Consider the following 56,373-nt stretch of genomic DNA (forward strand, 5'->3'; position numbering starts at 1 on the left):
CTGCCGGCTTGAGCCGCGCGGGCATGGAGTGCAGATGCCAGCTCTATACGTGATGATTCCGGCGGCGCTGCTGTTGGTGGGGGTCGCCATTTACATCTTCTTCTGGGCGGTGGACAGCGGCCAGTACGATGACCTCGACGGCCCGGCGCACAGCGTGCTGTTCGACGACCAGGACCCCAACCACCTGGCGGCCATCGACGAGGCCAACGGGCCGCAACAACCACCCCAAGACCCGCCCCATGCTTGAGCTGGCGCCACTGCTGGTCTCTGCGTTAATCCTTGGCCTGCTCGGCGGCGGGCATTGCCTCGGCATGTGCGGCGGGTTGATGGGCGCACTGACCCTGGCGATTCCCAAGGACCAACGCAACCGCCGTTTTCGCCTGCTGCTGGCGTACAACCTGGGGCGCATCCTCAGCTATGCGACTGCCGGGCTGCTGATCGGCCTGGCCGGTTGGGCGGTGGCCAACAGCCCGGCAGCGATGTTCATGCGCGTGCTCGCCGGCTTGCTGTTGATCAGCATGGGTTTATACCTCGCCGGTTGGTGGAGCGGCCTGACCCGCCTTGAAAGCCTCGGGCGCGGCCTGTGGCGCTACATACAGCCGGTCGCCAACCGTTTGCTGCCGGTGTCCAGCCTGCCGCGCGCGTTGCTGCTGGGCGCGCTGTGGGGCTGGCTGCCGTGCGGGTTGGTCTACAGCACCCTGCTGTGGGCCGCGAGCCAGGGCAATGCGCTGGACAGTGCCGCGCTGATGCTCGCATTCGGCCTGGGCACCTGGCCGGTGCTGCTGGCCACCGGGCTGGCGGCGGAACGGGTCACCGCGCTGTTGCGCAAACGCAGCGTGCGCATGGCCGGTGGGTTACTGGTGATCCTGTTTGGGATCTGGACGTTGCCCGGTCCACACCAGCACTGGCTAATGGGCCACTAAAAGGCGATGTGGCAAAGCGCCGCTCCCCGTTGATGCAAATCAACATGGCCTGGCGGCCACGCCCCTAGACTCGGCCCACTAGCCTATCCGGGGGACCGCCCGCATGCTCGACGCCATTCGTTGGGACACCGATCTGATTCACCGTTACGACCTGGCGGGACCGCGCTACACGTCCTACCCCACCGCCGTACAATTCGACAGCCAGGTCGGCACCTTCGACCTGCTCCATGCGCTGCGCGACAGCCGCAAGGCCACGCGGCCGTTGTCGGTCTATGTGCATGTGCCGTTCTGCGCGAACATTTGCTACTACTGCGCCTGCAACAAAGTGGTAACCAAAGACCGTGGCCGCGCCCAGGCCTACCTGCAACGCCTGGAGCAGGAAATCCAGTTGGTGGCCTGCCACCTCGACCCGAAACAGCCGGTCGAGCAACTGCACTTTGGCGGCGGCACACCGACTTTTCTCAGCCACGACGAACTGCGCCAAGTCATGGGCAGCCTGCGCCAGCACTTCAATTTGCAGGGCGATGATTCCGGCGACTACGGTATCGAGATCGACCCGCGCGAAGCCGACTGGGCGACCATGGGCCTACTGCGCGAACTGGGCTTCAACCGCGTCAGCATCGGCGTGCAGGACCTCGACCCGGACGTGCAACGGGCGGTCAACCGCCTGCAAAGCCTGGAAGAAACCCGCGCGGTGATCGACGCAGCGCGCACCTTGCAGTTTCGCTCAATCAATATCGACCTGATCTACGGCCTGCCCAAGCAGACGCCGATCAACTTCGCGCGCACCGTGGAAGAAGTGATCAAGCTGCAACCCGACCGCCTGTCGGTGTTCAACTATGCGCACCTGCCGGAGCGTTTCATGCCCCAGCGGCGCATCAACAGCGACGATTTGCCCTCCCCGGCCGCCAAGCTCCTGATGCTGCAAACCACCATTGAACAGCTGACGCAGGCCGGCTACCGCTACATCGGCATGGACCACTTCGCGCTGCCGGACGACGAACTCGCCATCGCCCAGGAAGAAGGCACCTTGCAGCGCAACTTCCAGGGCTACACCACCCACGGGCATTGCGACCTGATCGGGCTGGGCGTGTCGGCCATCAGCCAGATCGGCGACTTGTATTGCCAGAACACCAGTGACCTCAGCGCCTACCAGAACACCCTGGCCGGCGCGCAGTTGGCCACCAGCCGTGGCTTGCGCTGCACCACGGATGATCGGTTGCGACGGGAAGTGATTCAGCAGTTGATCTGCACATTCAACTTGGCATTCGAGCCGATTGAACAGACCTTCAACATTGATTTTCGCGGGTATTTCGACGACGTTTGGCCGCAACTCGAGGCTATGGCGCACGACGGCCTGATCGAACTGGATGCCCAGGGCATCCGCGTGCTGCCGGCCGGACGGCTGCTGGTACGCTCGGTGTGCATGGTGTTCGATGCCTATCTGGAGCACCAGAATCGGCAGCGATTTTCCCGCGTGATCTAGTTACATCGCCAGCGAGGCGGCCTTGAGCGCGCCATCGGCGCTCATGCTTTTCATCGCCTTGAGCAGGGAGCCCTGGGCGGTCATCAAACCCGCCTGCAGGGAACTGATGGCGCCCTGAATGTTGTTGGTCTTAACCCGGATCTGTTCCGGGGTCAGGCTATTGTTGGTCGCGACCGCCTGGAGCTCAGCCATTTTCTCGGCGATCTGTTGCTTGAGCTTGCGGATCATTTTGAGGATCTGTTTGACGCTGTCGTCCAGGCCGCTGTCGTCGATATCCGAGTTGGCCTTACTGGCCACCGCCACCGCCTTGAACGCCGCGCCGGAAATGGTCACCGTCACGCCTTCCACCACCTTGGTTTCAGCCGCCGGTGCAGTGGGTTGGGCCTTTACCGCGGTTTCGGCCGTTGACTTAGCGTCCGGTACTGTAGGAACTCGGATGGCAGGATTGTAGGCAGCGATGACAGACATGGTCCGTGCTCCGGCGTGTAGGAATGCCCTTGTATCGGCCCCGATACAAAATTCTTTATACCGCTGCCGGTTTTTTGTACAGGCTGGCCTCAGCGCCCCCCAGTGCGTTACCCTTACGTCTTATGTGTGTTTTCCCACAAGGATTTAAGAAATGTCCGAGCCAGTCAAACTGCGCGCTCACAGCCAGGCCCATTGCAAGGATTGCAGCCTGGCCCCCCTCTGCCTGCCACTTTCGCTGAATCTGGAAGACATGGATGCGCTGGACGATATCGTTAAACGCGGTCGCCCCCTGAAAAAAGGCGAGTTTCTGTTTCGCCAGGGTGACAAGTTCGATTCGGTCTATGCAGTACGCTCGGGTGCCTTGAAGACATTCAGCCTCAGCGACGGCGGCGAAGAGCAGATCACCGGTTTCCACCTGCCCAGCGAACTGGTCGGGTTGTCGGGCATGGACACCGAGATTCACCCGGTGTCGGCTCAGGCGCTGGAGACTACGTCAGTGTGCGAAATCCCCTTCGAACGCCTGGACGAACTGGCCCTGCAATTGCCGCAATTGCGCCGCCAACTGATGCGCGTGATGAGCCGCGAGATCCGCGACGACCAACAGATGATGCTGCTGCTGTCGAAGAAAACCGCCGACGAGCGCATCGCTACGTTCCTGGTCAACCTGTCGGCGCGGTTCCGTGCCCGCGGTTTCTCGGCCAACCAGTTCCGCCTGAGCATGTCGCGCAATGAAATCGGCAACTACCTGGGCCTCGCGGTGGAAACCGTGTCCCGCGTGTTTACCCGCTTCCAGCAGAACGAGCTGATCGCCGCCGAGGGCAAGGAAGTGCATATCCTCGACCCGATCCAACTGTGCGCGCTGGCCGGTGGCTCCCTGGAAAGTTGACGTAACGGCTTGCGGCCGCGCCAATCGGCGAGGCCGCAGGTATACTTCGAGTCCGTTTTCAGCTCCAGGACTCTTCGACGATGACCTTCGATTCGTTCGACATCAAATCCCTGATCCGCCCTGTCATCGACTTCCCCAAGCCTGGGGTAATCTTTCGCGACATCACCCCGTTGTTCCAATCGCCCAGGGCCCTGCGCCTGGTTGCCGATACCTTTGCCCAGCGCTATGTCGAAGCCGATTTCAGCCATATTGGCGCGATGGATGCGCGCGGCTTTCTGATTGGTTCGATCATTGCCTACCAACTGAACAAACCGCTGATCCTGTTCCGCAAACAAGGCAAGCTGCCCGCAGACGTGCTGGCCGAGGGTTACCAGACCGAATACGGCGAGGCCTTCCTGGAAGTGCACGCCGACAGCCTGTGCGAAGGCGATTCAGTGCTGATGTTCGATGACCTGATCGCCACCGGCGGCACCTTGATAGCGGCGGCCAACCTGGTGCGGCGCATGGGTGCGAAGATTTTCGAAGCGGCGGCGATTATCGACCTGCCGGAACTGGGCGGCTCGCAGCGTTTGGAAGACATGGGGATTCCAACGTTTTGCCTGACGCAGTTTGCCCTGACCGAACGTTAACCCTGGTCCCGCCAGCAACACACACCCATATGGGAGCGGGCTTGCTCGCGAACGCGGTGGTTCAGTCGACGTATCTGTGACTGACACACTGCATTCGCGAGCAAGCCCGCTCCCACATTTTGTTTCGCCGCGTGGTTTAAAGCGCGATCGGCTTACGGCCGGCGAACGAGTGCGCCAAGGTCCCGCCATCCACCAACTCCAGCTCACCCCCCAACGGCACGCCATGGGCGATGCGCGAGGTGATCAGGCCTTTGTTGGTCAGCAGTTGGGCGATGTAATGCGCGGTCGCCTCACCTTCCACCGTAGGGTTGGTGGCCAGGATCACTTCGGTGAAACTGCCCTGCTCTTCGATCCGCGCCACCAGCTGCGGAATACCGATAGCCTCCGGGCCCAGGCCGTCCAGCGGCGACAGATGGCCCTTGAGCACAAAATAGCGCCCGCGATAACCGGTCTGTTCCACCGCATACACGTCCATCGGCCCTTCCACCACGCACAACAGCGTGTCGTCGCGGCGCGGGTCGGCGCATTGCGGGCAGAGATCTTCTTCAGTGAGGGTCCGGCACTGGCGGCAGTGGCCTACGCCTGTCATGGCCTGGCTCAGGGCCTGGGCCAACCGGGTGCCGCCGCTGCGGTCACGCTCCAGCAGTTGCAGCGCCATGCGTTGGGCGGTTTTCTGGCCTACGCCCGGCAACGTGCGCAGGGCGTCGATCAGTTGGCGAATCAGGGGGCTGAAGCTCATGGGCGAATGGTCCGACAAAACAACGAGACGCGGTTTATACCCGCGCCCCGGATTAGCGTCAAATCCTCAGTCTTGCGCGACACGCACCACCAACTTGCCGAAGTTGCGCCCTTCCAGCAAACCGATGAAGGCTTCGGGCGCCTGCTCCAGGCCATCAACCACGTCCTCGCGGAACTTGATCTTGCCGTCGCGCACCCACGGCGCCATGGCACTGAGGAACTCTGGCTGGCGGTCACCGTAGTCATCGAACACGATAAAACCCTGGATGCGAACACGCTTGGTCAGCAAGGTGCGCTGCAATGCGGGCAGCCGGTCAGGGCCACTGGGCGCTTCATGCGCGTTGTAGCCGGCGATCAAGCCGCACAGCGGAATGCGCGCCTTGGGGTTGAGCAGCGGTACTACCGCGTCAAACACCTTGCCGCCGACGTTCTCGAAGTAGATATCCACGCCGTTGAAGCACGCCTGAGCCAGTTCATCGGCGAAATGCTCGCTCTTGTGGTCGATGCAGGCATCAAACCCCAGTTCATCCACGACATAGCGGCACTTGTCGGCGCCACCGGCGATACCGACCACACGCAAGCCTTTTTGCTTGGCCACCTGCCCCACCACCGAGCCCACGGCGCCAGACGCTGCCGCCACCACGAGGGTTTCCCCGGCCTTGGGCTGGCCAATGTCCATCAGGCCCATGTAGGCGGTCATGCCCGGCATGCCGAGTACGCCCAAGGCCATGGACGGGCTGGCCAGGCCCTTGGGCACCGGCATCAGGTTGCGGCCGTCGCTAATGCTGTGGCTCTGCCAGCCGGTAGCACCCACCACCAGGTCGCCCACTTCGAATTTCGGATTACGCGACTGTTCGATACGGCTGACGGCCCCACCGGTCATCACCTCATCAATTTCCACCGGCGCTGCGTAGGACGGAGCGTCGCTCATGCGCCCGCGCATGTAGGGATCAAGGGACAGGTACAGGGTTTTCAGCAGGACCTGGCCGTCCGCCAACTCCGGCAGGTTGACGCGCTCCAGGCGAAAATTTTCCGGGGTCGGCGCGCCCTGGGGGCGCGAGACCAGCACGATGCGTTGGTTGAGAATCGGTTCTTGAGGCATCTGGGGCTCCTTTAACGAATGCGTCGGTATAGGGTGCAGACCATGGGGGCAGTGCCGGGGTTCAGCTCGAGTGACGTATTGGCGCGGCTTCGCAGCCCGGCGCAGGCAAACCCTCTTGCCACCAACCACAAACAAAAATGCCAGGCACTGGGCCTGGCATTTGAGTCTAGCTAAAGCACGTCAATCAGAACGGCAGTTTCATGCCCGGCGGCAGCTGCATGCCAGCGGTCACGCCACCCATTTTTTCCTGGCTGTTGGCTTCGATCTTGCGCACGGCATCGTTGACGGCCGAAGCGAACAGCGCTTCGAGCATTTCCAGGTCATCTTCGCCCACGCCTGGCAGCACACTTGGGTCGATGCTCACACGTTTGATGTCGTGACGACCGGTCATCACCACGCTGACCATATCGCCACCGGCTTTACCGGTGACTTCGGCGTTGGCCAGTTCTTCCTGCATCTTGGCCATCTTTTCCTGCATCTGCTGCGCCTGCTTCATCAGGCCGGCCATGCCACCTTTCATCATGGGAATCACCTCAAAAGTACGTGGATCAATTAGTAGCCCGGTGTCATGACGCCTGGGGCACCGGGGCTTCGACGGGTTCAATAGTATCGTGACGGACGACCGCACCGAACTGTTGCATCATTTGCTGGATGAGCGGATCGCCGTGGATCGAATCCTCGGCTTCACGCTGGCGGTTGATACGCCGACGTGTAGCAGCCTGGGCCGGGGTTTCCTGCTCAGGCTTGATCAGTTCGATGGCGATGGTCAGCGTGCGCTCATGGTACTGGTTCAGCGCATCATTGAGGCGCCGCTGCTGGGTCGCGTTGAACAAGGCGCTGTGAGCCGGGTCCAGGTGCAACAGCCAGTGGTCGCCATCAACTGCGATCAGGGTGCAGTTGGCGGCGATGCTGCCGGTCATGCCGGAGATTGGCAATTTCGGAAACAATTCCAACCATTGCAGGGCCAGGCCAGTGGCGGGCGCCGCTGCAGGCTCCGCTTCGGGCTCCGGGGCCGGTTCGGCAGTGTGTTCGCTGGCCAAATCGTCCAGGTAGCTGTAGGCCGAATCCATGTCCGGCTCGATGTAGTCTTCGTCCAGTGGCGGCTCGTCGTCGAGGTCGATACCTGGCGTAGCGGCCTCGACCTGAGCCACCGTCTGCTCCGGCACGGGGGCGGCGACCCACTCGGGGGCATCCGGCACCACGCTGTCGGGCGTCGGCGCCGGCATCGGGATCAGTTCGGGCTGTTCGCCGGCGGTTTCCAGCACCGGCTCCACATAGGGCTGCTGCTCCGGTTCAACCTCGACCTGGGCCTCTACCGGGTCATTCCAGGGCAGGTCGACGACGGCCACAGGCTCGGGCTCGGGCTCGGGCTCGGGCACCACTACCGGCTCGGGCTCGGGCTCAGGCGCTGCAACCACCGGCGCAGGCGCAGGCACCGGCGCAACTGGCGCGGGCGCGGGCGCAGCAACCACTGGCGCAACAACCGCCGCGCCAGCCACTGGTTTGGCGGAATCAACTGTGGCCTGGCTGATCCCCACTGGCTTTAGCGGCTGTCTCGGCGCATCGGCAGAATCGGCGGGCCGGAAGGCCAACATCCGCAGCAGGACCATTTCGAAGCCACCGCGCGGGTCGGGCGCCAGGGGCAGGTCCCGACGGCCGATCAGGCCCATCTGGTAGTAAAACTGTACATCTTCGGCTGGCAGCGCCTGGGCCAGGGCCAGCACGCGGTCGCGGTCGCCATGGCCGTTGTCGACCCCCTCAGGCAAAGCCTGGGCGATGGCAACGCGGTGCAGCACATTGAGGATTTCCGAGAGCACGCCGTTCCAGTCAGGGCCTTGCTCCGACAGGTGGCGCACCGCTTCGAGCAACGCCTTGGCATCGCCTTCGATCAGCGCGTGCAGCACGTCGAACACTTGACCGTGATCGAGGGTGCCGAGCATGGCGCGCACATCGGCGGCCATGACCTTGCCTTCACCGAAGGCGATGGCCTGGTCGGTAAGGCTCATGGCGTCACGCATCGAACCGTCGGCAGCGCGGCCGAGCAGCCACAGCGCGTCGTCTTCGAACGGCACATTCTCGACGCCCAGCACGTGGGTCAAATGCTCGACCACACGCTCGGGGGTCATGTTTTTCAGGGAAAACTGCAGGCACCGCGACAGGATAGTTGCCGGAAGCTTCTGCGGGTCGGTGGTCGCCAGGATGAATTTGACGTAGGGCGGCGGCTCTTCCAGGGTTTTCAACAGCGCGTTGAAAGAGTGGCTGGAAAGCATGTGCACTTCGTCGATCAGGTAGACCTTGAAGCGGCCACGGCTGGGCGCGTACTGCACGTTGTCGAGCAGCTCGCGGGTGTCTTCGACCTTGGTGCGGCTGGCGGCGTCGATCTCGATCAGGTCGACGAAACGCCCTTCGTCGATTTCCTTGCACACCGAACAGGTGCCGCACGGCGTCGAAGTGATACCGGTTTCACAGTTCAGGCATTTGGCAATGATGCGCGCAATGGTGGTCTTGCCCACGCCCCGGGTCCCGGTGAACAGGTAGGCGTGGTGCAGCCGTTGGCTGTCCAAGGCATTGATCAGAGCCTTGAGCACATGGGTCTGGCCGACCATTTCGCGGAACGAGCGCGGACGCCATTTACGTGCAAGAACCTGATAACTCATCGAAAACCGTCGCAACTGGGAAGCGGAAGCCGGTAATGCTAGCGGAGCAAGGGGGAAATTGCATCCGGCACGCTCGCCTAATCTGACTAAGCTCTGCTGATTGGCCCCGAAAAGGCCTGAACCCGGAGAGTGTATGCGCGTAGTCCTGGGCGCTTTATGGATGATCACCACGGCCAGCCTGGCGGCACCTGCCCCCTTGCGTTTCTCGGTTTCCGACAGCTGGGCGATGCCCGTGGTGCAACTGGAGGACGGCCGGCCCGTGCAGGGCATTTTGTATGACCTGATGTTGAGCCTGGCCACCCAGGTCGGTCACCCGGCGCAGTTCCATGTGCTGGCCAGGGCACGTATCTCCGCCGCCATGGAGCACGGTGACATTGACGTGCGCTGTTATGTCACCCAGGCCTGGTTCGAGAACATGTCCGGCGATTACACCTGGAGCATCCCGCTGATGGTGCAGCGCAACCTGCTGGTGAGCACCCACGTTCCCGCGCAGCCGGTACACCTGGATACGCTGGCGGCTCAGTCCATCGGCACGGTGCTCAACTATCGCTATGCCAGCCTCGACCCGCTGTTTGCCCGCGGCCAGCTCAGCCGCGATGACGCGCGCAGCGAAGAACAGGTGCTGCACAAGCTGGTGGCGGGGCGTTACAAATTTGCCGTGAGCAACGAATGGATACTCGATCGCTTCAACCAACGCATGCCCCCCGGCAAAAAGCTGCACAAGGTCGCGGTGATCGACGAGCAAAAGCTTGGCTGCACCGTACGCAACGACCCTGACGTGCCGGTGCAGCGAATCCTGCGCACCCTGCTGCGGATGAAGATGTCGGGGGAGATCGACGCAATCATCCAGCTGTACACCGGAGACGAGACGGCGAACCTGCCCGCTGATGCGCTTTAAGGCGCGGCAAAGCGCGCGTACTGGCCCTGGCTGATCCAGCCGATGAACGTGCGGTCCTCGGCATTGGTGAACTCGACCTGAGCCCAGCCGTCCTTGAATGCCAGCACGCCCACCACATCACCCTTGACGATGTAGGGCCGCTTGGCCGCACTTGCACCTGGGGTTGTCAGCAAATGAGCCGTGTCGGCCGACACCGTCACCAGTCCGATCCATTGCTTGCTGGCGGTCTGGGTCAGCGCCAGGCCGGTGGCAATCTCGGGCATCAGCACGCTCATGCAACCGGGGTGCTGGCGGCCCTGCTCCACGGTCAGGGTCACGCCGTCGGGCGAGGACGACACACTGCCCGGGTAGGTGTTATCGAGCCAGGTGCTGAGTGCCTCGGGCCGGCCTTGCAGGTAAAACTTGCAGCTGCGGGTCACTCCGTCGCCCAACGCCTGGGTATAAAACCCTTCGACCTCATGCTCCGGCGTCACCGCCAGCATCAGCTCTTCGTACTGGCCCGAATGCAGCGCCGCCGATTCGGCAAAGGCAGGCGCCACGGCGCACAACGCCACAATGCCAATTGCTAGAGAACGGATCATGTCATTTTTTCCCTTCAAATTTTTCGTAGGCTTTTTGCATGAGGACGTCATAGTTGCCGTAGTCCTTACCGTTGTAATTGCGGGCCATGCCGACGTAATCCTTATTCTTCATGGCTTTGACCAATGCCGGGTTTCGGCGGCAAAACCCAACGAAGGCCATCAATTGCTGCCCGGCATTGATCTTCATGGCCGCGACAAACTCGAACACGGTACCGTAACCGCAAGCGACAAAGTTGAAGCCCATGACCTGAAACATGCCCCACGACGCGGCCATCAACGCCGCCGTCGGGTCCAGGTCAAACGCCGCCGCCAGGGTCTGCCAGGCCTTCGTCTGGTCCTTGTTGTTAACGCGCCACTGCGGGCCAGCCTTGACCATGTACGGGTAGGATAAAAAGGGATGGGTCTTGTCGTACTTTTGCTGGGTGTACTTGCGAAAGATATGCCCCTCGAAGGCGATCACCGGCATATAGGCGGGCCCGAAACCGGATCGCCCGCCGGACTCCACGGTCGCGAACGCCTTGATGACATTCACCGAAATACCATTGCCCAGTGCAGCGGCGGCCCGCTGAAAGTCCGCATCGGTGAGGGCCACCCCGCCGTCACAGGTAGGCTGGGTGACCAGCAGCTGCCTACGTTGCTCCGCCTCGAGCAGCGCACGGGCCCGGACCAGGTACTGGTTGACCCGGACTCGGATAACATCACTGCCCTGCACACCCGGGACGGCCTTGAGCGCGTCTTCGACCAAGCGATTGAACGTGCGCCCGCCAGGATCGATCACCCCATCGGGCTGGGCAAACTTGAGCTGGTTCAATTGATATTGGCTGATGCGCAGGGCCAACTGCGCGTCGCCCTGGCCATTTTCCGCCAAGGGCAAAGCGGTTTTGGGGGCGATGAGGTTGAACAGATACTGGATGCACTGAACGTCGGCAGGCACATTGCGCGCTCTGCCTGGGGTGCCGACGGAAGCACCGATAAGGCTGGTTAACCCTTGGGGCATGGTCATGGCTATCATCCTGAATAACTAAGGAGTGCCATCACCTCTCTACTACTCCAGCACCGGTGTCGTTATATGCAACACACACAGGATTGAAGCTAGCAGGCAGCTTGGGATTGTCCAGCGGGGGTGTTGAAAGAGGCAAGACGCGGTCAAGGGCTGCGCAAATAATGGGCAGAGACTGAGTAAGGTTGTTTTGACGTATGACAGGAGGGGTACTGCAGGAAGAGCGTTATGGAGGCAACCCCACCAGCCACACCCCGGCACACAATGTTCCCGCTGTGGCTGCTGCCTTCCGGCTCTGACCAGGTTCACGGGTAATCGTTGCGGGGGGACCGATGGGGTCACCATAACGACGCTGGCCTCTCGGCAAGCGGGGCCATTGTACCGATCTCATCGGAAGTTACAACTGTTGGTTCCGGATTAAAAATATGAAGGGGCTCAAGCACTTGCCAGGTGGGAGGGTCTCACTCCCACCGTGGCGCTTCATTGCGCTTGTACCACCTCATCCGCCCTGCCGCCTTCTTCCTGGATGACCAGGTGGATAAAGTGCAGCTTGGCGATGACCGCCGGTGGCAGTACGAAAGGATAGAAATCCGGCTGGCCCATGCTGCGCGAGAGTTCGTTGAGCATGCCGGCCAGCTCGATCCAGGCGTTGACGAAAGACAGGAACGCCATGCCGCCAGGGTGCTCGGGGTCATACAGGGTGGTGAGGGGGAACGGCTGGTAATCGAGGTCCATCTCGCGCGCGCTCATGCCAAAGCCAAGCGCGGTGTCGACGGCGTCCATCATGTGCAGGTAGTGCGCCCAGGTTTCGGCCCAGTCTTCCCACGGGTGCATGGTGGCGTAGGCGCTGACGCAGGTTTGCTGCCAGTCGGGCCGCGGGCCGTTTTGGTAGTGTTGGTCGAGGGCATCGGCGTAACTGGCACGTTCGTCGCCGAACAGCTGGCGAAAAGGCTCGATCCAGTGACTGTTGGCGATCAAGCGATCCCAGTAGTAATGGCCGACCTCGTGGCGAAAGTGCCCGAGCAAGGTGCGATAGGGCTCGCGCATCTGCACGCGGACTTTCTCGCGGTGAGCGTCGTCGGCCTCCTTGATGTCGAGGGTAATCAGGCCGTTGGCATGCCCGGTCATGGGCGCATTGCCTTCCAGGTCGATGCCGACAAAATCGAAGGCCAGGCCGCGCTCTTCGTCGACAGTCTTGGGCACCACTTGCAGGCCCAGGCTGATCAGTTGCGCCACCAGACGGCGCTTGGCGGTCTCGACCTTGCGCCAGCGCTCGGGGTTTTCCGGGATCGACAGGTCAGGGATGGTGCGGTTCAGGCTGCAGGCCACGCACAATGGCGCGGTGCTGTGCGCGGGAATCAGCCAGTTACAGGCAGCCGGCGTGTCGAGGTTGGCACAGCGGCGGAAGGCGCCGGCGTCGAGGTTGTCGTCCTGTAGCCAGGTGTCGACGACAGGGCCGGGTTGCAGGGATGACAAGCGGCTCTGTTGCGGCTGATAACCCAGCAGCGCCTGGCAGGCCAGGCACTGGCTGTTGCGGAAGAACAGGGATTGCCCGCAGCGGCATTGCCACACTTTGCTGTTGCGGGATGAGCCCGCTGTGAACGGTGCAGCGATGCGCGAACTGAGTTGCTCGAAGTAGCGGAACATGGCGATCTCTCCCGGGGTGACTGAGACTAGATCATTTCCTCTTCAGGATCGTTCCACTTTGCTAATGAGCGGGGCTGCTGCGCAGCCCGACGCGGGCAAGCCCGCTCGCCACAAGGCAGCGTCAGACGCTGATGTTGTGCTTGGCCAGGAAGGCGACAAAGGCTTCTTCGTCGAGGACCTTGAGGCCCAGCTCGCTGGCCTTGGCCAGTTTGGAACCGGCGCCAGGGCCTGCCACCACACAATGGGTTTTCGCCGAGACGGAACCGGCCACCTTGGCGCCGAGGCTTTCGAGTTTGTCCTTGGCCACATCGCGGCTCATCAGCTCCAGGGAGCCGGTAAGCACCCAAGTATGCCCTGCTTCGGGCAAGCCTTCGACCACCCTCTTCTCGCTCTGCCAGTGCATGCCGAAGTCCTTGAGCTGTTGCTCGATGGCCAGGGCGCGGTTGGCGTTGTTTTCGTCATCGAAGAATTCCCGCACCGCCTTGGCTTGTTTCTCGGGCAACGCCTGGCGCATATCCAGCCAGTCAGCCTTGATCACACCTTCCAGGCTGCCGAACTTGTCCGCGAGTTTCTGCGCAGCGCCAGGGCCGACACTCGGTACGTGCAGCTTGTCGAGCAAACCACCGAGGGTGGTGCTGGCGGCAAACTCGGCACTCAGCTCGCCTTGATCCTGCAATTGCAGGCCGCATTCTTCGGGCGACAACAGCGCGCCGATCACCTGCTGGTTATGGCTGTCTTCAAAGAAGCTATGGATCTCGTGCGCCACTTCCAGGCCCACGTCCGGCAAGTACGTCAGCACTTCCGGCAGCGCCTGCTGCACCCGCTCCAGAGACGCCAGGGAGCGCGCCAGCACCTTGGCGGTCTCTTCGCCCACATCGGGGATGCCCAGGGCGTAGACAAACCGCGCCAGGCTCGGCGTCTTGCTGTTTTCGATGGCCGTGATCAGCTTCTTGCTGGAGATATCGGCGAAGCCTTCCAGGTCGATGATCTGCTCGTACTTGAGCTTGTACAGATCGGCCGGCGAGCCGATGAGTTTTTCATCCACCAGTTGCTCGATGGTCTTGTCGCCCAGGCCGTCAATGTCCATGGCCCGGCGCGAGACGAAGTGGATGATCGCCTGTTTGAGCTGCGCACCACAGGCCAGCCGCCCGACGCAACGGTACACCGCGCCTTCGCTGACGGTTTCCTTGCCCTTGCTGCGCTTGACCAACTGCGTGCGCTCCACATGGGAACCGCACACCGGGCAGCTTTCAGGGATCTGCACGGCGCGGGCGTTTTGCGGGCGGCGTTCGGCGACCACCGAGACCACTTGCGGAATCACATCCCCGGCACGGCGGATGATCACAGTGTCGCCGATCATCAGGCCCAGGCGCGCCACTTCGTCCATGTTGTGCAGCGTGGCGTTGGACACGGTGACGCCCGCGACCTTGACCGGCTTGAGGCGTGCCACTGGGGTCACGGCGCCCGTGCGACCGACCTGGAACTCCACATCGAGCAGCTCGGTGAGTTCTTCCATGGCCGGGAATTTGTGCGCGATGGCCCAGCGCGGCTCGCGGGCACGGAAGCCCAGTTCGCGTTGATAGGCAATGCTATTCACCTTGAACACCACGCCGTCGATCTCATACGGCAGGCTGTTACGCCGCTCGCCGATATCGCGGTAGTAGTCGAGGCAATCCTGGATACCCTTGGCCAGTTTCAGTTCATGACTGATCGGCATGCCCCACTTCTGCAACTGCTGCAGGTTGCCGATATGGGTGTCGCTGATATCAGTGGTCACGCCATAGCAGCAGAACTCCAGCGGGCGGCTGGCGGTGATCTTCGAGTCCAGCTGACGCAGGCTGCCAGCGGCCGCGTTGCGCGGGTTGGCGAAGGTCTTGCCGCCGACTTCCAGCTGCGAGGCATTGAGCCGCTCGAAACCAGCCTTGGACATGAACACTTCACCGCGCACCTCCAGGGTCGCCGGCCAGCCGCTGCCCTGCAGTTTCAGCGGGATATTGCGCACGGTGCGCACGTTGACGCTGATGTCTTCACCGGTGGTGCCGTCGCCGCGAGTAGCACCGCGCACCAATTCGCCATCCTGGTACAGCAGGCTGACCGCCAGGCCATCCAGCTTGTGCTCGCAGCTGTACTCCACCGCCGCGCCGCCGCCAAACAGATCACCCACTGGCAGGTCGAGGCCTTCGGTCACTCGCCGGTCGAACTCCAGCATAGTGGTTTCATCGAAGGCGTTACCGAGGCTGAGCATCGGAATTTCGTGTCGAACCTGAGTGAAGGCCGACAACGCCGCACTGCCGACCCGCTGCGTCGGTGAATCACGCGTCACCAGTTCCGGGTGCTCGGCCTCCAGGGCCTTGAGCTCGTGGAACAGCCGGTCGTACTCGGCGTCCGGAATGCTCGGCTCGTCGAGGACGTGGTAACGGTAGTTGTGCTGATCCAGTTCAGCGCGCAGTTCGAGGATGCGGGTGTGGGCGGCGGTCATGGGTGTTCTCTCATAAAGCAAAAGAGCAGCCGAAGCTGCTCAATGTGTTAGTGCGCTTATTCTACTGACAACGCTGGGAGCCAATCCTCAGCGTTTCTGTGTCAGGGCACGACGCTCGAACTCGACGATGCGCTGACGGTAGTGCTCGATGGTCTGGGCGGTGAGGACGCTGCGCTGGTCGTCCTTGAGTTCGCCATTGAGTTCCTGGGACAGCTTGCGGGCTGCCGCCACCATCACGTCGAACGCCTGTTTCGGGTGACGCGGGCCTGGCAGGCCAAGGAAGAAACTCACCGCCGGGGTGCTGAACAGGTCGATGTCGTCCAGGTCGAAGGTGCCCGGCTTGACCGCGTTGGCCATGGAGAACAGCACTTCGCCGTTACCGGCCATGCTTTCGTGACGGTGGAAAATATCCATTTCGCCAAAACGCAGGCCGCTTTCCAGGATGTTCTGCAACAGCGCCGGACCCTTGAAGCCAGCGGCGTCGCGGCAGATCACGCTGATCACCAAGACTTCCTCGGCGGCAGGCTGATCGTTCACAGACTGACGCGGGGCGTTCTTGCTGGCGTTTTCGTCGGGGAAATCATCGTCGCGACTACTGAAGCTCGGGCCGTCATCCACGTCGAGGTTGAGGTCGCCCTGGTGCGGCTCGGCAACCGCCGCGCTGGCACGCTTGCCACGCTTGGACGAAGGCTCACGGGCTTCGCGCAACGGCGCGCTCATGGACGGCAAATCATGCTCATCCAGTTGCGGCTCTTTATGCGTATCCAGCACACGGGGCGGCCCCAGCAGCTCGGCGCTGCCGTCGTCGTCGGGCAAGTTGGACAGGTTACGGTCCAGACGGAATTTGAGCTTGCCCTTGCCACCGCGCATGCGGCGCCAGCCATCAAAAAGAATACCGGCAATGACAATGATGCCGATGACTATCAGCCACTCGCGCAGACCGATTTCCATGTAATCCCGTGCCTCTAATAAAAAATGCTGAAAAATAAGGGGTTTAGCACCGTGCAAACCGCTTTAAAACGTGGCGCCAACTCTATGTTCTGACTGACGTTTTGCCCACGCACACGAAAAATTGACATTAAACTAGCACGACCAAAGATAACTTTACACCGTCTGTCAAAATGCCTTGAACAAATATGTCCATTTGCCACTTTCGCCAGACCGGTAAACCCCCTTACAGCGTGCTAAAAAAATTCTCTCCAGGCGTGGCTCAGGATTCCACCATCGCCATCGCTTCTTCCACATCCACCGCGACCAACCGTGAACAGCCAGGTTCGTGCATGGTTACGCCCATCAACTGATCCGCCATTTCCATGGCGATCTTGTTGTGGGTGATATAGATGAATTGCACCGTCTGGGACATTTCTTTGACCAACCGGGCGTAGCGTCCAACGTTAGCGTCATCCAGCGGGGCGTCAACTTCATCGAGCATGCAGAACGGCGCCGGGTTCAACTTGAAGATGGCAAATACCAGGGCCAATGCGGTCAGGGCTTTTTCGCCGCCGGACAACAAATGGATGGTGCTGTTCTTCTTGCCCGGAGGCCGCGCCATGATCGTTACCCCAGTATCGAGTAGATCTTCGCCTGTCAGTTCCAAGTAAGCGCTGCCACCGCCGAAAACTTTCGGGAATAACGCCTGTAAACCGCCATTAATCTGATCAAAGGTATCTTTGAAGCGGTTACGGGTTTCCTTGTCGATCTTGCGGATCACGTTTTCCAACGTGTCCAGGGCTTCCACCAGGTCGGCGTCCTGGGCATCCAGATAACGTTTACGTTCGGATTGCTGCTGGTATTCGTCGATGGCTGCGAGGTTGATCGCGCCCAGGCGCTGTATACGCGCAGCAATGCGCTCAAGTTCTTCTTCGGCGTCTTTCTCGTTGGCCTGGGCGGTCAGGGTATTGAGCACGCCGTGCAGGTCGTAGCCGTCTTCCAGCAATTGGTCTTGCAGGGTCTTGCGGCGCACGGTCAGGGCTTGCCATTCCATGCGTTGCTGTTCGAGCTGGCCGCGAATCAGCTGGGATTGCTGCTCGGCCTGGGTCCGGCGTTTTTCCGCGTCGCGCAGCTCACGGTCGGCGTCTTCCAGGGCGATTTGCGCGGTCTTGAGTTCTTCGTCGACGGTCATGCGCTTGTCGAGCAACTCTTCGAGCTTGAGCCGCAGTTCTTCAAGCGGCGCTTCGCCCTCCTCCAGATTGAGGCTCAGTTGCTCGCGCTTTTCGGTGAGGCGTTCGGATTGCATCTCCAGGCGTTCAAGGGCCTGGGCCGTGGAATTATGCTGAGCCTTGAGCGACCCCAGGCGCACCGCCAATTGATGGGCGTGGTCCTTGTGCTGGCGCGCTTCCTGGCGCACGCGATCAAGGCGCTCGCGCAGGCTGTCGCGCTGGGCCAGCAGCAGCTCGCGCTGCTCGGTGTCCAGCGCCATGCTGTCGAGGGCTTCCTGCAAGTGCAGGCGCGCCTCGCCGATCTGTTCGTGTTCGAGGGCGCGCTGCTCGCCCATCTCGGCCACTTCGTCGTCAAGACGGGTGCGGCGCAGGGTCAGTTGCTCGGCCTTGGCTTTGCTCGCGGACAGCTGGGCTTTCAATTCGCCCTGCTGGCGGGCTTCGTCCTGCAACAGGCGGCGCAAGTGTTCGCGACCGGTCTCTTGCTGGCGCTGGGTGGCGCGCAGGGTTTGCAGTTCGGTTTCCAGGCTTTCGAGGGTCGCTTCGCGCTCTTCACGCTCGGCCGTCAGGTTGACGATTTCCTGGCCGCGGGCCAGAACGCCGCTTTCCGCTTCACTGGCGCGGCGCACTCGCAGGAAGTGCCGGCCGACCCAGTAGCCATCGCGGCTGATCAGGCTTTCGCCGGCACGCAGTTGGCCGCGCTGGGCCAGGGCCTGTTCAAGGGATTCGACCGGTTTGACCTGGCCCAACCACGGCGACAGATCAATCGCCGCCTCGACTTTATCCAGCAAACTGCCCGGCACTCGCGTGCCATCGGCCGCCGGGCTGAGCAAACGCAGATCGCCCTGAGCAAAACCGGCCAGGTCGAAGCCGCCAAAATCATCCACCAGCACGGCCTGCAGGTCGGCGCCGAGCACGGTTTCTACCGCCAGCTCCCAACCCGCCTCAACCTTCAAGCCTTCGGCCAGGCGCGGGCGCTCGGCCAAATGCTGGTCACGCAGCCACTCGGCAGTGCCGGTGCCGGGGTCCAATGCGGCTTGCTGCAAGGCTTCAAGGGACGCCAGGCGGCCATTGAGCCGCTGCAAATCGCCCTGGGCCTGCTGCTGGGCCTGGGTCGCCTGTTGCAGTTGCTGACGCAATTGCTCCAGGCGCTCCACTTGTTGTTCTTCGCTGGCTTCCAGCTCTTCCAGCGTCATCTCGCTTTCGGCCAGTTGCTCGCTCAGTTCCATGATTGCCGCGTCTTCCGGATCGGCGGCGAGCAATACACGCTCTTCCTGCAGACGACGCTGGCGCTCGGCCAGGCGTTCCATGCTGGTTTCCAACTGCTGGATGCGCGACTGCTGCACCTCAGCCTGGCGGCGCGGCTCAGCAGATTGCAGGTTGAAGGTGTCCCACTGCTCCTGCCAGCCGTGCATGGTGGTTTCGGCTTCTTCCAGGGCGGCGGCGGCTTCTTCGGCGGCGGCGCTGGTGATTTCCTGCTCGGGGGTGAGCATGTCCAGCTCTTCGCCGAGGGTCAGCAATAAGGTGCGGTCATGGCCCAGGTGCGATTCGGTCTCCAGGCGCGCGCGCTCGGCTTCTTTCAGATCGTCCTGCAACTGCCGCAGGCGCTGCTGGCCGTGCTGGATGCTCTGCTCGACCCGGGCAATATCACCGCCCACCGAGTAGAAGCGGCCCTGCACCAGATTGAAGCGCTCGGAGAGGTCATGGTGCCCGTCACGCAACCGCTCGATGCTGGCGTCGGCATTGCGCTGTTCGGCCACCAGGGCTTCGAAGCTGATTTCCTGGGTGCCGATGATCGCCTCGCGCTGGCCGACCTGATCATTCAATGCCTGCCAGCGCAGGGCCGAGAGTTGCGCCTTGAGCTGGCGCTCTTCGCCCTTGTATTCCTGGTACTTCTCGGCGGCCTGGGCCTGGCGGTGCAGGCGTTCGAGCTGACGCTCAAGCTCTTCGCGCAGGTCGGTCAGGCGGGCGAGGTTTTCATGGGTACGCCGGATACGGTTTTCGGTTTCGCGACGGCGCTCCTTGTACTTGGAGATGCCGGCCGCTTCTTCGATAAAGTTGCGCAGGTCCTCGGGTTTGGCTTCGATCAGCTTGGAGATCATGCCCTGCTCGATGATCGAATAGCTGCGCGGGCCCAGGCCGGTGCCGAGGAAAATATCGGTAATGTCACGGCGCCGGCACTTGGTGCCGTTGAGGAAATAGCTGTTCTGGCTGTCGCGGGTCACTTTGCGGCGAATGGAAATTTCCGCGTAGGCCGCGTACTCGCCGATCAGGGTGCCGTCGGAGTTATCGAACACCAGCTCGATGCTCGCCTGGCTGACTGGCTTGCGGCTGGTGGAGCCGTTGAAGATGACGTCGGTCATCGACTCGCCACGCAGGTTTTTTGCCGAGCTCTCGCCCATCACCCAGCGTACGGCGTCGATGATGTTCGACTTGCCGCAACCATTGGGCCCGACCACCGCCGCCATGTTACTGGGGAAGTTCACCGTGGTCGGGTCGACGAAGGATTTGAACCCCGCCAGTTTGATGCACTTGAGCCGCACGCTTAGGCGTCCGCCAACGCAGCGATGACCAACGACGAACTGCGCTGGCAGTACGCCGACAGCACCTGGCGGATTTGCGGCAGGTCACGGCCGAGTACGGCGGCGAGCAATTGCTCGAACAGCGCCAGGTACTCGCTCATGGATGCCTTGCGTTGATCCAGCGCCAAGTAATAGGCACGGTTCATCGCCGGCTGCAGGTTCTCGACAGTTTCCTGCAGATACGGGTTGTTGGCGAAGGGGTACGCCGCACGCATCACATTGAAGCACTCTTCAACAAAGGCGCGGATGTCCTGGCGCTCGAAATTGGCGACCAGCCGCTGCTGGATCTGCACAAAAGGCGCCATGTCAGCCTGGGTCTGCCAGCCTTGGGCGACGGCATTGCCCAGCAAGATGTACAACTCGCTCATCAAGGTGCAAAGGCTCTGCACCTTGTGCGCGGTGAGTTCGGTGACATGCGCGCCACGGCGCGGCAGGATCGCGATCAGGTGGCGGCGTTCAAGGATCAGCAAGGCTTCGCGCACGGAACCGCGGCTGACATTGAGTGCCAGCGTGACTTTCTGCTCCTGGATCCGCTCCCCAGGCTTGAGGTCGCCGCGAATGATACGTTCGGCGAGGTGGTGAGCAATTTGCTCGGCGAGACTGTCCGGCGCCTTGAACGTCATGTTTTCCCTTCAAAATCTTCTATCGATACAAGCGCGGCAGTGTAGCGCAAATGCTGGCTGATGGCGCTGGGCCCACTCTCGCGAATTTGGCATGAAATAAGCAGCTGTGCACCTCGAGAGAACACTCAAAAACGCCCAAAAACGCCGGTTTCAGAAGACTGGACCATAATTGAAAGGGTTGTGATCGCAATTTCTTGACCTTCTGGTCAGAAAATCATTGACCGAAAAGTCAGAGATGACTAGATTCGGCGCAAAGCGGTTAACAACAATAATGAGTCTGCGAGGCCTTCCGTGATCCAGTTTTTACTTAACCAGGAACTCCGTAGCGAGCACGCCCTGGACCCCAACCTGACCGTGCTCAATTACCTGCGCGAGCACCTGGGCAAATCCGGTACCAAGGAAGGCTGCGCCAGTGGTGACTGTGGCGCGTGCACCGTGGTGGTCGGCGAGTTGCACACCGACGAGCACGGTACCGAGCAGATTCGTTATCGCAGCCTCAACTCGTGCCTGACCTTTGTGTCGTCCCTGCACGGTAAACAACTGATCAGCGTCGAAGACCTCAAGCACCAGGGCAAGCTGCACAGCGTGCAACAGGCCATGGTCGAGTGCCACGGCTCGCAATGCGGCTTTTGCACACCCGGCTTTGTCATGTCGTTGTTTGCCCTGCAAAAGAACAGCGACGCCCCCGACAGCCAAAAGGCCCATGAGGCCCTGGCCGGCAACCTCTGTCGCTGCACCGGTTACCGCCCGATCCTGGCCGCCGCCGAACAGGCCTGCTGCAACAAGCCGGTGGACCAGTTCGACAGCCGCCAGGCCGAAACCATCGCCCGCCTCAAAGCCATTGCGCCGACGCAAACCGGTGAGCTGAACAGCGGCGATAAACGCTGCCTGGTGCCGCTGACCGTGGCCGACCTGGCCGACCTCTATGACGCCTACCCACAAGCTCGCCTGCTGGCTGGCGGCACCGACCTGGCGCTGGAGGTTACCCAGTTTCACCGCGTGCTGCCGGTGATGATCTACGTCGGCAACATTGAAGAAATGAAGCGTATCGACGCCTTCGACGACCGCCTGGAAATCGGCGCCGCCACCGCCCTCTCCGACTGCTACACCGCGCTGCATCACGAATACCCGGATTTCGGCGAGCTGCTGCACCGCTTTGCCTCGCTGCAAATCCGCAACCAGGGCACCCTCGGCGGCAACATCGGCAACGCCTCGCCGATTGGTGATTCACCGCCGCTGCTGATCGCCCTCGGTGCGCAGATCGTGCTGTGCAAGGGCGACGTGCGCCGCACCCTGGCGCTGGAAGACTACTTTATCGACTACCGCGTTACTGCCCGTCAGGACAGTGAATTCATCGAGAAAATCATCGTGCCCAAGGGCCACGCGCTGTTCCGTGCCTACAAGGTTTCCAAGCGCCTGGACGACGATATTTCCGCAGTGTGCGCGGCCTTCAATCTCAAGATCGACAGCGGTGTGATCAGCGAGGCCCGCGTTGCGTTCGGCGGCATGGCCGCCACGCCAAAGCGCGCCAAAAGCTGCGAAGCCGCGTTGGTCGGCGCCACCTGGAACAGCGCCACCGTGGAGAAGGCCTGCGCCGCCCTGGCCGAGGATTTCACCCCGCTGTCGGACTTCCGCGCCAGCAAGGAATACCGCCTGCTCAGCGCGCAGAACCTGCTGCGCAAATACTTCATCGAGCTGCAAACGCCGCACATCGAGACTCGGGTGACCGCTTATGTCTAACCATCACGCCGTCGTTAAAACCCAGGCCGAACTCGCCGAGTTGTTTACCCAGGACCTGACCTCCGGGGTCGGGCGCAGCGTCAAGCACGACAGCGCCGCCAAGCACGTCTCCGGCGAGGCGCAGTACATTGATGACCGCCTGGAGTTTCCCAACCAGTTGCACCTGTATGCGCGCCTGTCCGACCGCGCCCACGCCCGTATCATCAGCATCGACACCGCGCCCTGCTACGCCTTCGAAGGTGTGCGCATCGCCATCACCCACAAAGACGTACCGGGCCTGAAAGACATCGGCCCGTTGATGCCCGGTGACCCGTTGCTGGCCATCGACACCGTGCAGTTCGTCGGCCAGGTGGTCCTGGCCGTGGCCGCCCGCGACCTGGAAACCGCACGCAAGGCCGCCATGGCTGCGGTGATCGAATACGAAGACCTGGAGCCGGTGCTGGACGTGGTCGAGGCGTTTCGCAAAAAGCATTTTGTGCTCGACAGCCACACCCATCAGCGCGGTGATTCGGTGGGCGCATTGGCCACGGCGAAAAACCGTATCCAGGGCACGCTGCATATCGGCGGCCAGGAACACTTCTACCTGGAAACCCAGATCTCCTCGGTGATGCCCACCGAAGACGGCGGCATGATCGTCTACTGCTCCACGCAAAACCCCACCGAAGTGCAAAAACTGGTGGCCGAAGTACTCGACGTTTCGATGAATAAAATCGTCGTGGATATGCGCCGCATGGGCGGTGGTTTCGGCGGCAAGGAAACCCAGGCCGCCAGCCCCGCTTGCCTGTGCGCGGTGGTGGCACAGCTGACCGGCCAGCCGACCAAGATGCGCCTGCCGCGCGTCGAAGACATGCTGATGACCGGCAAGCGCCACCCCTTCTACATCGAATACGACGTGGGCTTCGACGACAACGGCCGCCTGCACGGCATCAACCTGGAGCTGGCGGGCAACTGCGGCTGCTCGCCGGACTTGTCCAACTCGATTGTCGACCGCGCGATGTTCCACGCCGACAACTCGTACTACCTGGGCGACGCCACGGTCAACGGCCATCGCTGCAAGACCAACACCGCGTCCAACACGGCGTACCGTGGCTTCGGCGGCCCCCAAGGCATGGTCGCCATCGAGGAAGTGATGGACGCCATCGCCCGCCATCTGGCCCTCGACCCACTGGCGGTGCGCAAGGCCAACTACTACGGCAAGACCGAGCGCAACGTCACGCATTACTACCAGACCGTCGAGCACAACATGCTCGAAGAGATGACCGCCGAGCTTGAGGCCAGCAGCCAATATGCCGAGCGCCGCGAGGCGGTGCGCCTGTACAACGCCCACAGCCCGATCCTGAAAAAAGGCCTGGCGCTGACGCCGGTGAAATTCGGCATTTCGTTTACCGCGAGCTTCTTGAACCAGGCCGGTGCGCTGATCCACATCTACACCGACGGCAGCATCCACCTCAACCACGGCGGCACCGAGATGGGCCAGGGCCTGAACACCAAGGTCGCGCAAGTGGTGGCCGAAGTGTTCCAGGTCGAAATCGACCGCGTGCAGATCACCGCCACCAACACCGACAAGGTGCCCAACACCTCGCCAACCGCCGCCTCCAGCGGCGCTGACCTGAACGGCAAGGCCGCGCAGAACGCCGCCGAAACCATCAAGCAGCGCCTGGTGGAATTCGCCGCGCGCAAATACGACGTGAGCGAAGCCGACGTGGAATTCCACAACGGCCATGTGCGCGTGCGTGACCAGATCCTGACCTTTGAGGCGCTGATCCAGCAGGCGTATTTCGCCCAGGTTTCGCTGTCGAGCACCGGTTTTTACAAGACCCCGAAAATCTTCTACGACCGCAGCCAGTCGCGCGGTCGGCCGTTCTACTACTACGCGTTCGGCGCGGCGTGTTGCGAGGTGATCGTCGACACCCTGACCGGCGAGTACAAGATGCTGCGCACCGACATCCTCCACGACGTGGGCGCTTCGCTGAACCCGGCCATCGACATCGGCCAGGTCGAAGGCGGCTTCATCCAGGGCATGGGCTGGCTGACCATGGAAGAGCTGGTGTGGAACAACAAGGGCAAGCTGATGACCAACGGCCCGGCCAGCTACAAGATCCCGGCCGTGGCCGACATGCCCCTGGATTTGCGCGTGAAGCTGGTGGAAAACCGCAAAAACCCGGAAGACACGGTGTTCCACTCCAAGGCGGTGGGCGAGCCACCGTTCATGCTCGGGATTGCTTCGTGGTGTGCGATCAAGGACGCGGTGGCGAGTTTGGGTGACTATCGCCATCAGCCCAAGATTGATGCGCCGGCGACGCCGGAGCGGGTGTTGTGGGGATGTGAGCAGATGCGGCAGTTGCAGGCGGTTACGCCTGTGGAAACCGAAACTGAGATGGCTTCGCTTTAGACCGAGGCGCTGCCATCGGGGGCAAGCCCCACTCCCACATTTTGATCTGTGAATACCTTCAAATGTGGGAGGGGGCTTGCCCCCGATGACGGCCTCACAGACACCACAAGAGGTGACTATGAACAACTGGATCAGCGCCCTCGCCGACCTGCAGAACCAGGGTGAACCCTGCGTGCTGGTCACCATCATCGAAGAACTCGGCTCCACGCCGCGCAATGCCGGCTCGAAGATGGTGATCAGCGCCGCGCAGACCTTCGACACCATCGGTGGCGGGCACCTGGAATACAAGGCGATGCAGATCGCCCGCGACATGCTCGCGCGTGGCCAGCAGAACACCCACCTTGAGCGTTTCAGCCTCGGCGCGAGCCTGGGCCAGTGCTGCGGCGGCGTGACCGTGCTGCTGTTCGAACCCATGGGCCAGGTGCAGGCGCAGATCGCGGTGTTTGGCGCCGGGCATGTCGGCCGCGCGTTGGTACCGCTGCTGGCGAGCCTGCCGTGTCGGGTGCGCTGGATCGATTCGCGTGACCAGGAGTTTCCAGAGCACATCCCCCAGGGCGTGCGTAAAATCGTCAGCGAAGAGCCGGTGGATGAAATTGCCGACCTGCCCGTGGGCAGTTACTGCATCGTAATGACCCACAATCATGCACTGGACCTGGAACTGACCGCCGCCCTGCTCAAGCGCAATGACTTTGCCTATTTCGGCCTGATCGGCTCGAAAACCAAGCGCGTCAAATTCGAACACCGCCTGCGTGATCGCGGTTACGACACCGCACAACTGCAACGCATGCGCTGCCCCATGGGCCTCACCGAGGTGAAGGGCAAATTGCCGGTGGAGATCGCCATCTCCATCGCCGGCGAAATCATCGCCACCTATAACGCCAATTTCGGCCAGCACACTGCGAGTGCCGAACCCATTGCCAAACTGCTGCCGGTGTCACGCCGTAGCCAAGCCACGAATTGAGATGACCATGCCTTTGACTCGCAAAGCCTACCGTGCCGCCCTCCTGCACAGCATCGCCGACCCTGCCGAAGTCGGGATCGAAGCCTCATATGAGTATTTCGAAGACGGCCTGCTGGTGATCGAAAACGGCCAGATCAGCGCCGTCGGCCACGCCAGCGACCTGCTGCCGACGCTGCCCGCCGATATCGACATCACCCATTACCAAGACGCGCTGATCACCCCCGGCCTGATCGACACCCACATCCACCTGCCGCAAACCGGCATGGTCGGCGCCTATGGCGAACAGTTGCTGGATTGGCTCAACACCTACACCTTCCCGTGTGAAAGCCAGTTCGCCGACAAGGCTCACGCCGAGGAAGTCGCGGACATTTTCATCAAGGAACTGCTGCGCAATGGCACCACCACTGCGCTGGTGTTCGGCAGCGTGCACCCGCAGTCAGTGAATGCGTTCTTTGAAGCAGCAGAAAAACTCGACCTGCGCATGATCGCCGGCAAGGTGATGATGGACCGCAACGCGCCGGACTACCTGACCGACACCGCCGAAACCGGCTACCAGCAAAGCAAGGCGCTGATCGAGCGCTGGCACGGCAAGGGCCGCCTGCACTACGCGGTGACGCCGCGCTTTGCACCAACCAGCACGCCAGAGCAATTGGCGCTGGCCGGGCAGTTGCTGGGTGAATACCCCGACCTGTACATGCAGACGCACATCAGTGAAAACAAGCAGGAAGTGGAGTGGGTGAAGGAGCTGTTCCCGGAGCGCAAAGGCTATCTGGATGTGTACGACCACTACCACCTGCTCGGCGAGCGCTCAGTGTTTGCCCATGGCGTGCATCTGTGTGACGACGAGTGCGCGCGGCTCGCAGAAACCGGTTCAGCCGTCGCGTTCTGCCCGACCTCGAACCTGTTCCTCGGCAGCGGTTTGTTCAACCTGCCGATGGCCGAGAAGCACAAATTGAATGTGGGCCTGGGCACCGACGTGGGCGGCGGCACCAGCTTCTCGCTGCTGCAAACCCTGAACGAGGCCTACAAGGTCATGCAGTTGCAGGGCGCACGGTTGAGCCCGTTCAAGTCGCTGTACCTGGCCACCTTGGGCGGCGCGCGAGCGCTTCGGTTGGAAGACAAGATCGGTACGTTGCAACCGGGCACGGACGCGGACTTCCTGGTGCTGGACTACAACGCCACGCCGTTGCTGAGCTATCGCTTGAAGCAGGCGAAGAACATTGCCGAGACGTTGTTTGTGTTGATGACGCTGGGGGATGATCGGACGGTATTGCAGACTTACGCAGCCGGCCAACTCGTGCACCAACGCTGATTTCAACCACAACACAAAACCAAATGTGGGAGGGGGCTTGCCCCCGATTGCGGTGTGTCAGCTACACATAAGCTGACTGATCCACCGCTATCGGGGGCAAGCCCCCTCCCACATTTTTATCCGGGTGAACCCGGAAAATTACAGCTTGATCGAGGAACGCCCAGGCTTCTTCGTCTGCAACAAATGCGAGAACACCGCATGCAGATCATCCGACGCGCTTTCCTCATCGAGGTTGAGCTTGCTGTCGATGTGATCCATGTGATGCATCATCAGGTTCACCGCCAAGGTCGCGTCGCGGGCTTCAATCGCATCGATCAACTGGGTGTGTTCATCGTAGGAGCAGTGCGAGCGGTTGCCGCTTTCATACTGGGCGATGATCAACGACGTCTGCGACACCAGGCTGCGCTGGAAGCTGATCAGCGGCGCGTTCTTCGCCGCTTCGGCCAGCTTGAGGTGGAACTCGCCGGAAAGGCGGATGCCTGCGCCGCGGTCGCCACGGGAGAAGCTGTCGCGCTCGTCGTTGACCATCTGGCGCAGCTCGGCCAATTGGTCGGCCGTGGCATGCTGCACCGCCAGCTCGGTAATCGCGCGCTCAACCAAACGCCGGGCCAGGAACACCTGGCGGGCTTCCTCGACGCTCGGGCTGGCGACGACTGCGCCGCGATTGGGCCGCAGCAGTACCACGCCTTCATGGGCCAGACGCGACAGCGCGCGGCGAATGATGGTGCGGCTGACGCCGAAGATTTCGCCCAGTGCCTCTTCACTCAACTTGGTTCCGGGCGCCAGGCGTTGTTCGAGGATCGCCTCGAAGATATGCGCGTAGACGATATCGTCCTGGGTTCCGCTGCGACCGGCCTTGCCGGCTCGCGGTTGTTTCTTGAGAGGTTGCAACTGTTCGTTCATGGGCACTCGGGTTTGGAGAACGGCGGCGAATTAACGGTAATACGGCAAGCGCGTGTCGCTGGCAAGTATCACCTAAAAACAGGGCACATTGTACACAACCGACTGCGCCAACACACTGTACGGCTGTTTGCGCCTGCGGCTGTATTGCAATGAGTCGTTACGTTTGAGTTTAGGCTTGAATCTGCGCCCTCACCGGCAAATACCCAGGTAAAAGGAACACCCCTCCATGAACGACGCCACCCAAGCGCCTTTGCGCCCGTTGGCCGACACCTCTGCGTCGGCCGTGGTCGCCGGCTTCATCGCCATGATGACCGGCTACACTAGTTCTCTGGTGCTGATGTTCCAGGCCGGCCAGGCCGCTGGCTTGACCACCGCGCAGATTTCTTCGTGGATCTGGGCGATCTCCATCGGCATGGCGGTGTGCAGCATCGGCCTGTCGCTGCGCTATCGCACGCCAATCACCATCGCCTGGTCCACACCCGGCGCGGCGCTGTTGATTACCAGCCTGGGCGGCGTCAGCTATGGCGAAGCCATCGGTGCCTACATCACCTGCGCCGTGCTGGTGACCCTCTGCGGGCTGACCGGCAGCTTCGAAAAACTGGTTAAACGTATCCCGGCGTCACTGGCCGCAGCCCTGCTGGCGGGGATTCTGTTCAAGATCGGCAGCGAAATATTCGTCGCCGCCCAGCACCGTACCGGCCTGGTGCTGGGGATGTTTTTCACCTACCTGATCATCAAGCGCCTGTCGCCGCGCTATGCGGTGCTCGCCGCGCTGCTGATCGGCACCGCGCTGTCGGGGCTGATGGGGTTGCTGGACTTCAGCGGCTTTCACCTGGAGGTAGCGACGCCGGTGTGGACCACTCCGCACTTCTCGCTGGCGGCGACCATCAGCATCGGCATTCCGCTGTTTGTGGTGGCGATGACCTCACAGAACATGCCCGGCGTGGCCGTGCTGCGCGCCGACGGCTACACCGTGCCCGCCTCGCCGCTGATCACTACCACCGGCCTCGCATCACTGGTGCTGGCGCCGTTCGGCTCCCACGGCATCAACCTGGCGGCGATCAGCGCGGCCATCTGCACCGGGCCCCACGCCCATGAAGACCGTAACAAGCGCTACACGGCGGCGGTCTGGTGCGGCGTGTTCTACGGGCTTGCCGGGGTGTTCGGCGCAACGCTGGCGGCGCTGTTCGCAGCCTTGCCCAAAGAGCTGGTGCTGTCGATTGCGGCATTGGCGTTGTTTGGCTCGATCATCAATGGCTTGAGTATCGCCATGAATGAGCCCAAGGAACGGGAGGCGGCGCTGATCACCTTTATGGTCACTGCGTCGGGCTTGACTCTGTTTTCCATCGGGTCGGCATTCTGGGGGATTGTCGCGGGGGTGTTGACGCTGTTGATTCTGAACGCGCGCAAGGCATAAAAAAACGGCGACCCGAGGGTCGCCGTTTTTTCAGTATCACTTAGCCGCGTTGATCGGCTTTTCTGGATACCACACGTCCAGCAGCGGGCTGACTTCAGCCTTGGTCAGCTCGGAACGGGTTTTCAGCCAGGCTTCAACAGCTGCGCGCTGCTCTTCGGAGACCGAGCCACGCTTCTGCAGGCAAACCAGACCGTAGTCATCGCCGCCAACATAGCCAAGACCGTTGGCTTCCATGGCTTCGTTGATGAATGCTTCGAGGAAAGCGTCGATAGCTTCTTCACTCAGGCCTTCATTGAAGTCCAGGTTCAGTTCGAAACCCAGCTCTTGAAATTCATCAACGCACAGTTTTTTGCGCAGACGCTGGGAACGGTTAGTCGCCATTGGAACAATCCTCATAAGTAATAACGGGCGGCACTTTAGCAGTTTAAGGCGGTGATTGCCCGACTCTCTGGGACGGGCGGCACGATGCCGGGAAAAAAAACGCCGATTCCCAGCTATCGTTCAGCTACAAGTGGCGTCGGCTTGGGGCATAATGCCGACACTTTCATGACCATTGAGGGATTTTTCCTATTTACCCCTCGCCTTTTTCACCCTTCTCAGCAGTAGGGTTTTATTCTTTATGATCAAATCTTTGCGCTCCGTAGTCCTTGCCGGTCTTATCCTGCCCCTGGCGTTTTCCGCCACCGCTGCCCCGATCAATAACACCCTGCCACCCAACGTTGCGCAGGCCCTGCAGAAAGCCAAGCTGCAAAACACCGCGCTGTCCCTGGTGATGCTCCCCCTGAACGGCCCCGGCACCCCCACCGTGTTCAACGCCGATGTCTCGGTCAACCCGGCGTCGACCATGAAGCTGGTCACCACCTACGCGGCCCTGGAAATGCTCGGCCCCAACCATCAGTGGAAAACCGAGTTCTACACCGACGGCACCCTCAGCGGTGGCGTGTTGCACGGCAACCTGTACCTCAAGGGCGGCGGTGACCCCAAGCTGAACATGGAAAAACTCTGGCTGCTGATGCGCGACCTGCGCGCCAATGGCGTGCAGCAGGTGACCGGCGACCTGGTGCTGGACCGCGGTTTCTTCAACCAGCCGCTGTTGCCGGAATTCAATGACGACGGCAATGACGAGAACAAACCATTCCTGGTCAAGCCAGACGCCTTGCTGGTCAACCTCAAGGCCCTGCGTTTTGTGACCCGTAACGATTCAGGCCGCGTGCTCGTTTCGGTCGAGCCGCCGATTGCCAGCATCCGCATCGACAACCAGGTCAAGGCTTCCGCCGCCAAGCAATGCACCGGTGACGTACGCTACAACCCGGTCACGGCCGCCGATGGCAGCGTGACGGTGACGGTCAGCGGCCAGTTGGCCGATGGCTGCAGTTCGCAGACTTACCTCTCGCTGCTGGACCACGCGACCTACACCGCCGGCGCCGTCCGGGCGATCTGGAAAGAGCTGGGCGGCACCATCCAGGGCCGGGATATCCAGGCGCCGGTGCCCAAGGATGCCAAGGTGCTGGCCCGCGCGTTTTCGCCGGACCTGGCAGAGATCATCCGCGACATCAACAAATACAGTAACAACACCATGGCCCAGCAGCTGTTCCTGAGCCTCGGCGCGCAGTTTCGCAACGACGCCGACGGCGACGACGCCAAGGCCGCCCAGCGCGTAGTGCGCCAGTGGCTGGCGAAAAAGGGCATCACCGCACCGCACCTGGTGATGGAGAACGGTTCTGGCCTGTCCCGCGCCGAACGGGTCAGCGCGCGCGAGATGGCCGCCATGCTGCAAGCCGCCTGGAAAAGCCCCTACGCGGCGGAATACATCAGCTCGATGCCGATTGCCGGCACCGACGGCACCATGCGCAAACGCCTCAAGACCACCGCCATGCGCGGCGAAGCCCACGTCAAGACCGGGACCTTGAACACCGTGCGCGCCATCGCCGGCTTCAGCCGCGACAACAACGGCAATACCTGGGCGGTGGTCGCGATCCTTAACGATCCCAAGCCATGGGGTGCCTCGTCGGTGCTGGACCAGGTGCTGCTGGACCTGTATCGCCAGCCAAAAGCAGTAGCTGCGGCGCCAGTGCTCTAAAGGTGGGTCATCAGACCCGTATCCGCTGCGCCTCCACCCGGTCCCTGCCCGCCTGCTTGGCTACGTACACCGCCGAGTCGGCGCGCAGCAGCAGCGCGTCGATGCCTTCATTCACCCGCCAGCTGGCTACACCAAAGCTGGCGGTGACGATCCCCACCGGCACCATCGGCTCAGTGCGCAGCGACTGCCACAACTCCATCGCGAGGCGATAGGCCTGTTCGTCATCGGTGTTGGGGCACAAGACCATGAACTCCTCGCCGCCGAGGCGGCAGAACACATCGGTACGGCGCAGGCGCTGGCTGATGCGCTTGCACAGTTCCTGCAGTACGCCGTCGCCGACCGCATGCCCATGCTGGTCGTTGATACGCTTGAAGTGATCGATATCGAGCATGATCACCGACAACGCCCCCGAGGTGCGGTTGAGCCTCACCATCTCGGCCTTGAGGCGGTCCTGGAAATAGCGACGGTTGTGAATGCCGGTCAAGGAGTCGGTAATGGACAACGCCCGCAGTTCCTCTTCCACCCGTTTTAGATCGGAAATATCCGACACGTAGCCATGCCACAGCGTACCGCCGCCGGGTAACTCTTCCGGCGTGGCCTCGCCGCGGATCCAGCGCAGGCCGCGTTGCGGCAACAGCACCCGATACTCTTCGCGCCAATGGCTCAACTGCAATGCCGACAAACGAATCGAGGCGCGCACCCGCTCCACATCCAGCGGGTGGATGCGCTCGAAGACCTTCGCCGCATCCTGCTGCAACACGCTTAGCTCGATCTCATAGATGTCACGCATGCCGTCGCTGGCGTAGATAAAGTGCCAGTTATCCTGGGGCGCCCGAGTGAACTGGAAGATCCCGCCAGGCACATGGGCGCTGAGCTTCTTGAGCAGGCGGTCACGCGCAGCGAGGGCCTCGTAGGCACGCTTTTGCTCGGTGACATCCAGGTAAATGGCCAGGTGCCCGATCCACAAGCCATGATCGTCGAGCAAAACGGTGGCCAGCATGTTCACGGTCAACTGGCTGCGGTCGTGGCGGATCAGGCTCCACTCACGGGCTTCGTGCAGGTTGTCGGGGCTTTCCACCAGCATCGCCTGGCTCGCCGGGATGCGCTTGCCCAAGGCCACACTCAGGCTCGCGGCACGCGCTTCCAGCTCCGAGGGCACGTGCAGGCTTTCGAGCGTCAACTTGCCCACCACGTGCTCGGCCGTGAACCCAAGCATCTTCTCGGCCCCGGCGTTGAAGGTGTTGATGACCCCGCGCAGGTCAGTGGCAATGATCGCAACATGGGTCGCGGCGTTCAGCACGCTACGTAATTGGCCGTGGGCGCCGCGCAGTTCCAGCTCGCGCTGGCGCAATTGCACGGTACGTTGCTCCACCAGCTTCAACGCGCGCTGGCGCTGGCTCACCAACACATAGAGCAAGGCACTGAGCAACACGCTGAGCAACCCGCCCATGGTCAGGATCGTGGCCAGCGAAGAGTGGTTGGACTGGTCGAACACTTGGCTGGGGCGCAGGCTCAGGGCGTACACATGGTCGCCCAAGGTCAAGCGCCGCGCGCTACTGAGGTCACTGTCGCTCACGGCATTGTTAGACTCGAACAGCACACGCTGTTGCAGGTCGGAGGTGTCAACGATCTGCATCACCAGGTTGTCCCGGTCCGGCTTGGGCAACCCATCGGCCACCAACTGGCGCATGCTGATCACCGCCATCACGTAGCCGTAGGGCTCATGCGGAGATTGCCCGGAAGTGGGCACACTGCTCACCGGCGCGACCAATAGCACGCCGGTCGCGTAAGCCGGCTCTACGCCCACCAGTTGCATGGGCTGCGACACCGCCAGTTGGCCGCTGGTTTGCGCGCGTTCAAGGGCCGAGCGCCGCAAGGGCTGAGCCAGCAGATCAAAACCCATCGGTGCGCCCAGCAGGCTCTGGGTCTGGCTGTAGAGCACCGGCACGTACTCCTCACGCTCGGGTGCAGGGGCCAGCTCACCGGCCGAGTTCAATTCACGGATCACAAAGGGTTTACCGCGCTGGGCGGACACCTCCTGCTCAAATTGACGGCGTTGCTCGTGAAACACCCGGGGCGCCCAGGAGTAGGCGCGGGCGCGCAGCAACAAGGGCTGGGCAAAACCGTCGAATTCTTCGCGGGACACATCGTCGGAGTTGACGAAGAAACGCCGCAGGCTGTTGAGACGCTGCTCCTGGTCTTCGAAACGCTCCTGCAAACGCGTGTAACGCTCGTTGACCAGCAGCTGAAAGCGCTGACGCACCTGTTGCTGATAGAGGTCGGAAGCCGCCCAGGCGACGATGATCGTCAGGGCGCACCCCGCCAGGAACACTACCAATGCAACTAGCCAAGCCGACGCCTGCTCACTGATAAAGCCTAGGATTTTCGGGCGGACGGCTTGCAACGGCATAGGCAACACTCACAACGCCAGTGTGCGGGGGGTGTCGCTTTGGCTAGGCCATAGTTATAGCGAGCGTCCCACTATTTGACCAGCGTAAAAAAGCCGCAAGCCCGGAAAAATCCTGGCTTGCGGCTTTGGGTTACGGCGATCAGCGAGCGGTGATTTTCCAGGCCCGATGAATCTTCGCGTTGCGCGCAAAGTCCGGGTCGATGGTCTTGTCGCTGATTTCCTCGACCGCATAGCGTTCGCTGAGGTTGTCCTCCAGCGCGAACTTGCGGAAGTTGTTCGAGAAGTACAACACGCCACCCGGTGCCAGGCGGGCCATGGCCAGGTCGAGCAACTGCACGTGGTCACGCTGTACGTCGAAGATGCCTTCCATGCGCTTGGAGTTGGAGAAGGTCGGCGGGTCGATGAAGATCATGTCGAACTCATCGCGGCTGGCCTCCAGCCATGCCATCACATCACCCTGCTCCAGGCGGTTCTTGTCAGAAAACCCGTTGAGGGAGAAGTTACGACGCGCCCAGTCCAGGTAGGTTTTGGACAGGTCGACGCTGGTGGTGCTGCGCGCACCGCCCTTGGCGGCGTGCACACTGGCGGTGGCGGTGTAGCAATACAGGTTGAGGAAACGCTTGCCGGCGGCCTCCTTCTGGATGCGCAGGCGCATCGGGCGGTGGTCGAGAAACAGGCCGGTGTCCAGGTAGTCGGTGAGGTTGACCAGCAGCTTCACGCCGCCTTCGCTGACCTCGGTGAACTTGCCCTGGGCGCTCTGGCGCTCGTACTGCTTGGTGCCGCTCTGGCGCTCGCGACGCTTGACCACCACGCGGCTCTTGTCGATGTTCAACGCCTGGGGAATGGCCGCCAGGGCATCGAACATGCGCGCCGAGGCTTTCTCCGGGTCGATGGACTTGGGCGCGGCGTATTCCTGCACGTGGACCCAGTCGTGGTACAGGTCGATGGCCATGGAGTATTCCGGCATGTCGGCGTCGTACACGCGGTAGCAATCCACACCTTCGCGCTTGGCCCACTTGCCCAGCAGCTTGAGGTTCTTTTGCAGGCGGTTGGCGAACATCTGCCCACCTTCGCTCAGGCGCGCCTGTTCGACCACCGGGGCCGGTGCGGGCTTGATCGGGTTACCGTTCTTGTTGTACTGGCGCTCTTGCGGCTCGGCCGGGGCCTGATCGTAAGCGGCTTGCTCACGTTCGGCCTGGCGCTGCTCCGGGGTGCGACGCTCACCAGTGACGAACTGATCCGGGTTGACCTTGATCAGCAGCAACTTGCACGACAACGCGCCGTTCCAGAACGAATACTGTTTGTGGCTGCGGATACCCATGCGCTTGCCCAGGTCCGGCGCGCCGGTGAACACCGCCGCTTCCCAGCCCATGCATGCCTGGCGCAGACGCTCGCCGAGGTTCTGGTAGAGGTACAACAGGCTCGCTTCGTCACCGAGGCGTTCGCCGTAAGGTGGGTTGCAGATCACCAGGCCTTTCTGGTTCTGGTCCGGGCGCGGCTCGAAGGTACCGACTTCGCCCTGGTACACCTTGATCCAGTGGCTCAGGCCGGCGCGCTCGATGTTGTTGCGCGCGGGCTGAATCAGGCGTGGGTCGGCTTCATAGCCACGTACCCACAGGGGCGGCTTGTTCATGCCGATGGCGGCACGTTCACTGGCTTCTGTGTGCAGTTTCTTCCACAGCGCCGGGACGTGACCGAGCCAGGTGGTGAAACCCCACAGCTCGCGATTCAGGTTGGGGGCCATGTCGGCAGCGATCATCGCGCCTTCCACCAGGAAGGTGCCGACGCCGCACATCGGGTCAGCCAGCGCGCCACCTTCGGCCGCAATGCGCGGCCAGCCGGCGCGGATCAGGATCGCCGCCGCGAGGTTTTCCTTCAACGGTGCAGCGCCCTGCTGCAGGCGATAACCGCGCTGGTGCAGGCTGTGGCCGGACAGGTCGAGGGACAGGATGGCTTCGCCACGGTCCAGGCGCAGGTGGATGCGCAGGTCCGGGTTGATCTTATCGATGGACGGGCGTTCGCCGGTCGGCGTGCGCAGCTTGTCGACGATCGCATCCTTGACCTTCAGCGCGCCGAAGTGGGTGTTGTCGATGCCAGAGCCGTGGCCGCTGAACTCCACCGCCAGGGTGCCGTCCGGCACCATGTGGTCGGCCCATTCGATATCCAGTACGCCGTGGTAGAGGTCTTCGGCGTCCTTCATCGGAAAGCGCTTGAGCACCAGCAACACACGGTTGGCCAGGCGCGACCAGAGGCACAGACGGTAGGCGGTTTCCATGTCGGCCATGCCGCGCACGGCCGAGGTGTGCTCGCGGGCTTCCTCAAGGCCAAGCCCGACGGCTTCCTCGATCAGCAGGCCTTCGAGGCCCTTGGGGCAAGTGAGGAAGAGTTCAAAACGGTCCGACATGGGGCATTCCAGGCTTTTCAGCAATAAATGAACGGGCGACGCATCGCCGGTTCGGTTTTCAATCAAGCACTTTTCTTGAAGAGTGCCCGCGTGGCACGAATGTGCCGTCCCACCCCGCCTGCCGGGCCCTTGGGCCTGAATCAACGGGGCAGCGAGAAGTTTTCAGTAACAAGGAGAAATATTCCGACCCTTCGTCGAATAGTAACCGACTGCAGCGGACGAGCATTCTCACTAAAGGATTAAACCCATCCTCTTTGCAGGGTGCATCATAGCTGGCTTTGCCCAATAAAAGGGGCGAAAAGCCATCCCAGCTTATGGCTATAGCATCGTTATCGTTACGTGCTTATGACAAAACGATCATTGAATCCATGTGACCTATTGGTTAGAACTCAACACAGGTTGGCGCCGTAACGACGCCGACACTTGGCTCGCCACGCCGGCAGCGAGCCCACCAACGGCAGAAAAACTCTGCCCGGCCTCAGACGAGGCCGAAGGATATCAAGACAGTCAACAAGTGAGGGAAACACCCTATGAGAAGACTTAAGCGTGATCCGTTGGAAAGAGCATTTTTACGCGGATATCAATATGGCGTTCATGGCAAATCCCGTGAGCTTTGCCCATTTACTCTACCGTCGGTGCGCCAAGCCTGGATCAACGGCTGGCGAGAAGGACGCGGCGACAACTGGGACGGTATGACTGGCACTGCGGGAATCCACAGACTCAACGAACTTCACGCCGTCGGCTAATCAAGGGCATTTAATTCCGACACCACCACGAATATGTAACGACTTAACCACGCACGCCCTATCCAGGCGGCGGGCTTCGGCCCAGGGGCTCCTTTTAAGGAGCCCTTTTTATTGGCGGTGGATCAGGCCTTCCTGGGCAATGCAGCGATTGCATCCACCGATTGGCGAATCAGCGCCGGGCCCTTGTAGATAAAGCCGGAGTACAGCTGCACCAGGCTCGCACCTGCGGCGATCTTCTCGGCCGCATGCTTGCCTTCAGTGATACCGCCCACTGCGATGATCGGCAAACGCCCTGCCAGTTCCGCGGCCAGTACCTTGACGATATGGGTGCTCTTGTCGCGCACCGGGGCACCCGACAGCCCGCCCGCCTCATCACCATGAGCCAGGCCTTCAACGCCGACACGGCTGAGGGTGGTGTTGGTCGCGATCACCGCGTCCATGCCCGAGTCCACCAGAGCCTGAGCCACCAACACGGTTTCTTCGTCACTCATGTCCGGGGCAATCTTGATCGCCAACGGCACGCGCTTGCCATGGCGCAGGGCGAGGTCTTCCTGGCGCTGGCGCAGGGCTTCGAGCAATTGTTTGAGCGAGTCACCAAATTGCAGACTGCGCAGCCCCGGCGTGTTGGGCGAGCTGACGTTGACGGTGACGTAGCTGGCGTGCGCGTAGACCTTGTCCAGGCAGATCAGGTAGTCGTCAACGGCACGCTCCACCGGGGTATCGAAATTCTTGCCGATGTTGATACCCAGGATGCCCTTGTACTTCGCCGCTTGAACCCGCGACAGCAAGTGATCAACGCCCAGGTTGTTGAAACCCATGCGGTTGATGATCGCCTCGGCTTCCGGCAGGCGGAAGATGCGCGGCTTGGGGTTACCCGGCTGCGGCCGCGGGGTCACGGTGCCGATTTCGACAAAACCGAAACCCAACTGCGCGAAGCCATCGATAGCCGCACCGTTCTTGTCCAGGCCAGCGGCCAGACCGACCGGGTTGGGGAAGTCCAGCCCCATCACCGATACCGGCATTTTCGCCGGAGCCTTGCATACCAGGCCATTGAGCCCCAGGCGTCCACCGGCACCGATCAGGTCCAGGGACAGATCGTGGGAGGTTTCCGGGGAGAGTTTGAACAACAGCTGGCGGGCCAGGGTATACATGGGCGGGCTAGACTCGGATGGCGGCGAAAGGTGGCGCCGATTATAGCCGGGCTGACGGCGCGCGCGCGAGGCGTGCTGTTGAAACCTCAATGACGCTGCATGACCAGGGCCTCATAACGCGTCCAGATTTTTTCTGCGTAGCGCATACGCAACGCCTCCAGCTGCGGCCCGGACCCTACCCCCACATTGTAGGAACCCACCGCCGTCCAGTTGTAGCCAAAGCGCCGGATGAACTCCGCAAGGATCGACGCCCCCACCTCCACCGACAGGCAAGGCTCACTCAACAGACGATCCTCGGTAATGCCCTGCTTGAGCAAGCGGGGTAAGTGGATGCTGTTGATTTGCATCAGGCCGATGTCGCGGGTGCCATTACTGTTGGTGGTGTTGATCGCGTCTGCACGATTACCCGACTCCACAGCGGCGATAGCCTGCAGCAATTCCGGCTCGATGTCGTAGCGGCTGGCGGTTTCTACCCAGCAATCGGCCAGCACCTGATTGGCGCTTATCAGCAGGCTGAACAGCAGCGCCCGACTCCAGAACCTAGCCATTTTTTCCCTGCTCATGGCTGACCTGACCGCAGACCGAACACACATGCTCCACCGATGGCTGCCCATCGGCGCTCACCGGGCATGTAAACCGATAGCCACGGCCGTAGATCGTCTTGATAAACCCTTTGTCCGCGCCCAGGAATTTGCGTAGCGAGTAAATGCAGCGTGTCAGCGACTCCTCGGCCACCTCCCCCTGGGGCCACGCCAACTCGAGCAAACTATCCTTGGTCATCAACGTGCCGCCGGAACCCAACAGCAAACGCAGCACGTGCCACTCTTTGGGCGGCAGTTGAACATCCGACCCCTCGCCGGTCAGGCGACCATCGACATGCAGGGTCCAGCGCGCAAAAACCAGAGCATGCGTCGTCAATTCATTACTCACGACGACCATACATACCTCGGTGCTCGACGACTGACATTGAAGTCCCTATTTCCAGTAACGGCCTATGTGCCCATCTCACCACTATAAAAAGCAGCCTTACGCCCCACCCTAGGAAAAAGCCTAGAGATCCGGCGACTCCAAGAGTCGCCATGTAGGAGGTTTCTCTATCCACCGCCACCCGGCGCCCACTCCTGATAGACCTCGAACAATTCGACCCCTAACCGATCCTCCAACTGCACCAACTCACCCAAGGCAAGCAACTGGCCGTTAACCCGTACTTCCACGCAGTGAATAACTTGAGGCGCCAGTGGCAATACCTTCCCTGGCGCAAATGCGGCGAGCCGCCTGCGGCTGACCAATTGTTCCTGTAACAGAATTTCCAGATGCATGGGGTAACGCCTTCTTCACGGAGAGATATCGCGCCCCGGCTGCACAAACGCACGGTGCACGCGCTCGTATTGCGTCGCCGTCAACGGTGGAGGCCCCAAGCCCCCTGCCAGCGCCTTGAACTCATTGCCCACAGCCCGCGCCTGAATGACAAACAGGCGCACCGGCGACGAACGCCCCGCCACCGTGCTGCGCCCCTGCTCCGCCACTTCCCGACGAAACGCACCCAGCCATAAACGCTTGCCCTGCGGCACACGAACCAGGCTATCAACGCCGACCTGCCCGACCCCGGGGTGTACCGCGCGTTGCCCCGCCTCGACCATCTGACGGCCGTCATCTACATCGAGGCGCATCTCGATCTGATTAGCCTCGGCAAAACGCGGTAATACGCTGACCTGCGTGCCATAACGCACGGGTTTCCAGTCGGCCTCATCGCTTCCGGGGGCCGGCAGGTAGAAGGTGTGGTTATCCTGAAACACCGCCGGGACATTCTCTTGGGTGAGGATCACCGGCAACGTCACCACCCGCGCGCGCCGCCTGCGTTCCAGCGCCGCGATCTGCGCCATCAGACGGTTATCGTCCAGCGGTTCCATAATCCGAGTGGTCGATACTTCGGCGTCGCTGCCCCCCTCCAGCCCCAGTTTCTTGAGTTCGGCACTGTCCACATCCACCAGCCACAGGGAAACCTCGATCGGGCGCTTGGGCACGTCCAGTTCCGTAACCAGCTTCTGGATAAAGCTCACCTGCGCCGGTTTGCCCTTGATCAGCAGGCTGTTGGTGTCCGGGTAGGCGATCACGCCCAGGGTCTTGTCGGCCAGCAGGCCCTTCTGCTCGCTGGCCAGCAGGGTTTCGATCATCGACGCCATGCCCGGTACCCTGACCGGGCTGCCGTTGTGGCCATACTGGTGGTCCGCCACCTGGGTGTTGAGCACCTGCACCACCGCAAAAGCCTGTGCGCCGACGCGCAAGTCCGCCCGTTGCCGATCCATCAGTTGGGCCAGGCGCAGCACCTGGTCCACATAGTTCGGCGGGCCGGACACATAGAAGGTCCGCCCGCTGCTTTCGCGCAGCGGGTAGCGCGACTCATCAAGCCCCGAGCGACGCATGAGGGCACGCAGCCTGTCGATGGAAATATGCCGCAAAGCAACCGCCGAGTTTTTGGCTTCATCGGCGTCGTAAACGTAGAGCACCTGACCATCGCTGTACCAGATCAAGTCGTGTTGCAGCGCCAGCGCCTCCAAGGTCTGTTGCGGCGCATCGAAATCAAGCAGGCCACTGAGGCGTTTGCGCGCCACCGCGCGACTCACGACGATGTGCACGCCCAACGGCAGGGACAGCGCGGTGAACACCGTGTGCAGGCTTTCGTCCTGTGCCTGGTAGCTATCGGCCCAAGCCAGCGTGCCGCCCACCATCAGCGCGGCAAACAGCAGCCAGCGACACCGCCGGAGGTGGAACAGGGTTGCGGAGAGTTCAGCGTACACCGTGGGTTTTCCTGGGTAGCCTGGCATAAAGAAGCGGCCATACTGAAAGGCAGCTCGCTTTCAATCTTGATGGAAAGTTGACGGCCGGCCGCGCCTGTCGACCCGTGGCATGTGCCTTGCTACGGACTCTGTATCAGAGCGCGCACCAACGGCGGAGCACGCTTACGGACAAAGGCGTCGTTACCTGCAATGGCTTACATCGCCAGGCGCAGGAACGACGCTTTTTTTTGAAAGAAAAGGTAGGTCTTGATGAACGATTCGGTTGGCAACAGCCCGATGAACGACCCGTTGGCGTGGGTCAACGGCAGTGATGCCCCGGAAAAAAGCAGCCTCGACCTGGGGTTCATGGCGTTAAGCGACTGCGCCTCGCTGGTGGTGGCCGCTACCCAGGGCTTCGCGCAACCCTACGGGCTGACCCTGAACCTCAAGCGCCAATCCTCCTGGGCCAACCTGCGTGACAAACTGGTCAGCGGCGAACTGGATGCCGCCCACAGCCTGTACGGGTTGATCTATGCCGTGCACCTGGGCATCGGCGGCGTGGCGCCCACCGACATGGCGGTGTTGATGGGGCTGAACCAGAACGGCCAGAGCATCAACCTGTCCCATGGTTTGCAGGCGCAAGGCGTGACCACTCCTGAAGCACTCGACCGCCACGTGCACCAAAGCCGAACAAAACTGACCTTCGCCCAGACCTTTCCCACAGGCACCCACGCCATGTGGCTGTATTACTGGCTGGCAAGCCAGGGCATTCACCCGTTACAAGATGTCGACAGCGTGGTGGTGCCCCCACCGCAAATGGTCGCGCACCTGCAGGCCGGGCGCATCGACGGCTTTTGCGTCGGCGAACCCTGGTGCGCCAGCGCAGTAAAGCAACACCAGGGCTTTACCCTGGCGACTACTCAGGCGATCTGGCCGAACCACCCGGAAAAAGTGCTCGGCTGCACCCAGGCGTTTGTCGATGAATACCCCAACACCGCCCGCGTACTGGTGATGGCCGTGCTGGAGGCCAGCCGCTTTATCGAACAGAACACCGAAAACCGCCGCTCCACTGCGCAATTGCTCAGCGGTCGTGACTACCTCGACGCCCCGCTCGACTGCATCGAACCGCGCTTGCTCGGCGCCTACGAGGACGGCCTCGGCAACCAATGGCAAGACCCCCACGCCCTGCGGTTTTTTGCCGATGGCGCGGTGAACCTGCCTTACCTCTGTGATGGCATGTGGTTCATGACCCAGTTTCGGCGCTGGGGTCTGCTGCGCGAAGACCCCGATTACCTCGGTGTTGCCCGCCAAGTGCAACAGTTGGCGCTGTATCGCCAGGCGGCGGATGCCTTGGGGATCACCGATAAGGGCCAGGACATGCGCAGCAGCCAACTCATCGACGGCAAGGTCTGGGATGGCTCGGACCCCGCCGGTTATGCCCGCAGCTTCCGCCTGCATGCGATGGCCGACACTACCCATCGCCAAGCCACGCGCTGACAGGAGCCCACTATGCTGCGAATCCTGTTGATCAACGACACACCGCGCAAGGTCGGACGCCTCAGGGCCGCGCTGATCGAGGCGGGTTTTGAGGTGATCGATGAGTCCGGCCTGACCATCGACCTGCCCGCGCGCGTCGAAACAGTGCGCCCGGACGTGATCCTGATCGATACCGAGTCACCCGGCCGCGATGTGATGGAGCAAGTGGTGCTGGTCAGCCGCGACCAGCCCCGCCCGATCGTGATGTTTACCGACGAACACGACCCGAATGTGATGCGCCAGGCGATCAAATCCGGCGTCAGCGCCTACATCGTCGAAGGCATCCAGGCCCAGCGCCTGCAGCCGATCCTCGACGTGGCCATGGCCCGCTTCGAAAGCGACCAGGCCTTGCGCGCCCAGCTTCAGGCCCGCGATCAACAGTTGGCCGAGCGCAAGCGCATCGAGCTGGCCAAGGGCATGCTGATGAAAATGAAGGACTGCAACGAGGAAGAGGCCTACACCCTGATGCGCCGCCAGGCCATGAGCCGCCAGCAGAAACTGATCCAGGTGGCGGAGCAGATTATCGCCATGAGTGAGTTGCTCGGCTGATTTGGCTCAGCTCTTGCTAAAGAATCATCACAGGTAGCCAACGGCGGTTGCCCCTCCACGACAAAGACGTCGCACACCCGGTTTGCCCTCGCGAACCCGGTGGCGGCGTTTTTTTGTTTTGGCCCCCTGCGGGGGGCCGGTGGGGCGGCCCTGAAGGGCTGTTCCATCACCAGGCCTTCTTACAAGACTCCCAACCGTTGAGGTGCGTGATGAAATCAAGCTTCTGGAAATCCGGGCACACCCCGACCCTGTTTGCCGCGTTCCTGTATTTCGACCTGAGCTTTATGGTCTGGTACCTGCTGGGCCCGCTGGCGGTACAGATTGCCGCCGACCTGCACCTGACTACCCAACAGCGTGGCCTGGTGGTAGCGACGCCGATCCTGGCGGGCGCGGTGCTGCGCTTTTTGATGGGCATGCTGGCCGACAAACTGTCGCCCAAGACCGCCGGGCTGATTGGCCAGGTGATTGTGATCGTGGCCTTGTTCGGCGCGTGGAAGCTGGGTATCCATAGCTATGAACAAGCCCTGCTGCTGGGCCTGTTCCTGGGCATGGCCGGCGCATCCTTTGCGGTGGCCCTGCCGCTGGCGTCGCAGTGGTACCCGGCTGAACACCAGGGCAAGGCCATGGGCATTGCCGGTGCCGGCAACTCGGGCACCGTGTTCGCAGCGTTGCTGGCGCCAGTACTGGCGGCGGCATTCGGCTGGAGCAACGTGTTCGGCTTTGCGCTGATTCCACTGGTGCTGACCCTGATCGTGTTTGCCTGGCTGGCCCGCAACGCCCCGGAGCGGCCAAAAGCCAAATCCATGGCCGACTACTTCAAGGCCCTGGGCGATCGTGACAGCTGGTGGTTCATGTTTTTCTACAGCGTGACCTTCGGTGGCTTTATCGGCCTGGCCAGCGCCTTGCCCGGCTACTTCAACGACCAATATGGCTTGAGCCCGGTGACTGCCGGCTACTACACCGCCGCCTGCGTATTCGGTGGCAGCCTCATGCGCCCACTGGGCGGCGCCCTCGCCGACCGCTTCGGGGGTATCCGAACTCTGCTCGGCATGTACACGGTGGCGGCAATCTGCATCGCTGCGGTGGGTTTCAACTTGCCAAGCTCCTACGCGGCACTGGCACTGTTCGTCTGCACCATGCTTGGTCTGGGCGCAGGCAATGGCGCCGTCTTCCAACTGGTGCCCCAGCGGTTCCGTCGTGAAATCGGCGTGATGACCGGCCTGATCGGCATGGCCGGTGGTATCGGCGGTTTCGCCCTTGCAGCAGGCATGGGTGCCATCAAACAAAGCACCGGCAGCTATCAATTGGCCCTGTGGCTGTTCGCCAGCCTGGGCGTGCTGGCCTGGTTCGGCCTGCACGGCGTCAAGCGTCGCTGGAGAACCACCTGGGGTTCGGCTGCCGTGACCGCCGCACGCGTCTGATGAGCCTGCAACTGAGCGTCGCCCAGGCCAGCGCTATTGGCCCACGGGCAGAGAACCAGGATGCGCTGCGAGTGGTCACCCCCGTAGCGGAACTGGCGGCGAGCAAAGGCTACCTGTGCGCCATGGCCGACGGCGTGAGCCAATGCGCCGATGGCGGCCTGGCCGCGCGCTCGACCTTGCAGGCCTTGGCGCTGGACTACTACGCCACACCGCAAACCTGGGGCGTGGCCCAGGCCCTGGAGCGTTTGCTGCTGGCGCAAAATCGCTGGCTGCAGGCCAATGGCGGTGGCCAGCCCTTGCTCACAACGCTGAGCGCCTTGGTGTTTCGTGGCCAGCGGTTCACCCTCGCCCATGTCGGCGATTGCCGGGTGTATCGCTGGCTGGACGGCGAGTTGCAGCGCATCAGCGAGGATCACGTGTGGGAGCAGCCGGGCATGCAGCATGTGCTCAAGCGAGCGCTCGGACTGGATCAACACCTGGTGCTGGATTTTCTCGATGGCCAACTGCGCGAAGGTGAATGCTTCCTGCTGCTCACCGACGGTGTGTGGGCCACCTTGGGCGATCACAGCATCCGCTCGATACTGCGCGAGCAAGCGGACCTGAACCTCGCGGTAAACACACTGGTCAATGCCGCTCATCTGGCCGGCAGCCAGGACAATGCGAGCGCCCTGCTGGTGCGCGTCGACGAACTGGGTGAGGCCACCCTCGGCGATGCACTGGTGCAATTGCAGCAATGGCCACTGCCGCCACTGCTGAAAGCCGGACAACGTTTTGAAGGCTGGCAGATAGAAAGCGTGCTGGCGCACAGCCGACAGTCGTTGCTGTACCGCGTGCGCGATGCCCAGCAGCAACCCTGGCTGCTGAAAACCCTGCCCCTCAGCCGCGACGACGACAGCGACGCCGGCCAGGCGCTGTTGTCCGAGGAATGGTTTTTACGCCGCGTGGCGGGCCGCGCCTTTCCTGAAGTACATGCCGCCAGCGGGCGCCAGCATTTGTACTACGTGATGCGCGAATACCCAGGCAAAACCCTCGCTCAAGTGTTCGAGCAACACGGCCCTCTGCCCCTGGCGCAATGGCAGTCGGTGGCCGAGCGCTTGCTGCGTGCGGTTGGCATGTTGCATCGACGGCAGATCCTGCACCGCGACATCAAGCCGGAAAACCTGCTGCTGGGTGACGATGCCGAATTGCGTGTACTGGATTTCGGCCTGGCGTACTGCCCAGGCCTCTCGGAGGACCGCGCTCACGTGCTGCCCGGTACACCGAGTTTTATCGCACCCGAGGCATTCAACGGCGAACGCCCTACAGCGCAACAGGATTTATACAGCGTCGGCGTCACCTTGTTTTACCTGCTGACCGGGCATTACCCCTACGGTGAAATCGAAGCTTTCCAACGGCCCAGGTTCAACCAGCCCATCAGCGCCAGCCGCTATCGTCCCGACCTGCCGGATTGGCTGCCGCTCAGCCTGGAGCGGGCCGTGGCGGCCCAGCCTGCGCAGCGCTTCGAAACTGCCGAGGAATGGTTGCTGGTGCTCGAGCAGGCTGATCGGCGAGAGCTGAGCATTCGCCCCAGGCCGTTGCTGGAGCGCGAGCCGTTGAAGGTCTGGCGAACCTTGGCGCTGCTCTCGATGCTGATCAATCTGATACTGCTTTATTCACTCTTTCACAGCTGACCTGTCTCAATACGAGGGAACACCCATGAATGCAAAAGTCTGGCTGGTGGGCGCAGGCCCCGGCGACCCGGAGTTGTTGACCCTCAAGGCAGTGCGGGCCATGAACGAAGCCGACGTGGTGCTGATCGATGACCTGGTCAACCCGGCGGTGCTGGAGCACTGCCTCAGTGCGCGGGTCATCACCGTCGGTAAGCGCGGTGGTTGCCGATCAACCCCACAGGATTTCATCCACCGCCTGATGCTGCGTTACGCCCGCCAAGGCAAGTGTGTAGTGCGACTCAAGGGCGGCGACCCCTGCATTTTCGGACGAGCGGGTGAAGAGGCCCTATGGCTGCGCGAGCGAGGGGTCGCGGTGGAGTTGGTCAATGGGATCACGGCCGGGCTGGCGGGGGCGACGAATTGCGATATTCCGCTGACTTTGCGCGGCGTCAGCCGTGGCGTCACTCTGGTCACCGCGCATACCCAGGACGACAGCCGCCTCAACTGGCGCGCATTGGCCGAGGGCGGGACGACATTGGTGGTGTACATGGGCGTGGCCAAGCTGGAGGAAATTCGCCAGCAACTGCTGGAGGGTGGGATGGCTGCGGATATGCCGGTGGCGATGATCGAGAACGCATCACTGCCTCAGCAGCGCGAATGCCGCAGTGAGCTGTCGCGCATGTATGAGGATGCCCAGGCATTCGCCCTGAAAAGCCCGGCGATCCTGGTGATCGGCAGCGTTGCCGCCAACGGCCAAGCCGCTGTCATCGCGTCGGCCGCCAGCGCCTGATACAAATTGCAGGCGAAAAAAAGCCCGGCCTAAGCCGGGCTTTTTTCTACCACTCAGTAATTACTGAGCTTGAGCTTCAACCGACGCTTCTACGCGACGGTTAACAGCACGACCAGCTTCAGTTGCGTTGTCAGCAACTGGGCGGGATTCGCCGTAACCTACAGCGGTTACACGGCTAGGAGCCACGCCGTCTTTAACCAGGACTTGCTTAACAGCATCAGCACGACGCTGGGACAGCTTCTGGTTGTAAGCGTCTGGACCTACGGAGTCAGTGTGACCAGCAACTTCTACGTTGGTAGCTGGGTACTGAGCCATGAAGTCGGCCAGGTTTTTAACGTCGCCGTAGCTGTTAGGCTTAACAACGGACTTGTCGAAGTCGAACTTAACGTCCAGCTCAACACGAACAACCTGAGCAACTGGAGCTTCTGGCTCTGGAGTTGGCTCTGGAGCTGGTGCTGGGGTAGGAGCTGGAGCTGCTGCGCCAGCGTTACCGCCGAAGTTCACACCCAGGCCGACCAGTGCGGAGTAGTCCCACTTGCCGTTGTCCAGACCGTAGTCAGCTTCAACACCGGCACGAGCGTACAGGTTGTTGGTGAAGTAGTACTTCACGCCAGTACCAACGGTAGCGAAGGTAGTCTGGTCGCGACCGCTGTGGCCGTCAGCCTGAACGTTGGTACGGCTCTGGTGACCGAAACCGCCTTCTACGTATGGACGCAGGCTGTCTACGCCAGCTTGACCGAAGTGATACTGGGCAACCAGGCTGCCGGTATCGCCTTTGATCTTCTGGTTACCAGTACCGTCGTTCGAACGGGTGTGGTTGGTTTTGTCGTAGGACAGGTTCAAGGACAGGTCGTCGGTCAGGAAGTAACCGATGCGAGCGCCAGGATTGAAGCCGTCTTCGATGTGCTTGACGCTATCGTTGTACTGCTTCTTGTAGAACAGCTCGCCTTCAACTGCGCCTTGGCCTTGTGCCAGAACGCCGAAAGAAGTAGCGGCAATAAGAGAACCAATGGCCAAGCCCAAGGTGTTTTTCAGTTTCATCCGTTAAATCCCCATCTGGTGATTGTAAAGCAGTCCCACAAACCGGGGGACAACTCGGCGACAAGTCTAACAGAACTTGCCTACACGTAAGAGATATTTGCCACGCACTAAGTTTCAGTCTCGCCCGCAAATTTCTCACGTAATTTATCTAGAGCACGTTTGTAACGCATTTTTGTAGCACTCAAACCCATGTGCATGATGTCAGCGATTTCCTGGAACTCCAGCTCTGCGACGAATCGTAGCACCAGAATTTCCCGATCAATCGGGTTCACATACACCAGCCAGCGATCGAGCCCGCCCTTCTCCTCGGGTGCCGGCGCCTTTTCTTCAGACGCCTCCTCAAGGGGGTCAAGGCTCAAGGCGTCCATCAAGCGACGCTTTCGCCGTTCCTTCCGATACTGCGTGATGCACTCGTTGTACGTGATGCTGTAGAGCCAGGTCTTGAACTTCGATTTGCCCTCGAAGTTCTTCAAGCCGTACAGCACCTTGAGCATCACTTCCTGACAGACATCATCCGCATCTCTATCGTTCCCTAAATACCTTGAACAAACGTTGAACAAAGTGCGTTGATATCTGCGCATCAATTCTTCGTACGCGCGAGTTACGTGAAACAGCTCCGTGTGCGAGCGCGCGACCAACTCCTCATCAGAGAGCTCACGGGGGTCATAGCGCGTGGACAGCGTTTGGGCTTTATTCAAAACAAGTCGTGCCGACAGTCAGGTCAATGTCCGCTGCAGCCCGGTCAGCCGGGTTTGCGGCGGCGTACATTAGCAGGGTTTGCCGGTTTAGCGGCTACTGACCTGCTGCTCGAGAAGGATCCGATTGGACAACGACACCAGGTCGCCGTCATCGGTCAGCACCGTCGTCTTGACTGTGCCGATCTCCTCGATTTGCCCTTCGACCTCGCCTACACGCACCTGTTGCCCTACCTGATACAGCTCACGCACATAGATTCCCGCAAGAATCTGACCGGCAATTTCCCGGCTTCCCAACCCCATGGCCAGCGCAACGGCCAGACCAACGGTAATCAAAACAATCACAATCACATGGTTGAGCAGGTCGGTTTTGACCTCCAACTGGCTGATCGCGACCGAAATACTGATGATGATCACCAAGCCTTGGGCAATTCGCCCCAGGCCGGCAGCATAGTCCAGCCCCACGCCTTCGGCCGCACCGCGCACCAAGCCATTGGCCAGTTGCGCCAGCAAAACGCCTACCAGCAGTACCAGCGCGCCGCCGAAAACCTTGGGCAAATACAGCGCCAGCATGTCGAGCGTAGCTGAAACTCGCTCAAGTCCAAGGGATTGAGCCGCAGAAACCAGAAAAATCAGCAAAACAAACCAATAAACGATCTTACCGATCAATGTGGAGATCGGCACTTGCAGCCCCGCTCGCCCTAGCAACTTGGTCAGGCCGGTGCCTGCCATCAGGCGATCAAGGCCCAGTTTTGCGAGCAATTTGGACAGCAGGGTGTCAAGCAGCTTGGCCACGACAAAACCCAGCAGCACCAGAACCAGCGCCCCAAACAGGTTGGGAATGAAGTTCGCCACCTTGGTCCACAATGCGGTCATCGCGGTGACCAGGCTCTGGGTCCAGAGATCAAGTTCCATATTCAATCAGCCTTATCAGCAGTGCGAGCCAGAGGTTTACGACGGGAAACAGGCGATACATGGGCTGAACCGTTGTTCAGAGCCATCATCAACGCCGGCACCCAGCGGCCGAGCAGACCGAACAAGTCTCCCGCCCCCACCTGACGGTTGGCGGTTTTCAACACGCGGCCCAGGCAGGCATCGTCGTCACGGTTGGACGGCGAAGCATTGAGCATGTCACGCAAAGACTGTTCGAACGGATCGTGCATAAAGACCTCTCGCAAGTGTTTTAAAAGACGAGGGTTAAATTCTTGGGGTCACATGGACTGTGTCTACGTTCAGGTCATATTCAGCTCAAACCCAGCGCAATCGTCGAAATAGCCACCATTGCCCGAGGGCTACCGAGACCATCAACAGGCACGCAATCATGAACCCATAGGGGCTGGCAGAGAACGGAATGCCGCCGACGTTGATGCCCAGCAAGCCGGTCAGAAAACTCATCGGCAGAAAGATCCCGGTGATGATCCCGAAGCGGTACATGGTGCGGTTCATACGCACGCTCAAGCGCCGGTCTTCGGCCTCAAGCACAAGCCCCACGCGCTCCCGGGTCAACTCGAGCTCTTCCAGGTAGCGGGTCAGGCTGTTGTTCAATTCGTTCCAGTAGTCGGCATCGTCGTCACAAAACCACGGCAATTTTATCCGCGTGAGCTGGGCAAAAATATCCCGCTGCGGGGCGAGGAATCGCTTGAGCCCGGCCGCTCGCCGGCGGATCTGCAAAATGCTGCCATGCTCTGGCGTGTACCGTTCGTCGGTATCGAGTTTTTCTTCTTCGGCGTCGACGATTTCGGACAGGTCGGTGACCAGGTCCTGCACTTTATTGGTCAGGTACTGCGCCATATAAAGGATGAGTTCCGATGCGGTTTTCGGCCCTTTACCCTCCGCCAATTGCACCAACAGTTCATCCGTGGCGCGCAGCGGGCGCAAGCGCAGGGAAATCACGCGACTGGCAGCGGCGAATATACGCACCGAAACCATGTCTTCCGGCTCGGCGCCCGGGTTGAGGTTGACCCCGCGTAAAAACAGCAGCAACTGCGCATCCGGCAGCGGCAACAGGCGCGGACGCGTGTTTTCTTCCAGCAGCAGGTCACAGGCGAATTCGCTCAAGCCGCTGGCTTTGCGCAACCAGGTCTGGGTTTGGGGATGGCTACGATCCCAATGCAGCCACAGGCTTTCCTGGGGCTGCAATTGCAACTCGTCGAGCTCTGTCCGGGCAATCGAACGCGCACCGCCTTTACCGTCCAGCACCAGGGCATGCACCAGCCCCCATTGCGCGTTTTCTTCCTCGAACATCCTCACCCCTGTTGGTTATTGCGGTTTATTCAGGCATTTTCAGCGGGCTGGGCGACACAATCACACCGTTGTTGTCGGCGTAGATGAATTCACCCGGGCGGAACGTTACACCGGCAAACGTGACCACCACGTTCAGGTCGCCGAGGCCGCGCTTGTCGGTCTTCATCGGGTGGCTGGCCAGGGCCTGCACGCCCAGATCGGTCTGGGCGATCACATCGACATCGCGGATGCAGCCATAGATCACCAGCCCTTCCCAGCCATTTTTCGCAGCTTTCTCGGCGATCATGTCGCCCAGCAAGGCGCGCCTCAGGGAGCCCCCTCCGTCGACCACCAACACCTTGCCAGCGCCCGGCTGTTCGGCCTGCTCCTTGACCAGGGAGTTATCTTCGAAACATTTGACGGTGACAATCTCGCCGCCGAAGGAATCTCGGCCACCGAAGTTGCTGAACATCGGCTCGACCACCTGCACCAGGTCCGGGTAGGCGTCGCACAGGTCGGGGGTCACGTAATGGTTCATTGAAAAATTCCTTTCCGTCAAAGAGGGGTCTTTCGAAAGAAGCGCCTGCACCACAGATGCAAAACATCCCATCCGCTTCGCCGCAACGCAATAGCCACTGCGCGACTGAATATGACCAGAAGCGTTTAACGCGTCATATCTTAGCCGCAACCACACACGAGCGAAACGCCCCTGGCAGCGCGCCCTTTCAAACCGTAGCCAACACCTCGGGCGCAGCGCCGAACAAAGGTGTCAGCGGATCTTTCAGCCACTGGGCCACCAACGGCCATACTTCGACCTGCGCGGCTTTGCTGACGAGCATTTCCACATGCCCGAAGTCCTCGCTGAAGCCTTGCTGACGCCCAAGGCACAGGTATTGACGGTGCTCGGAGCCCACTTGGTCGAACAGCTTGCGACAGGCCCAGTCAGGGTCTTGCTGGTCGCCCGCAGCGCTGACGGCCAGCAGCGGCACGTCGACGTCGGCCAAGCCTTTCCACCAATCCTGCTTGCCCTCGCCAAAGCGGCCGAACAGACCGTTCCAACGCATGGCTTCGATCATCACGCCCGCCGGCTCGTCCTCGGGGCCGCGTTTGAGCCGCGAGCCGGACACCTCGCCCAAGCGTTTCAAGAGCAAACGCGCGCTCCACTCCAGCGGTGGAATTTTCAACGGCCAGTGGGTGCGGCTGACCTGGCAGCCAAACAGCGCCACCGAGGCCACTGCCGGTGCGCCAAGGTGCTGACCACCCAATGCTGCCGCCAGGGCGATGCCGCCCAGGGAATGGCCCAGCCAGTGGGGGATCTGTGCGCTTTGCTCGCGCACAAAGGCGCCAATGGCCGGCAAGTCGTAACGCGCGTAGTCGGCTACCCGATTTTTGGCGTAGTCGTGATTACGCTTGGACAAACCATGACCGCGCATTTCCGGGACCCACACATCGAACCCCTGGCGCGCCAGATAGGCGCCCAGGCCGATCCCCTTGGGCGAATACCAGAAGCGCCGATTGGAAAAACTGCCATGCAACAAAATAATCGGAATGCCCCGGTTTTCCGGGACATCGGCCAGGCCCAGGCGGGTAACTGCCAGCTCGACGGTGCCGTCAGGGCTGTTACCGGGTTTGAGGCGATAGACGTCTTCACTCAGGTCGCCACGACGTTCAGCGCTGATCAGGGCGACGGGAAACAGGTTGCTGCTGCTTTGCATAATGCTCTTGCACAAAAAAGGGCGGCGTCCGGAAGGAGTTCCGCCCTGTACAGGTAAGAATGCCGGTCACCCACAACGGGGGACCGGCACTTTTGACGTATCGACCTTAGGCGGACGCTTGGCCTTCTGCCAGGAAGAACCAGGTTTCCAGCACGGAATCGGGGTTCAGCGAGACGCTTTCGATACCCTGCTCCATCAGCCATTTGGCCAGGTCCGGGTGGTCGGAAGGGCCTTGGCCGCAGATGCCGATGTACTTGCCGGCCTTGTTACAGGCCTGGATGGCGTTGGCCAGCAGCTTCTTGACCGCAGGGTTACGCTCGTCGAACAGGTGCGCAATGATCCCGGAGTCACGGTCCAGGCCCAGGGTCAGCTGGGTCAGGTCGTTGGAACCGATGGAGAAACCGTCGAAGAACTCCAGGAATTCTTCAGCCAGGATGGCGTTGGACGGCAATTCGCACATCATGATCACGCGCAGGCCGTTCTCGCCACGGGACAGGCCGTTTTCGGCCAGCAGGTCCACCACCTGGCTCGCCTCGCCCAAGGTGCGCACGAACGGCACCATGATTTCGACGTTGGTCAGGCCCATCTCATTGCGCACACGCTTCAGCGCGCGGCACTCGAGTTCGAAGCAATCACGGAACGCTTCGCTGATGTAACGCGAGGCGCCACGGAAGCCCAGCATCGGGTTTTCTTCTTCCGGCTCGTAGAGCTTGCCCCCGATCAGGTTGGCGTATTCGTTGGACTTGAAGTCCGACAGGCGCACGATGACCTTTTTCGGGTAGAACGCCGCCGCCAGGGTGCTGATGCCTTCCACCAGCTTCTCGACGTAAAAGCCCACCGGGTCGTTGTAGCCGGCGATGCGCTTGTCGACGCTTTCCTTGATGTCCAGCGGCAGGCCGTCGTAGTTCAACAGGGCCTTGGGGTGCACGCCGATCATGCGGTTGATGATGAACTCCAGGCGGGCCAGGCCCACACCGGCGTTCGGCAACTGCGCGAAATCGAAGGCGCGGTCCGGGTTACCGACGTTCATCATGATCTTGAACGGCAGGTCCGGCATGGCATCGATGGAGTTTTGCTTGATGTCGAAGCCCAGTTCGCCTTCGAAGATGAAGCCGGTATCGCCTTCGGCGCAAGACACGGTCACGCCCTGGCCGTCTTTCAACAACTGCGTGGCGTTACCGCAACCCACGACGGCCGGAATCCCCAGCTCACGGGCAATGATTGCCGCGTGGCAGGTACGCCCGCCACGGTTGGTGACGATGGCGCTGGCGCGTTTCATCACCGGTTCCCAATCCGGGTCGGTCATGTCGGAAACCAGTACGTCGCCTGGCTGGACTTTGTCCATTTCGGACACGTCCTTGATGATGCGTACCTTGCCGGCGCCGATGCGCTGGCCGATGGCACGGCCTTCCACCAGCACGGTGCCGGTTTCCTTGAGCAGGTAGCGCTCCATGACGTTGGCCGAGGTGCGGCTCTTCACGGTCTCCGGACGTGCTTGCACGATGTACAGCTTGCCGTCGTCACCGTCCTTGGCCCACTCGATGTCCATCGGGCACTTGTAGTGCTTTTCGATGATCATCGCTTGCTTGGCCAACTCGCTGACTTCAGCGTCGGTCAGGCAGAAGCGCGCGCGCTCGGCCTTGTCGACGTCAACGGTTTTAACCGAGCGACCGGCCTTGGCCTCGTCGCCGTAGATCATTTTGATCGCCTTGCTGCCCAGATTGCGGCGCAGGATGGCCGGGCGGCCAGCCTCAAGGGTGTGTTTGTGTACGTAGAATTCGTCGGGGTTGACCGCGCCTTGTACGACGGTTTCGCCCAGGCCGTAGGCGCCGGTGATGAACACCACGTCACGGAAGCCGGATTCGGTATCGAGGGTGAACATGACGCCGGCAGTACCGGTTTCCGAACGCACCATGCGCTGCACACCGGCAGAGAGGGCCACCAGCTTGTGGTCGAAACCCTGATGCACGCGATAGGAGATAGCGCGGTCATTAAAGAGGGAGGCGAACACTTCCTTGGCCGCGCGGATCACGTTTTCCACGCCGCGGATATTGAGGAAGGTTTCTTGCTGGCCGGCAAAGGAGGCGTCCGGCAAGTCTTCGGCGGTGGCCGAGGAGCGCACGGCAACGGCCATGTCCGGGTTGCCGGCAGACAGCGTGGCAAAGGCGGTACGGATTTCTTCGTTGAGCTTTTCGGGGAACTCGGCGTCCATGATCCATTGGCGGATCTGGCTGCCGGTCTTGGCCAGGGCGTTGACGTCATCGACGTCCAGGGCGTCCAGCGCGGCGTGGATCTGAGCGTTGAGGCCGCTCAGTTCGAGAAAATCGCGGTAAGCCTGGGCCGTGGTGGCGAAACCACCCGGCACCGACACACCAGCGCCTGCAAGATTACTGATCATCTCGCCGAGGGATGCGTTCTTGCCCCCCACGTGCTCTACATCATGGACGCCGAGCTTATCGAGGGAAACTACGTACTCTACCAAGGTGATCTCTCCACTAACTGTGTTGGAAAAGCTCAGGACGCCGGCTGCTCATAGGAGCTAACGCCTGCGCTTGTGGCCTGGACCTGGAAAATAAGTGAGAATGCGGCCCACTGCGGGACGGCAAAATCGCGCCTATCATATCCAAGATTCGCCATCAGCTTAAGGCCCAGGGCTCAAATGAAACGATCTGCTTTCTTTATCTCCGACGGCACCGGCATTACAGCCGAAACATTGGGCCAAAGCCTGCTCGCGCAGTTCGAAAACATTACCTTCGCCAAATTCACACGGCCCTATATCGACAGCGTGGATAAAGCGCGGGCCATGGTACAACAAATCAATCTGGCGGCTGAAAAAGACGGCTTTCGGCCGATCATTTTCGACACCATCGTCAATCAAGACATCCGTGAGATCCTTGCAACTTCGAATGGTTTCATGATCGACATCTTCTCCACCTTCCTGGCGCCACTGGAGCAAGAGTTGAGTGAACACTCCTCTTATTCCGTAGGAAAGTCCCATTCCATTGGGCATAACTCCAACTACATGGAGCGTATCGAGGCGGTGAACTTTGCCCTCGACAACGACGACGGCGCGCGTACGCACTACTACGACAAGGCTGATCTGATCCTGGTGGGCGTGTCGCGCTGCGGCAAAACGCCAACGTGCCTGTACATGGCCATGCAGTTTGGTATCCGTGCTGCCAACTACCCGCTGACCGAGGACGACATGGAGCACCTGACGCTCCCGGCCGCCCTGCGTGCGCATTCCCACAAGCTGTTTGGCTTGACCATCGATCCGGACCGGCTTACCGCGATCCGCAACGAGCGCAAGCCCAACAGCCGCTACTCGAGCTATGCCCAGTGCGAGTTCGAAGTACGCGAAGTAGAAAATCTGTTCCGGCGCGAGAATATTGCGCACATCAATTCCACGCATTTTTCGGTGGAGGAGATCTCGGCGAAGATTTTGGTGGAGAAAGGCGTGGAGCGTAGATTCAAGTAGTTAGCCGAGTCGCAGATTCATTCTGAAGAGCAGGCTTACTGTGCCGAGCGGGCTTTTTGTGGCGAGCGGGCTTGCCCGCGTTGGGCTGCGCAGCAGCCCCAAAATCCTGGGAGCGCTTCGCACTCCAA

The 56,373-nt window shown here is 61.3% G+C and carries 48 protein-coding genes and 1 other RNA gene; 19 read left to right on the forward strand and 30 right to left on the reverse strand.

All coding sequences use genetic code 11. The features are described from left to right. Positions 1–34 precede the first annotated feature (34 nt). The 3 genes from ccoS to hemN all read left to right on the forward strand — a co-directional run bounded on the left by ccoS (position 35) and on the right by hemN (position 2,409). Positions 35–247 carry a cbb3-type cytochrome oxidase assembly protein CcoS gene (ccoS, locus tag GIW02_RS14375; RefSeq protein WP_236421904.1) on the forward strand — a complete coding sequence of 71 codons (213 nt, stop codon included), beginning with the start codon at positions 35–37 and terminating at the stop codon, positions 245–247. After that, the gene (locus GIW02_RS14380) at positions 240–923 is read left to right on the forward strand and encodes a sulfite exporter TauE/SafE family protein (RefSeq protein WP_236417135.1); all 684 of its coding nucleotides are present in this window, start codon (positions 240–242) and stop codon (positions 921–923) included. Before ccoS ends, GIW02_RS14380 begins: the two co-directional genes overlap by 8 nt. A gap of 103 nt (positions 924–1,026) precedes the next feature. After that, positions 1,027–2,409, forward strand: coding sequence for an oxygen-independent coproporphyrinogen III oxidase (hemN, locus tag GIW02_RS14385; protein WP_236417151.1), 1,383 nt, complete (start codon positions 1,027–1,029; stop codon positions 2,407–2,409). Here hemN and GIW02_RS14390 read toward each other — a convergent pair whose 3' ends face one another. Continuing rightward, the gene (locus GIW02_RS14390) at positions 2,410–2,877 is read right to left on the reverse strand and encodes a hypothetical protein (RefSeq protein ID WP_236417153.1); all 468 of its coding nucleotides are present in this window, start codon (positions 2,875–2,877) and stop codon (positions 2,410–2,412) included. Between the two features lie 151 nt (positions 2,878–3,028). Between GIW02_RS14390 and fnr the strand changes: the two genes are divergently transcribed. Further along, complete coding sequence (fnr, locus tag GIW02_RS14395; RefSeq protein ID WP_236417155.1) at positions 3,029–3,763, forward strand: fumarate/nitrate reduction transcriptional regulator Fnr; 735 nt, start codon at positions 3,029–3,031, stop codon at positions 3,761–3,763. 80 nt (positions 3,764–3,843) lie between these two features. After that, positions 3,844–4,392 carry an adenine phosphoribosyltransferase gene (locus GIW02_RS14400; RefSeq protein ID WP_101272448.1) on the forward strand — a complete coding sequence of 183 codons (549 nt, stop codon included), beginning with the start codon at positions 3,844–3,846 and terminating at the stop codon, positions 4,390–4,392. 136 nt (positions 4,393–4,528) lie between these two features. On the opposite strand, the gene recR is transcribed toward GIW02_RS14400, so the two are convergent. The 4 genes from recR to dnaX form a co-directional block, all read right to left on the reverse strand. Next, positions 4,529–5,131 carry a recombination mediator RecR gene (gene recR / locus GIW02_RS14405; RefSeq protein ID WP_197627157.1) on the reverse strand — a complete coding sequence of 201 codons (603 nt, stop codon included), beginning with the start codon at positions 5,129–5,131 and terminating at the stop codon, positions 4,529–4,531. Between the two features lie 66 nt (positions 5,132–5,197). Then, positions 5,198–6,232, reverse strand: a complete 1,035-nt coding sequence (locus tag GIW02_RS14410; protein WP_236417157.1) for an NADP-dependent oxidoreductase — start codon at positions 6,230–6,232, stop codon at positions 5,198–5,200. Between the two features lie 184 nt (positions 6,233–6,416). After that, entirely contained in the window at positions 6,417–6,755 is a 339-nt protein-coding gene (locus GIW02_RS14415) for a YbaB/EbfC family nucleoid-associated protein (RefSeq protein WP_219269210.1), read from the reverse strand. Positions 6,756–6,798: 43 nt separating this feature from the next. Continuing rightward, positions 6,799–8,889, reverse strand: a complete 2,091-nt coding sequence (gene dnaX, locus GIW02_RS14420; protein WP_236417159.1) for a DNA polymerase III subunit gamma/tau — start codon at positions 8,887–8,889, stop codon at positions 6,799–6,801. Between the two features lie 133 nt (positions 8,890–9,022). Here dnaX and GIW02_RS14425 point away from each other — a divergent pair, with 133 nt between their 5' ends. Then, positions 9,023–9,787: a transporter substrate-binding domain-containing protein gene (locus tag GIW02_RS14425; RefSeq protein ID WP_236417161.1), complete on the forward strand. Its 765-nt coding sequence runs from the start codon at positions 9,023–9,025 to the stop codon at positions 9,785–9,787. Here the strand turns inward: GIW02_RS14425 and GIW02_RS14430 are convergent. The 8 genes from GIW02_RS14430 to GIW02_RS14465 form a co-directional block, all read right to left on the reverse strand. Continuing rightward, complete coding sequence (locus GIW02_RS14430; RefSeq protein ID WP_236417163.1) at positions 9,784–10,368, reverse strand: hypothetical protein; 585 nt, start codon at positions 10,366–10,368, stop codon at positions 9,784–9,786. The two genes, GIW02_RS14425 and GIW02_RS14430, sit on opposite strands and share 4 nt — an antisense overlap. 1 nt (position 10,369) lies before the next feature. Then, entirely contained in the window at positions 10,370–11,371 is a 1,002-nt protein-coding gene (locus tag GIW02_RS14435; RefSeq protein WP_236417165.1) for an N-acetylmuramidase family protein, read from the reverse strand. A 235-nt stretch (positions 11,372–11,606) separates the two neighbouring features. Continuing rightward, positions 11,607–11,703: signal recognition particle sRNA small type (ffs, locus tag GIW02_RS14440), an RNA gene on the reverse strand. A 145-nt stretch (positions 11,704–11,848) separates the two neighbouring features. After that, on the reverse strand, positions 11,849–13,015 hold the full coding sequence (locus GIW02_RS14445) for a putative zinc-binding metallopeptidase (RefSeq protein WP_236417167.1): 1,167 nt from the start codon (positions 13,013–13,015) through the stop codon (positions 11,849–11,851). 121 nt (positions 13,016–13,136) lie between these two features. Then, positions 13,137–15,494 (reverse strand): NAD-dependent DNA ligase LigA, encoded by a 2,358-nt coding sequence (gene ligA / locus GIW02_RS14450; RefSeq protein ID WP_236417169.1) that lies wholly within the window; start codon positions 15,492–15,494, stop codon positions 13,137–13,139. 87 nt (positions 15,495–15,581) lie between these two features. After that, complete coding sequence (zipA, locus tag GIW02_RS14455; protein WP_236421905.1) at positions 15,582–16,445, reverse strand: cell division protein ZipA; 864 nt, start codon at positions 16,443–16,445, stop codon at positions 15,582–15,584. Between the two features lie 259 nt (positions 16,446–16,704). Then, on the reverse strand, positions 16,705–20,193 hold the full coding sequence (smc, locus tag GIW02_RS14460; RefSeq protein ID WP_236418492.1) for a chromosome segregation protein SMC: 3,489 nt from the start codon (positions 20,191–20,193) through the stop codon (positions 16,705–16,707). Positions 20,194–20,195: 2 nt separating this feature from the next. Then, positions 20,196–20,855, reverse strand: a complete 660-nt coding sequence (locus tag GIW02_RS14465; RefSeq protein ID WP_236418494.1) for a GntR family transcriptional regulator — start codon at positions 20,853–20,855, stop codon at positions 20,196–20,198. Positions 20,856–21,146: 291 nt separating this feature from the next. Here GIW02_RS14465 and xdhA point away from each other — a divergent pair, with 291 nt between their 5' ends. The 4 genes from xdhA to guaD all read left to right on the forward strand — a co-directional run bounded on the left by xdhA (position 21,147) and on the right by guaD (position 27,260). Further along, positions 21,147–22,595: a xanthine dehydrogenase small subunit gene (gene xdhA / locus GIW02_RS14470; protein WP_236418495.1), complete on the forward strand. Its 1,449-nt coding sequence runs from the start codon at positions 21,147–21,149 to the stop codon at positions 22,593–22,595. After that, positions 22,588–24,987, forward strand: a complete 2,400-nt coding sequence (gene xdhB / locus GIW02_RS14475) for a xanthine dehydrogenase molybdopterin binding subunit (protein ID WP_236418496.1) — start codon at positions 22,588–22,590, stop codon at positions 24,985–24,987. The genes xdhA and xdhB overlap by 8 nt, the downstream gene beginning before the upstream one ends. Positions 24,988–25,105: 118 nt before the next feature. After that, entirely contained in the window at positions 25,106–25,948 is an 843-nt protein-coding gene (gene xdhC / locus GIW02_RS14480) for a xanthine dehydrogenase accessory protein XdhC (protein ID WP_236418497.1), read from the forward strand. A gap of 7 nt (positions 25,949–25,955) precedes the next feature. Next, complete coding sequence (guaD, locus tag GIW02_RS14485; RefSeq protein WP_236421906.1) at positions 25,956–27,260, forward strand: guanine deaminase; 1,305 nt, start codon at positions 25,956–25,958, stop codon at positions 27,258–27,260. A 138-nt stretch (positions 27,261–27,398) separates the two neighbouring features. On the opposite strand, the gene GIW02_RS14490 is transcribed toward guaD, so the two are convergent. Next, positions 27,399–28,163 (reverse strand): GntR family transcriptional regulator, encoded by a 765-nt coding sequence (locus tag GIW02_RS14490; RefSeq protein WP_060756181.1) that lies wholly within the window; start codon positions 28,161–28,163, stop codon positions 27,399–27,401. Between the two features lie 226 nt (positions 28,164–28,389). On the opposite strand from GIW02_RS14490, the gene GIW02_RS14495 reads away from it, so the two are divergent. Beyond that, the gene (locus tag GIW02_RS14495; RefSeq protein ID WP_236419649.1) at positions 28,390–29,580 is read left to right on the forward strand and encodes a benzoate/H(+) symporter BenE family transporter; all 1,191 of its coding nucleotides are present in this window, start codon (positions 28,390–28,392) and stop codon (positions 29,578–29,580) included. A 36-nt stretch (positions 29,581–29,616) separates the two neighbouring features. On the opposite strand, the gene GIW02_RS14500 is transcribed toward GIW02_RS14495, so the two are convergent. Then, entirely contained in the window at positions 29,617–29,961 is a 345-nt protein-coding gene (locus GIW02_RS14500; protein WP_017739581.1) for a YggL family protein, read from the reverse strand. A gap of 238 nt (positions 29,962–30,199) precedes the next feature. On the opposite strand from GIW02_RS14500, the gene dacB reads away from it, so the two are divergent. Then, positions 30,200–31,660 (forward strand): D-alanyl-D-alanine carboxypeptidase/D-alanyl-D-alanine endopeptidase, encoded by a 1,461-nt coding sequence (gene dacB, locus GIW02_RS14505; protein ID WP_236421908.1) that lies wholly within the window; start codon positions 30,200–30,202, stop codon positions 31,658–31,660. A 10-nt stretch (positions 31,661–31,670) separates the two neighbouring features. On the opposite strand, the gene GIW02_RS14510 is transcribed toward dacB, so the two are convergent. Both GIW02_RS14510 and rlmKL read right to left on the reverse strand, forming a co-directional pair. Then, on the reverse strand, positions 31,671–34,070 hold the full coding sequence (locus tag GIW02_RS14510; protein ID WP_236414026.1) for a GGDEF domain-containing protein: 2,400 nt from the start codon (positions 34,068–34,070) through the stop codon (positions 31,671–31,673). Between the two features lie 139 nt (positions 34,071–34,209). Further along, entirely contained in the window at positions 34,210–36,474 is a 2,265-nt protein-coding gene (gene rlmKL, locus GIW02_RS14515; protein ID WP_236414024.1) for a bifunctional 23S rRNA (guanine(2069)-N(7))-methyltransferase RlmK/23S rRNA (guanine(2445)-N(2))-methyltransferase RlmL, read from the reverse strand. Between the two features lie 530 nt (positions 36,475–37,004). Between rlmKL and rmf the strand changes: the two genes are divergently transcribed. Next, positions 37,005–37,220: a ribosome modulation factor gene (rmf, locus tag GIW02_RS14520; RefSeq protein WP_002553055.1), complete on the forward strand. Its 216-nt coding sequence runs from the start codon at positions 37,005–37,007 to the stop codon at positions 37,218–37,220. A 122-nt stretch (positions 37,221–37,342) separates the two neighbouring features. On the opposite strand, the gene GIW02_RS14525 is transcribed toward rmf, so the two are convergent. The 5 genes from GIW02_RS14525 to sctC all read right to left on the reverse strand — a co-directional run bounded on the left by GIW02_RS14525 (position 37,343) and on the right by sctC (position 41,100). Further along, positions 37,343–38,371, reverse strand: coding sequence for a quinone-dependent dihydroorotate dehydrogenase (locus tag GIW02_RS14525; RefSeq protein WP_236414022.1), 1,029 nt, complete (start codon positions 38,369–38,371; stop codon positions 37,343–37,345). Positions 38,372–38,457: 86 nt separating this feature from the next. Beyond that, entirely contained in the window at positions 38,458–38,919 is a 462-nt protein-coding gene (locus GIW02_RS14530) for a transglycosylase SLT domain-containing protein (protein WP_236414020.1), read from the reverse strand. Further along, positions 38,912–39,310 carry a winged helix-turn-helix domain-containing protein gene (locus GIW02_RS14535; RefSeq protein WP_236414012.1) on the reverse strand — a complete coding sequence of 133 codons (399 nt, stop codon included), beginning with the start codon at positions 39,308–39,310 and terminating at the stop codon, positions 38,912–38,914. The genes GIW02_RS14530 and GIW02_RS14535 overlap by 8 nt, the downstream gene beginning before the upstream one ends. Before the next feature lie 155 nt (positions 39,311–39,465). After that, positions 39,466–39,690, reverse strand: a complete 225-nt coding sequence (locus GIW02_RS14540; RefSeq protein ID WP_236414010.1) for a FliM/FliN family flagellar motor switch protein — start codon at positions 39,688–39,690, stop codon at positions 39,466–39,468. A gap of 15 nt (positions 39,691–39,705) precedes the next feature. Next, positions 39,706–41,100 (reverse strand): type III secretion system outer membrane ring subunit SctC, encoded by a 1,395-nt coding sequence (gene sctC / locus GIW02_RS14545; protein WP_236414034.1) that lies wholly within the window; start codon positions 41,098–41,100, stop codon positions 39,706–39,708. A 318-nt stretch (positions 41,101–41,418) separates the two neighbouring features. Between sctC and GIW02_RS14550 the strand changes: the two genes are divergently transcribed. The 5 genes from GIW02_RS14550 to cobA all read left to right on the forward strand — a co-directional run bounded on the left by GIW02_RS14550 (position 41,419) and on the right by cobA (position 47,093). Then, complete coding sequence (locus tag GIW02_RS14550) at positions 41,419–42,645, forward strand: CmpA/NrtA family ABC transporter substrate-binding protein (RefSeq protein ID WP_236414003.1); 1,227 nt, start codon at positions 41,419–41,421, stop codon at positions 42,643–42,645. Between the two features lie 12 nt (positions 42,646–42,657). Then, entirely contained in the window at positions 42,658–43,233 is a 576-nt protein-coding gene (locus GIW02_RS14555; protein ID WP_015885342.1) for an ANTAR domain-containing response regulator, read from the forward strand. A gap of 209 nt (positions 43,234–43,442) precedes the next feature. Next, positions 43,443–44,654, forward strand: coding sequence for an MFS transporter (locus tag GIW02_RS14560; protein ID WP_236414001.1), 1,212 nt, complete (start codon positions 43,443–43,445; stop codon positions 44,652–44,654). Continuing rightward, entirely contained in the window at positions 44,654–46,324 is a 1,671-nt protein-coding gene (locus GIW02_RS14565; protein WP_236413999.1) for a bifunctional protein-serine/threonine kinase/phosphatase, read from the forward strand. The genes GIW02_RS14560 and GIW02_RS14565 overlap by 1 nt, the downstream gene beginning before the upstream one ends. A gap of 25 nt (positions 46,325–46,349) precedes the next feature. Further along, on the forward strand, positions 46,350–47,093 hold the full coding sequence (gene cobA, locus GIW02_RS14570; RefSeq protein WP_236413993.1) for a uroporphyrinogen-III C-methyltransferase: 744 nt from the start codon (positions 46,350–46,352) through the stop codon (positions 47,091–47,093). Between the two features lie 60 nt (positions 47,094–47,153). On the opposite strand, the gene GIW02_RS14575 is transcribed toward cobA, so the two are convergent. The 8 genes from GIW02_RS14575 to ppsA all read right to left on the reverse strand — a co-directional run bounded on the left by GIW02_RS14575 (position 47,154) and on the right by ppsA (position 55,249). After that, positions 47,154–48,134: an OmpA family protein gene (locus GIW02_RS14575; protein WP_122485728.1), complete on the reverse strand. Its 981-nt coding sequence runs from the start codon at positions 48,132–48,134 to the stop codon at positions 47,154–47,156. A 107-nt stretch (positions 48,135–48,241) separates the two neighbouring features. Further along, the gene (gene sigX / locus GIW02_RS14580; RefSeq protein ID WP_010208495.1) at positions 48,242–48,832 is read right to left on the reverse strand and encodes an RNA polymerase sigma factor SigX; all 591 of its coding nucleotides are present in this window, start codon (positions 48,830–48,832) and stop codon (positions 48,242–48,244) included. Positions 48,833–48,919: 87 nt separating this feature from the next. Then, positions 48,920–49,744: a mechanosensitive ion channel family protein gene (locus tag GIW02_RS14585; protein ID WP_003175519.1), complete on the reverse strand. Its 825-nt coding sequence runs from the start codon at positions 49,742–49,744 to the stop codon at positions 48,920–48,922. A gap of 2 nt (positions 49,745–49,746) precedes the next feature. Next, positions 49,747–49,992 carry a hypothetical protein gene (locus GIW02_RS14590; protein WP_025854229.1) on the reverse strand — a complete coding sequence of 82 codons (246 nt, stop codon included), beginning with the start codon at positions 49,990–49,992 and terminating at the stop codon, positions 49,747–49,749. 85 nt (positions 49,993–50,077) lie between these two features. Continuing rightward, the gene (locus tag GIW02_RS14595) at positions 50,078–51,073 is read right to left on the reverse strand and encodes a zinc transporter ZntB (protein ID WP_236413992.1); all 996 of its coding nucleotides are present in this window, start codon (positions 51,071–51,073) and stop codon (positions 50,078–50,080) included. Positions 51,074–51,098: 25 nt separating this feature from the next. Next, entirely contained in the window at positions 51,099–51,590 is a 492-nt protein-coding gene (gene rraA / locus GIW02_RS14600; RefSeq protein WP_236413990.1) for a ribonuclease E activity regulator RraA, read from the reverse strand. 187 nt (positions 51,591–51,777) lie between these two features. Next, a complete protein-coding gene (locus GIW02_RS14605; protein WP_236413988.1) occupies positions 51,778–52,767 on the reverse strand; it encodes an alpha/beta fold hydrolase in 990 nt (329 codons plus the stop codon). Between the two features lie 106 nt (positions 52,768–52,873). Further along, positions 52,874–55,249: a phosphoenolpyruvate synthase gene (ppsA, locus tag GIW02_RS14610; protein WP_236413986.1), complete on the reverse strand. Its 2,376-nt coding sequence runs from the start codon at positions 55,247–55,249 to the stop codon at positions 52,874–52,876. A 177-nt stretch (positions 55,250–55,426) separates the two neighbouring features. Between ppsA and ppsR the strand changes: the two genes are divergently transcribed. Then, complete coding sequence (gene ppsR / locus GIW02_RS14615) at positions 55,427–56,245, forward strand: posphoenolpyruvate synthetase regulatory kinase/phosphorylase PpsR (protein ID WP_003193298.1); 819 nt, start codon at positions 55,427–55,429, stop codon at positions 56,243–56,245. The last annotated feature ends 128 nt before the right edge of the window (positions 56,246–56,373 follow it).

Source organism: Pseudomonas syringae, assembly GCF_021606685.1.
Classification (GTDB): Bacteria; Pseudomonadota; Gammaproteobacteria; order Pseudomonadales; family Pseudomonadaceae; genus Aquipseudomonas; species Aquipseudomonas syringae_R.

Excerpts from the sequence above, each read along its gene's own strand:
- ccoS (WP_236421904.1), top strand. The coding sequence starts at position 35 with ATGCCAGCTCTATACGTGATGATTCCGGCGGCGCTGCTGTTGGTGGGG.
- GIW02_RS14380 (WP_236417135.1), top strand. The coding sequence starts at position 240 with ATGCTTGAGCTGGCGCCACTGCTGGTCTCTGCGTTAATCCTTGGCCTG.
- hemN (WP_236417151.1), top strand. The coding sequence starts at position 1,027 with ATGCTCGACGCCATTCGTTGGGACACCGATCTGATTCACCGTTACGAC.
- GIW02_RS14390 (WP_236417153.1), bottom strand. The coding sequence starts at position 2,877 with ATGTCTGTCATCGCTGCCTACAATCCTGCCATCCGAGTTCCTACAGTA.
- fnr (WP_236417155.1), top strand. The coding sequence starts at position 3,029 with ATGTCCGAGCCAGTCAAACTGCGCGCTCACAGCCAGGCCCATTGCAAG.
- GIW02_RS14400 (WP_101272448.1), top strand. The coding sequence starts at position 3,844 with ATGACCTTCGATTCGTTCGACATCAAATCCCTGATCCGCCCTGTCATC.
- recR (WP_197627157.1), bottom strand. The coding sequence starts at position 5,131 with ATGAGCTTCAGCCCCCTGATTCGCCAACTGATCGACGCCCTGCGCACG.
- GIW02_RS14410 (WP_236417157.1), bottom strand. The coding sequence starts at position 6,232 with ATGCCTCAAGAACCGATTCTCAACCAACGCATCGTGCTGGTCTCGCGC.
- GIW02_RS14415 (WP_219269210.1), bottom strand. The coding sequence starts at position 6,755 with ATGATGAAAGGTGGCATGGCCGGCCTGATGAAGCAGGCGCAGCAGATG.
- dnaX (WP_236417159.1), bottom strand. The coding sequence starts at position 8,889 with ATGAGTTATCAGGTTCTTGCACGTAAATGGCGTCCGCGCTCGTTCCGC.
- GIW02_RS14425 (WP_236417161.1), top strand. The coding sequence starts at position 9,023 with ATGCGCGTAGTCCTGGGCGCTTTATGGATGATCACCACGGCCAGCCTG.
- GIW02_RS14430 (WP_236417163.1), bottom strand. The coding sequence starts at position 10,368 with ATGATCCGTTCTCTAGCAATTGGCATTGTGGCGTTGTGCGCCGTGGCG.
- GIW02_RS14435 (WP_236417165.1), bottom strand. The coding sequence starts at position 11,371 with ATGACCATGCCCCAAGGGTTAACCAGCCTTATCGGTGCTTCCGTCGGC.
- GIW02_RS14445 (WP_236417167.1), bottom strand. The coding sequence starts at position 13,015 with ATGTTCCGCTACTTCGAGCAACTCAGTTCGCGCATCGCTGCACCGTTC.
- ligA (WP_236417169.1), bottom strand. The coding sequence starts at position 15,494 with ATGACCGCCGCCCACACCCGCATCCTCGAACTGCGCGCTGAACTGGAT.
- zipA (WP_236421905.1), bottom strand. The coding sequence starts at position 16,445 with ATGGAAATCGGTCTGCGCGAGTGGCTGATAGTCATCGGCATCATTGTC.
- GIW02_RS14465 (WP_236418494.1), bottom strand. The coding sequence starts at position 20,855 with ATGACGTTCAAGGCGCCGGACAGTCTCGCCGAGCAAATTGCTCACCAC.
- xdhB (WP_236418496.1), top strand. The coding sequence starts at position 22,588 with ATGTCTAACCATCACGCCGTCGTTAAAACCCAGGCCGAACTCGCCGAG.
- xdhC (WP_236418497.1), top strand. The coding sequence starts at position 25,106 with ATGAACAACTGGATCAGCGCCCTCGCCGACCTGCAGAACCAGGGTGAA.
- guaD (WP_236421906.1), top strand. The coding sequence starts at position 25,956 with ATGCCTTTGACTCGCAAAGCCTACCGTGCCGCCCTCCTGCACAGCATC.
- GIW02_RS14490 (WP_060756181.1), bottom strand. The coding sequence starts at position 28,163 with ATGAACGAACAGTTGCAACCTCTCAAGAAACAACCGCGAGCCGGCAAG.
- GIW02_RS14495 (WP_236419649.1), top strand. The coding sequence starts at position 28,390 with ATGAACGACGCCACCCAAGCGCCTTTGCGCCCGTTGGCCGACACCTCT.
- GIW02_RS14500 (WP_017739581.1), bottom strand. The coding sequence starts at position 29,961 with ATGGCGACTAACCGTTCCCAGCGTCTGCGCAAAAAACTGTGCGTTGAT.
- dacB (WP_236421908.1), top strand. The coding sequence starts at position 30,200 with ATGATCAAATCTTTGCGCTCCGTAGTCCTTGCCGGTCTTATCCTGCCC.
- GIW02_RS14510 (WP_236414026.1), bottom strand. The coding sequence starts at position 34,070 with ATGCCGTTGCAAGCCGTCCGCCCGAAAATCCTAGGCTTTATCAGTGAG.
- rlmKL (WP_236414024.1), bottom strand. The coding sequence starts at position 36,474 with ATGTCGGACCGTTTTGAACTCTTCCTCACTTGCCCCAAGGGCCTCGAA.
- rmf (WP_002553055.1), top strand. The coding sequence starts at position 37,005 with ATGAGAAGACTTAAGCGTGATCCGTTGGAAAGAGCATTTTTACGCGGA.
- GIW02_RS14525 (WP_236414022.1), bottom strand. The coding sequence starts at position 38,371 with ATGTATACCCTGGCCCGCCAGCTGTTGTTCAAACTCTCCCCGGAAACC.
- GIW02_RS14530 (WP_236414020.1), bottom strand. The coding sequence starts at position 38,919 with ATGGCTAGGTTCTGGAGTCGGGCGCTGCTGTTCAGCCTGCTGATAAGC.
- GIW02_RS14535 (WP_236414012.1), bottom strand. The coding sequence starts at position 39,310 with ATGGTCGTCGTGAGTAATGAATTGACGACGCATGCTCTGGTTTTTGCG.
- GIW02_RS14540 (WP_236414010.1), bottom strand. The coding sequence starts at position 39,690 with ATGCATCTGGAAATTCTGTTACAGGAACAATTGGTCAGCCGCAGGCGG.
- sctC (WP_236414034.1), bottom strand. The coding sequence starts at position 41,100 with ATGGTGGGCGGCACGCTGGCTTGGGCCGATAGCTACCAGGCACAGGAC.
- GIW02_RS14550 (WP_236414003.1), top strand. The coding sequence starts at position 41,419 with ATGAACGATTCGGTTGGCAACAGCCCGATGAACGACCCGTTGGCGTGG.
- GIW02_RS14555 (WP_015885342.1), top strand. The coding sequence starts at position 42,658 with ATGCTGCGAATCCTGTTGATCAACGACACACCGCGCAAGGTCGGACGC.
- GIW02_RS14560 (WP_236414001.1), top strand. The coding sequence starts at position 43,443 with ATGAAATCAAGCTTCTGGAAATCCGGGCACACCCCGACCCTGTTTGCC.
- GIW02_RS14565 (WP_236413999.1), top strand. The coding sequence starts at position 44,654 with ATGAGCCTGCAACTGAGCGTCGCCCAGGCCAGCGCTATTGGCCCACGG.
- cobA (WP_236413993.1), top strand. The coding sequence starts at position 46,350 with ATGAATGCAAAAGTCTGGCTGGTGGGCGCAGGCCCCGGCGACCCGGAG.
- GIW02_RS14575 (WP_122485728.1), bottom strand. The coding sequence starts at position 48,134 with ATGAAACTGAAAAACACCTTGGGCTTGGCCATTGGTTCTCTTATTGCC.
- GIW02_RS14585 (WP_003175519.1), bottom strand. The coding sequence starts at position 49,744 with ATGGAACTTGATCTCTGGACCCAGAGCCTGGTCACCGCGATGACCGCA.
- GIW02_RS14590 (WP_025854229.1), bottom strand. The coding sequence starts at position 49,992 with ATGCACGATCCGTTCGAACAGTCTTTGCGTGACATGCTCAATGCTTCG.
- GIW02_RS14595 (WP_236413992.1), bottom strand. The coding sequence starts at position 51,073 with ATGTTCGAGGAAGAAAACGCGCAATGGGGGCTGGTGCATGCCCTGGTG.
- rraA (WP_236413990.1), bottom strand. The coding sequence starts at position 51,590 with ATGAACCATTACGTGACCCCCGACCTGTGCGACGCCTACCCGGACCTG.
- GIW02_RS14605 (WP_236413988.1), bottom strand. The coding sequence starts at position 52,767 with ATGCAAAGCAGCAGCAACCTGTTTCCCGTCGCCCTGATCAGCGCTGAA.
- ppsR (WP_003193298.1), top strand. The coding sequence starts at position 55,427 with ATGAAACGATCTGCTTTCTTTATCTCCGACGGCACCGGCATTACAGCC.